Source organism: Dactylosporangium sp. NPDC000244 (genome assembly GCF_040300725.1).
Classification (GTDB): domain Bacteria; phylum Actinomycetota; class Actinomycetes; order Mycobacteriales; family Micromonosporaceae; genus Dactylosporangium.
This window is the reverse complement of record NZ_JBEPEH010000031.1, coordinates 1-57,671: the sequence shown is the minus strand read 5'-3', so window position 1 is coordinate 57,671 and position 57,671 is coordinate 1. Positions and strand designations below refer to the sequence as shown.

Below are 57,671 nucleotides of genomic sequence, written 5' to 3'. Positions count from 1 at the left end.
CGATGACGCGCAGCAGGATGCCGGTTGCGACCGGGCCCGCGTCGGCCACGATGACCTCGCCGAAGCGCAGGTCGAAGTTGCGCAGCTGGGCCACGAGGTTGTCGTACGCGTCCCGCCAGGCGTTGATGTCGATCGGCAGCCCGGCGCCGGCCCGGGCGTCAGACATGATCTTGTTCTCGAGGTCCTGGACGCGCTTGTAGGAGTCGCTGGTGACGATCGGGTTCCAGATCGTCTGGCCGCCCTTGGGCAGGTCGTAGGTCGCGTCGGCGTAGACGTTGCGCTTGGCCCCGATGGTCGCGATCAGGTCGGAGCTCTCGGTCTTCTGGAACTTCCCGGCCGTGGCCACCCCGTTGATCATCGCGTCCTCGCGGGCGAACTGCTCGCGGCCGCGGCTGGTGGCGATGACGATCAGGGCGTTACGGGTGAGCTGGGCGTTGCTGATGCCGGGCAGGGAGTCGTACCAGTGGTAGATCGCGTCGATCGGCCAGTTGTAGACGTTCATCGCCTCGGCCCGGTCGATCTGGCCGAGGGTGATGCGGGTCCGGTCGGCCGCGATCTGGTCGAACTGGTTGATGACCTCACGCAGCCGGCCGCGGGAGACCTCGGGGATCGCGTCCTGCAGGTCGTTGTCGGCGGCCCGGCGGCGGAAGTCGGTGAGCACCTCGTCGACCTTGCGCCGCTGCTCGTTGAGCGCCGTGGTCTCGGGCCGGCCCTCCTGGCGGCCGGAGGCCAGGTAGACCTGGGTGAGCATGCGCTCCCGCTGCAGCGCGACGATCACGTTCTCGGACGGCTTGCCCGACAGCGCGTAGTACGTCTGGCTGTTGAGCAGCTCGGCCGTGTCCCCCGCGGTCAGGGTCGTCGCGAACACCCACATCACCACGAGCGAGGCCAGCGGCGGCAGCAGCAGCGTGATGATCTTCGCGCGGATCGACCAGGTGCGGATTCTCCACGAAGGGCTTCTCATGCGGTCGGTTCCTCGCTGGGGTCGCGGGGCAGAGGGGTGGCGCCTCGGGCATGATACGGACAGGTGGGGCCGGAAGTCACCAGCAAGGTCGTCAGGGGCATGAAGCACCCTCGCCCCTTTTCTCGCTCTTCGCCCGGAGTACCCGGGACGTCCCGGGTACTCCGGGCGCCATGCGACGTGGACGGTGGGTGGTGGCCGCTCTGGCCTGGACGCTGTGCGCGGGCGGGCTGACGGCCCTGGCCCTCAACGCGAGCGCGGCGGGGCGGGATGCCCTGCTCAAGGCGGCTCGACCGGCCCCCGGATTCCCCGTGACCGCGTCGCCCTCACCCTCGCCGGACGCGCCGCGAATCCTGCGCTCGCCGGGCGGGAACGTGGTCGCGAGTTGCGACGGGAGCAAGGTGCTGGTGCGGTACCTCAGCCCCGCCGCCGGATTCCACATCGTGAGCGCGGATCGGGCCCCGGGGCCGCAGTCCCGGGTCACCTTCAAGTCCGACGCTCACGAGGTCCGCGTGCTCGTGCACTGCGCCGGCGACGGTCCGCACGCGGACATCGAGACCGGCTAGGTCACACATCGATCACAATTTATATCACCCGCTCCGGCAGGCCGAGGCCCTCCGGAACCACGGCCGTCCCGACACCACGGATCGCCATCGAAGCGCAACGCTGCGCGACGTCCGCGGCCTCGGCCAGCCCGGCGCCGGCCAGCCGCGCGAGCACGAACCCGGCCAGGTACGCCCCGCCCGCCCCGGCCGCGTGCGCGACGGGCGCCGGCGGCGCGGCGGTGCCGACCGTCTCCCCGTCGAGGCTGAGCACCGCCGAGCCCTCGGCGTCGAGCGTCACCGCGACCACGGCCGCTCCCGTGCGCCGCAGCAGCTGCCCGCGGTCGCGCTCCCGGTCGAACTCGGGCGCCTCCCGGTCCGACACGCGGCCCAGCACCCGCGCGGCCTCGGCCCGGTTCGGGGTGACCAGGTCCGGCCCGGTCGACGCCCACGGGGCCAGGTCGTGCGCGTCCACGGCGAAGAGCGGCAGGTCGAGGCGGCGGGCCGCGAGCAGCTCCCGCACCCGCGGCCCGAGCGTGCCGGCGCCGTGGTCGCAGACGACGACCGCGTCCGGGCGCGGCTCGGTGCTCAGCGTCTCCTCGAGCCGGCGCACCAGCGTCTCGGCCGCGACCGGGCTCAGCGGGCCGGTGTCGCCGTCGTCGAAGCGGACCAGGACGTATCCGTCCGCGACCACCCGCCGCTTGGTGACCGTCCGGCGGCCGACCGCGGTCACGAGCCGGTCGGCCACGCCGGCGTCCCAGACGCAGGTGCGCAGCCGGGCACCGGCGTCGTCGTCGCCGACGGCCCCGACCAGCGTGGTCCGGCCGCCGAGGGCGGCGAAGTTGGCCGCGGTGTTGGCCGCGCCGCCGCACACCTCGCGGGTGGTGTCCAGGGCGATCACGGGCACCGGCGCCTCCCGGCTCAGCCGGACCGGGGCGCCGCACAGCCAGCCGTCGAGCAACGCGTCCCCGACGACGAGGATCGCGGCGTCGCGCCAGCCCTCGGCCAGCGCGGCGAACTTGCCAGAGATCTGCACCGGCCGCCGCTACCCGGCCCGGCGCGCTTCATTCCCTGCGACAATCGGACCATCGAACACGCAGACGTGGCGATCATCGGCGGGGGCATCGCCGGCCTGTCCCTCGCCGCGGAGCTCGCCGAGCTGGACGGCCGGATGGTGGAGCGCTCGGGCGGAACCCGCCCGGAGCTGCGTATCGTGCTGCTCGAACGTGAGAACCAGTTCGCGTACCACGCGACCGGACGCTCGATCGCCGCGCTGTCGGAGAGCCTGGGCTCGCCCGAGCAACGCGCCCTCGCCCGCGCCTCCCGCACCATCCTCGACGCGCTCGGCGCCGAGTCCGGCACGCCCCTGCTGCGGGCCCGCCCGGCGATCTGGGTGGCCGACGAGGACCACCTCGGCGCCGTTAACGCCCTGCTGACCGCGAACCCGTCCCTGCGCGCCGTCGACCCCGCGGCCGCCCGGACCCTCTGCCCCGCGCTGCGCCCCGAGGCCGCGGCCCGGGCCGCGGTGGAGCGCACCGCCCAGGACGTGGACGTGGACGCGTTGCAGCAGCAGTACCGCGACCGCGCCAACGCCGCCGGCGCCGTCCTGCGCACCGCGATCGGCCTCGAGTCCGGCGCCTGGAACGCGGCCCGCGCCCGGTGGACGGTCACGACCGACCGCGGCGAGCTGACCGCGACCCGGATCGTCAATGCCGCCGGCGCCTGGGCGGACGCGGTCGCGGCCCGGCTGGAGGTCCAGGGCGCCGGCCTGACCAGCTACCGCCGCACCGTCGCGATCGCCTCCGCGGACGGCGTCGGCCCGGCCTGGCCCCTGGTCCTGGACGTGGCGAACCGCTTCTACTTCCGCCCGGAGCGCGGCGGCCTGCTGATCTCCGCCGCCGACGAGACCCCGAGCCCGCCCACGGACGCGGAGGCCGCCCCCCAGGACGTGACCGTGGCCGTGGAGCGCGTGACGGCCGCGACGACCCTGCACCTCGCCCGCGTCCGCACCAGCTGGGCGGGTCTGCGCACCTTCGCCCCCGACCGCAACCCGATCGTCGGCCCCGACCCGAAGCAGGACGGCTTCTTCTGGTTCGCGGGCCTCGGCGGCACCGGCATCCAGACCGCGCCGGCCCTGGCCCGGCTGGCCGCGGCCCAGTTGCTGGGCGAGCCGTTCGAGATCCCCGACCTGCGCCCCGAGTCGCTGCTACCCCGCTGACCTACCCCGCTGAACGCAGCCCCTCGACCGCCGGGGCCTTCGGGACGGCGACCGGCAGGCCGCCGGGGGTGCGCAGCAGGGCGCGGTCGGCGTCCTCGACGAAGGCCAGGTCGGCCTCCACGTGCCGGGTCGCGGCCGAGAGCAGCAGGGCCACCACCGGGTCCTCCGCCTTGCGCCGCAGGCCGTCGAGGTTGCGAAGCTCGCGCATGAGATACGTCCGCTGCTGCGACAGCACCGTCTTGACCGTGTCCGCGTCGCCGGAGCGGGCCGCGGCCGTCACCTTCAGAAAGAAGTCGTCGCGGAACCCGCCGCTGCGCGGGGACGCCTCGCCGAGCCAGCGCCGCAGCTCCTCGTGGCCGGCGTCGGTGATCTCGTAGACCACCCGGTCCGGCTTGACCGCCTGGGCGTGACGCTGCGAGACCACCATCCCGTCGCGGGAGAGCCGATCCAGGATCTGGTACAGGTGGCCGATGTTCAGCGGTCCCCATTGCGGGCCGACCGCCGTCTCGAACGCGCCCTTGAGCTCGTAGCCGTAGCTCGGCCCGTGCGACAGCAGCGACAGCACCGCGTGATGGATCGGCATGACCCGAGATGGTACCCCTTGCATTGTCACAATGCATTGCGACAGAGTAGGCGCGTGATCCCATTCATCTGGGCGCATCTACGGGGGCGCACGGCGAGGTCGGTGGCGCTGCTGCTCGGCGTCCTGGTGGCGACCACCGGCTTCACCGTGCTCACCGGGGCGACCGACACCGCCCGGCTGGAGGTCACCGGCGAGGTGAACCGGTCGGCCGCCGCCGCCTACCAGGTGCTGGTGCGGCCCCGGGGCGCCCGCACGCCGCTGGAGGACGACCGGCAGAAGGTCCGCCCGAACTCGCTCAGCGGCATCTACGGCGGGATCACCCGCGACCAGGTGGCCCGGATCGCCGCCCTCGACGGCGTGGACGTCGCCGCCCCGATCGCGATGGCCGGCTACGCCAACCAGAGCCGCCTCGCCTTCGCGGACATCACCGGCCTGGTCGACCGCTCGCTCGACCGGCAGCTGATCCGCGTCGACCGGACGTTCCTCGCCGACCGCGAGCTGAGCACCGCCAAGGGCCGGGCCCAGTTCGTCTACATCACCAAGCACGCCCTCGCCTGGCCGAAGATGAACGGGGCCAGCTCGTCCCGGGTGGAGTACAGCGACGGCTCCGTGCGCAACGGCCGCGACCTTTGCGCCGACACGGTGCCCGTCCTCGAGGACGGCCGGCCGGTCTGCGACTGGATCGACCAGGGCGAGATGTCGAACCTGATGAACGACCTGCAGGGCACCCGCCTCGACATCTACCAGCTCCTGCCGGACGGCCGGTTCCAGCGCGGCTCGGCCGGCGAGAACGGCGACGCGCTCGTCACCGCCGACACCGCCGAGGCCTTCCTGTACTGGAAGACCCCGCTGCTGCTCGCCGCCGTCGACCCGCAGGCCGAGGCGCGGCTGGTCGGGCTGGACCGGGCGGTCACCGCCGGGCACTGGTTCGGCCCCGACGACCGGGTGGAGCCCAAGAAGCCGCCGATGAACCTGGCCACGCTGCCGGTGTTGTCCGTCGAGCGGCCGTACCCGGACAACGGCATCCGCATCGGCCTGAGCCGGGTGCCGCTGAGCGAGCCGCCGCCGGGCGACACCCCCGCGCACGCGCTGGCCACGCTCGACGCGATCACCGGCCCGCTGCTGGAGACGCGGACGGTGCAGGCCGACCCGCAGGAGCTCGACTCGCAGCACTACCTGGCCCCGTTCATGCTCACGGGCGGCGTCGATTACACCGAGAACCCGGACGGCTCGCTCACCGCCGTCTCAGTCGCGAGCAACCCGGAGGCCTGGCGGCTGCGGGACGAGTCCGGCGTCCACGTGCCGTGGCAGATCTACGACACCTCGTACCGCACCATCAGCCAGTCGACCAACCTCGGCCTCGCCCGGACCGTCGGGCTCTACGACCCGGCCAAGGTGCAGGCGTTCGACCCGCTGAGCAAGGTCCCGATGGAGACCTACCAGGCCCCCGTGGCCACCGGCGGCGACCAGCGCAGCCGCGACCTGCTCGGCGGCGGCGCGCTGCTGCCCGACGGCAACCCCGCCGCCTACCTGGCCACCCCGCCGACGCTGCTGACCAGCCTCGACCTGCTCGACCAGGTCTACGCCGAGGCCGGGCTGAGCACCGCGGCCAAGGCGCCCGTCTCGGCCGTGCGGGTGCGCGTGGCCGGCGTGCACGGCTTCGACGCGGCCGCGCGGGAGCGGGTGCGGGTCGTGGCCGAGCGCATCGCGGCCGCGACCGGCCTCGACGTCGACATCACCTACGGCTCCTCGCCGCAGCCCCAGCTCGTGGACGTCTCGGCGGGGCAGTTCGGCCGGCCGGCGCTGCGGCTGTCGGAGCTGTGGACCCGCAAGGGGGTCGCCGCGGCGATCGTGAGCGCCGTGGACCGCAAGAGCGTCGTGCTGTTCGTCCTGGTACTCGTGGTCTGCGCGCTGTTCCTGGCCAACGCGGTCACGGCCGGGGTACGCGACCGGCGCACCGAGCTCGCGACGCTGACCGCCCTCGGCTGGCCGGCCCGGCGCGTGTTCGGCGTCGTGCTCGGCGAGGTCGCCGCGATCGGGCTGGTCGCGGGCGCCGGGACGATGCTGCTCGCCGGTCCGCTCGGCTACCTGCTCGACGTGCGGGTTCCTTGGGGGCGGGGGCTGCTGGCGGTACCGATCGCGCTGCTCCTGGCTCTTCTGGCCGGGCTGCTCCCGGCGCTGTCCGCGGCTCGCGCACGGCCGGCGAAGGGGCTGCGACCCGTGGTGCTGCGCCCCCGCCGGGCCGGCCGCCCGCGCGGGCCGATCGGGCTGGGCCTGCGCAACCTGCTGCGCGTGCCCGGGCGGACCCTGCTCGGCGCGGGCGCGCTGGCGATCGGGATCACCGCGGCGACCGTCCTCGGCGCGATCACCTTCGCCTTCCACGGCGCGATCGTCGGCACGCTGCTCGGCGACGCCGTGTCGCTGCAGGTGCGATCGGTCGACACGATCGCGGTGGCCGCCACGGTACTGCTGGGCGCCCTCGCCGTCGCCGACGTGCTGTACCTCAACATCCGCGACCGCTCGGCCGAGCTCGCTACGCTGCGCGCCACCGGCTGGACGGCCGGCGCGCTGACCCGCCTGGTCGCCGCCGAGGGCTTCGGCATCGGCGTGCTCGGCGGCCTGCTCGGCGCCGGCCTCGGCCTCGGCGGCGCGGCCTGGCTGGTCGGCGCCGTGACCGTCGGCCTGCTCTGGACCGCGGCCGCCGCGCTCGCCGGCGGCGCCCTGGTCGCGACCGCGGCCGCGATCGTCCCCGCGCTGCTGCTGCAACGCCTGCCCATCGCCCGCCTGCTCGCCGAGGAGTAACGCCATGTCAGGTGCCGCGCTGTCGGTCAACGGGCTCACCAAGCGCTTCCAGGACATCGTCGCCGCGGACGAGCTCTCGCTGGAGGTCGCCGCGGGCAGCTTCACCGCCGTCACCGGGCCGAGCGGCTCGGGCAAGTCCACGCTGCTGCACCTGGTCGGCGCGATCGAGTCCGCCGACGCCGGCTCGATCGTGGTCGACGGGGTGGAGGTGACGGGGCTGCGGCGGCGGAGGCTGTCGGAGTACCGGCGCACCGTCGGGTTCGTCTTCCAGCGGTACCACCTGCTGCCCGCCCTCACCGCGCTGGACAACGTGATCGCCCCGGTGCTGCCGTTCAAGGTCGGGTTCGACAAGCGTGCCCGCGCCCGGGAGCTGCTCGACGCGGTCGGGCTCGCCGGGCGGGAGCGGTCGCTGCCGGCCCAGCTCTCCGGCGGCCAGCAGCAGCGGGTCGCGATCGCCCGGGCGCTCATCGGCTCGCCGCGGCTCCTGCTGGCCGACGAGCCGACCGGCAACCTCGACTCGGCCCATGGCGCGCAGATCCTCGACCTGCTGCTGGAGCTGCGCGAGCAGCACGGCATGACGGTGCTGCTGGCCACGCACGAGCAGGCCGTCGCGGCCCGTTGCGACCGGCTGATCCGCCTCGGCGACGGCCGGATCGACGAGGACATCGACCTGACGACCGGCGAGCCCCCCGAGTCCACTCTGGCGCGCGCCACCCAGCTGCGGCTTTAGCCGGGAAATGCACCATTTCGCGGGTACGATCGCTTTTACGTGCTTGCGGGTTGGGGGTGGTATGCCGCAACTCGATACCGGCGTGCTCGCGCAGCCCGAACGACTTCGCGCCCTGCGCCGCGCGCACATGCTCCTGAGCTCCTCGTCGGCCCCGGTCGACGGCCTCGTCCGGCTGGCCGCCCGCTCGGTGGTGGCCCCGATCGGCCTGCTCACGCTCGTCGACGACGAGCGCATGCACGTGGTCGGCCGGCACGGCCTGCCGCCGGACCTCGACCGCGTGCACTCCGAGCCGGCCACGAGCTCCTTCTGCCAGTTCGTGGTCAGTGAGGACGCCGCGCTGGTGGTCCGCGACGCGCGCGAGGACCCCGTGCTGCGCGACCTGGGCGTGGTGCACAGCCGGCACATCACGGCGTACCTCGGCCAGCCCATCCACGACGCCGCCGGGAACACGCTCGGCGCGGTGTGCGTGACCGACTCGGTGCCGCGGCACTGGACCGACGAGGACATCGCCGCGATCGCCGAGTGCGCCGGGCTCATCGAGGTCATGCTGGCCGCGGAGACCTCGCGCGAGGACATCGCGCTCGCCGCCGCGGAGACCGACGCCGTGCTGGAGACGGCCCTGGAGGCCTTCGTCGCCATCGAGCTGTCCGGCGAGATCACGCGCTGGAACCGCGCGGCCGAACGCGCCTTCGGCTGGACCGCCGAGGAGGCGATCGGCCAGCACGTGCACGAGCTGATCATCCCCGAGCGCTTCCGGGCCGCCCATCGCGCCGGGCTCATGCGCCTGGCCCGCGCCGGGGTGCCCCGGCTCATCGGCCAGCGTCTGCAGCTGTACGCCGTGAATCGCGCCGGCGACGAGTTCCCCGTCGAGATCACGCTCAACGTCGTCGAGGGCGCGCTCGGGCGCCACGCGCACGCGTTCATCTACGACATCAGCGAGCGCGTCACCGCCGAACGGCAACTCGCCCGCGAACGGCACTTCCTCTCCGCCCTGCTGGACAACCTCGACGCCGGCGTGGTCGCCAGCGACGAGCGGGGCAAGCTGATCCTGTTCAACCGGGCGATGCGGGAGATCACCGGCCACGACGCCGACGGCTCCACCCAGAACGCCTGGACCACGCTGCGCAGCGCCCCGGGCGGCGAGACGATCACCGGCGACGACATGCCGCTCACCCGCGCCTTCCGCGGCGAGCACATCCGCGACGCCGAGTTCGTCATCCACCTGCCGGACCGGCCGCGCCGCTCGTTCACCGTGAACGCCCAGCCGATCCGCGACTCCGACGGCACCCGCCTCGGCGCGGTCGCGGCCCTGCACGAGGTCACCGAGCGCCGCCGGGCCCAGCGGCTCATCGAGTGCGAGCTGGCCGTGTCGCGCATCCTCGAGCAGGCCCCCACCATTCAGGAGGCCGGCCCCGAGCTGCTGGAGACCGTCGCGCGCACGCTGCGATGGCCGCACGCGGAGATGTGGCTCGTGGACAAGGTCGGCAACGTGCTGCGCAACGCGGCGATGTGGACGGAGCCGGGGTACGAGATCCCCTACCCGGACCCGCTCGCCCCCGGCAAGGGCGTCTCGGGCGTGGCGTGGGAGACCGGCCAGCCGACCTGGATCCCCGACATCTCCGCGGTCGACAGCCGCCTCAACGTGCCCTCGCTGGCCAAGCACGGGCTGCGCGTGGGCCTGGCGATCCCGATCCGCGACGGCCTCGGGGTCACCGGCACGCTGAGCTTCTTCGGCGACGCCGCCGAGCAGCCCGAGCAGTCCCTGATCGCGCTGCTGTCGGGCATCGCGGCGCACGTGGGACAGTTCCTGGAGCGGCGCCGGGCCGAGGACCTCGCCAAGCAGCTGGCCCGCACCAAGGACGAGTTCATCGCGCTGGTCGGCCACGAGCTGCGCACGCCGCTGACGTCGATCTCGTCGTACACCGAGCTGCTCCTGCACGACGACCACGACGACGAGGCCACGCGCGAGCAGTTCCTGGCCGTGATCGCGCGCAACGCGGAGAACCTGCGCGCCATCATCGACGACCTGCTCGACCTCGCCGGCCTGGAGAGCGGCTACGTCACCATGGTCGAGCGCCCGCTGGACTTCGCCGCCGTGGTGCGCGAGGTCGCCGGCGCCAACGCCCAGGCCGCGCGCGAGAAGGACCTCGACGTCGCGGTCGTCCTGCCCGACGGCCCGGCCCCCGTCGCCGGCGACCTCCCGCGCCTGCGCAAGGTCGTCGACCACCTCGTGACCAATGCGGTGAAGTTCACGCCCGCGGGCGGCCGCGTCGAGATCCGCCTGGACAGCGACGTGGCCGGCGTCACCCTGCACGTGGTCGACACCGGGGTCGGGATTCCGGAGGAGGAGCGGTCGCGGCTCTTCGAGCGCTTCTTCCGCGGCTCGAACATCCGCAACCAGGGCGTCCCCGGCACCGGCCTGGGCCTGGCGATCAGCCGCACGGTGGTCGAGCGCCACGGCGGCACCATCACGGTGACCGACCACGGCGACAAGCCGGGCACCACCTTCGTCGTGCGCCTGCCCGCCTACTGCCCCTGAGGAGCCGTCCTCCGCGCGGGTCCGCTCGGCGCGTTTGCGGCTTCGCGACCATCGGGGTTGGTGCGCCTGCCCGCCTGCTGCCCCCGAGGGGGCCGTCCTCCCCGCGGGTCCGCTCGGCGCGTTTGCGGCTTTGCGGCCATCAGGCAAGCTGGGTGCATGCGGTCTCGATGGTTGTCGTTGCTGGTGGTGAGCGCGCTGGCACTCAGTGCGTGTTCGGACTCGGATACCTCGTGGAAGAGCCCCGGCAGCGGTACCTCCGGAGGCCCCGCCGAAAGCAAGAAGATCCCGATCAGCTCCCCGGCCGACGGCGCGAAGGACGTCTCCACCGCCCTCGACCTCGTCTTCAACGCCCCCGAGTCGGCCGAGGTGACCCTGAAGGACGCCTCCGGCGCGACCATCACGGGCAACGCGGTCGACCAGCAGCCGTCGAAGTCCGCTTCGTCCGCCTCACCGGCCGGCCCATCGGCGGAGGCGTCGGCCCCCGCGGCCGACGGCGTGCACTGGGTTCCGGACAAACAGCTCAAATGGGCCACCGAGTACACCGCGACCGTGAAGGCCGACGGCGCCACCGGCGAGGTGAAGTTCACCACGATGGCCAAGCCGTCGAACCTGGTCCGGGTCACCAGCCAGGTCGGCGACAACCAGGTCGTCGGCGTCGGCATGCCGATGATCCTGAACTTCGCCAACGACGTGCCCAAGGACGCCCGGGCCGCGGTCCAGCGCCGGCTGTTCATGTCCTCCGACCCGCCGCAGGAGGGCAGCTGGAACTGGTTCAGCGCCAAGGAGGTGCACTACCGCCCGAGGGAGTACTGGCAGGCCGGCACCAAGCTGAAGCTGCGCGCCGCGCTGGGCGGGGTGTCGCTGGGCAACAAGTCGTACGCGCAGCAGGACCTCACCGTCGACGCCACCGTCGGCAAGAGGCTCATCATGGAAGCCGACAACGCGACGAAGAAGATGACCGTGACCGAGGACGGCGTGGTCCTCAAGACGATGCCGATCAGCCTCGGCAAGCCGAGCAACCCCTCGGACAGCGGCAACTTCATCGTGATGGTGAAGAACGAGTGGGAGTGGTTCGACTCCTCCACCTACGGCGTGCCCGTCGACTCCCCGGACGGCTACCGCACCAAGGTCCAGTTCCCGCAGCGCATCACGTGGAGCGGCCAGTACATCCACGCCGCCCCCTGGTCCGTCTCCGACCAGGGCAAGCGCAACGTCTCCCACGGCTGCGTGAACATCAGCCTGGAGCTGGGCCAGTGGCTCTACGGCGTGACCCACATCGGCGACCCGGTGATCGTGAAGGGCACCGAGGAACGCGTGAAGTACGGCGACGGCTGGACGGACTGGGAGCTCTCCTGGGACCAGTACGTCAAGGGCAGCGCCCTCTGACCAAAGCCCCCTCGGACACCGGCGCCACCTCCCCTCGGAGGCGGCGCCGGTTCCTTTTCCCGGCTTCCCGCCCGCCCCTCCCGACCTCCCCACTTCCTCCGGCCCCAGCTCTCCCGCGGCCCCTCCCGACCTCCCCGCTCCCCCGCCCCCGACTCTCCCGCCGCCCCTTCTCGACCTCCCGCTTCGGCCGCCCCGGCACCTCCGCGTCCCTCTCTCGGACGCGGCCCGTTTTGGCTGGCTGCGGGGTGACCTGGTAGCCTGATTCATCGCGCTAGGTGACGCGCCGTCGTGCCGTGCGCTCTAGGAATCCAACCCGAGCTATCAAGACGAGGCTGTCGCGTGGCGAACATCAAGTCCCAGATCAAGCGCAACCGGCAGAACGAGAAGCGCCGCCTGCGCAACAAGTCGGTGAAGTCGTCGCTGAAGACGGCCATCCGCAAGTTCCACGAGGCGACCGCCGCCGGCGACAACGACACCGCCGCCGCGCTGCTCCGTGACGCTTCCCGCAAGCTGGACAAGGCCGCCAGCAAGGGCGTGATCCACAAGAACCAGGCCGCCAACCGCAAGTCGGCCATCACCAAGAAGCTGCAAGGCCTGACCTCCGCCTGACCGGAGCAGCAGCAGCTCACGAGCCCTGCGAAAAGCGCCGCCCACATAGGTGGAGCGGCGCTTTCGCCGTGCCCAGCTCCAGAACAACGCGGCCGCACCAGCTCGGCAACAACCGAACGCCCGCACCGCCGCGCGCACCCGGCCGCATCCAGCGGACCACCGGCTCCCACTCAAGGCGCCCCACCCCGCCGCACCAAACCACCACCCGGCAAGGCCCCACGTCCCATCGCACGGCGCTACCGGACACGCACCACCCATCCCCGCGGCGGCACTCGATCGCCGACTCGCATCCGGCCGCACCTCAACACCCGGCCCGTCCCAGCCCGTGCCCCCGCCGGCAACGCGCCGAAGCCCGGAAGCCCCACGGCCCCAAGAAGTCCGAGCGACCACAAAAGAGTGGCCCTGGAACACCGGAGAGCCGAAGCCCGCCGATCCTCCAAGGCCACACCACCGACACTCACATGCCGGATAAATCGGATTTACCGGTTACCTGCCGACCCTCAAGGCGAGCCGGCGACCAAAAGCCTCAGGCGAACCGCCCCTGGTTGACCCCACCCGTACGCTGCCGAGCCATCTCGTCCTCCGACCGCCAGCCCCGATCCGCGTGCCGGCCGGAGCCGAAGTGCCCCGACGTCACGTTGTCGGTCTCGTCCGACCGCCGCCGCCCGGGCGGAGGCGTCTGCTGCCGAGCGTGCCGCCCGGGCGTCTCCCGGTGCAGCGGCCGGGTGTCGTGCCCGTGGTTCTGCTCTTCGTCATAGCGCCGGTGCCCGCCGGTGGTCTCCCCGGACCGGTAGGCCTCCCCACGCGCCGCCAGATCGCGAGCCGCCTGCTGCGGCCCCGTGGTCTCCCCGGTGTAGTCCGACACGTAGTCGGGCGCCCCCGGCTCCCACTGGCCCCACGTCGAGCCGGACCCGTACGGCGACCGCGCCGGAGTGCCCCAGGCCGCCTGGTCGGCGAATCCGGTCTCGTCGTCCCACTCGCCGGTGTCGGCCGCGGACGAGTACTGCGTCCCGCGCCTGTAATCCCCCGCCGCCCAGGCTGCCCGGTCGCCCCACGCCGTCTCGTCGCCCCAGTTGGCCTGGGCCTGCGCGCCCGAGCCGACCGGGGTGTTCCACGCCGCCCGGTCGCCCCACGCGTTGGTCTCGGTCGGCCAGTCCATCGGCGCCGCCTCGCGCACCGGCTCGGCGTAGGTTGCGGCCGGCTGCTCCGCCCAAGGGTCCTGGGCCGGCTGGTCGCGCCAGCGGTCCTGCACCGGCTGTTCGGCGCGGCGATCCTGCGCCGGCCGGTCGCTCCACTCCGACGGGTGCAGCGGCCGCGACCGCTGGAACCCGTGCGAGTCGGTGTCGGTCCACTCCTCGCCGGCCGTCTCCAGGGCGGCGTGCGACACCGGGGCCTCCACCACGGGAACCGGAGCGTCGTCCGAGGCGGGCGAGATCCCGTACCCGGCGTCGACCACCTCCCGGTTGCCGTCGTCGTCGGCCGCGTGCCGGGATCCCGCGTCCTTCGCCGGCACAGAGATCTTGATGACCCCCACCTTCTTGCGCTGCGCCGGCGGCTCGACGGTCCGGGTCCGGACGGCCGGCGCCTGCGCGGGAGCGGCTGGCGCCTCGGAGCCGGCGCGAGCCGCCGCGTCGGAGCCGGCCCGAGCCGCGGGCGCCTCGGCGCCGGCCCGTGCCGCGGGCGCCTCGGCGCCGGCCCGTGCCGCCGCCGCGCGCCCGGCCCGGGCGATCTCGGCGCGATCGAGCGCGGTCGCGGTCCGCCGGGGAACCGATGCCGGCTCGCCGATGCGGTCATCCGGATCCACCCGAGTGGATGACGCTCGATCGGGTGAACCCCGCTCCGCTCCGCGCGCCAATGCACGGGCGCGACGGGACCCACCGATGACCATGTCGTTGACCTTGACCATGATCGCCACCACGGCCGGCAGGACCGGGACCGCCCACCAGCTGACCAGCTCGGCCAGCGCCAGCAGCACCCCGGCGGCGATCATGCACTCGAACAGCAGGAAACTCACGAACCCGCCCACGTGCAGGTGCCGAAGCCGCAGCGCACGGACGTAGAGCGGAGCCTGTTGCGCGAACCCGTTGCTCGTCGTCATCGTCCTATTCCTCCACCGCGCGCAGCGACCACTGCGAACACGGCCCGCTCGAGGGCATAGCCGCGGTCATCCGATCCACCCTTCACGGCGGCGTTGCACTCTGCAGCCGCTCGCATGGCATCAACGAGCGCCTCGGCCGTCCAGCCACGGGCTTGGCGCTGCGCGCGTTCGACCTTCCACGGAGGCATTCCCAAACTCCCGGCGAGTTGGTATGCGCTGCCCTTGCCGGCGGAGGCCACCCGGGCGACGGTCCGGACCCCGTCGGCGATGGCGTCGGCGATCGGCACGGGGTCGACGCCGACGTGCAGCGCCCACCGCAGCGCCTCCAGCGCGCCGGCCGTGTCGCCGACCATGACGGCGTCGGCGACGCTGAAGCCGGACACCTCGGCGCGGCCCTTGTAGTACTGCGCGACGATCTTGGCGTCGATCCGCCCGCCGGTGTCGGCGACGAGCTGCGAGCAGGCCGCGACGATCTCCCGCAGGTCGTTGCCGACCGCCGCGAGCAGCGCCTCGGCCGCGTCGTCGCCGATCTTGCCGCCCTGCCGCCGGATCTCGTTCTTCACGAAGTCGACCCGCTCGCGGTGCTTGCCGATCTTCACGGCGGGCACGACGTCGGCGCCGGCCGCCTTCATGCCGTCGGCGAGCGCCTTGCCCTTGGCCCCGCCGGCGTGCGTGACCACGAGCACGACGTCGTCCTCGGGCGCCTTCGCGTAGGCCAGGAGCGCCGCCGAGACGTCCTTCTTCGCGTCCTGCCCGTCGAGCACGACGATGACCCGCCGCCCGCCGAACAGCGACGGGCTCAGCATCTCGGCCAGCTCCCCGGCGACCAGCTCCCCACCGGCCCGCTGCCGCACCTCCGTGTCGGGCTCCTCGGCACGGGCGGCGGCGATGGTCTCGGCGACGGCGCGGGAGACGAGCAGCTCCTCGTCGCCGATCACCAGGCGAAGGTGCGGAAGGTTCGACACGCGGCCCATCGTGTCACGCATCCCGGGCCGCGACCGCGAGGTGCCCGGAGCCGTCGCGCACGACGGCCACGTCCCCCAGCTGATCGGTCCGCATGACCCGAATCCCGTCCCGGGCCAGCATCGCCATCAACGAGGGGTTCGGATGCCCGTAGTCGTTGCCCACCCCCACGCTGACCAGCGCCACCCGGGGCCGCACCGCCGCGAGGAACTCCGGAGCCTGATACGCGGAGCCGTGGTGCGCGACCTTCAGCACGTCGGCGTGCAGGTCCAGCCCGAGCAGGCTGAGCTGCTCCTCGGTCTCCGCGTCGCCGGTCAGCAGGATCCGGAACCCGCCCGCCGAGACGGCCAGCACGAGCGAGTTGTTGTTCGGATCCGAACGGGTCCCGGTCACCGGACGCACCGGCCCGAGCACGTCGATGCGCACCGCACCCACCGTCATCGCGGAGCCCGCCGGCGCCGCGACGGCGGCCACCCCGCGGGCGAGCACGGCCGAGCGGGCCCCGGCCGGTTCCGCGAACGCGGGCGCGAGCAGCCCGTCGACCCGCCGCCCGCGCAGCACCCCGTCGAGCCCGCCGACGTGGTCGACGTGGAAGTGGCTGATGACCAGCAGGGGCACCCGCCGCACGCCGAGCCGCCGCAGGCAGGCGTCCACCGGGTCCGGGGCCGGCCCGGTGTCGACGACCACGGCCGCGCCCGGGCCGGCGGCGACGGCGAGCGCGTCGCCCTGCCCGACGTCGCAGGCCACGACGAGCCACCCGCGCGGCGGCCACGCGGCGGCGAGGAAGCGCACGGGCACGGCCCCGAGCACGACCGCCACGGCGGTGACGAGCACCCAGCGCCGCACGACGGGCCACCGGAACCCGGCCAGCAGCGCCGCGATGAGCGCCCCGAGCAGCAGCCCGCCGCCCGTCCCGCCGGGCCACGGCAGCAGCCCGGCCGGCACGTCGGCCCCGCGATGGGCGACGAACACGAGCCAGCGGGCCGGCCAGGAGGCGACCCAGGCCGCGAAGGCGGCGACGGACGGCAGAACCGGCGACAGTACCGCCGCCAGAAGCCCGGCGACCGTGGCCGGCGCGACCGCGGGCGCCGCGAGGAGGTTGGCCGGAATCGTGGTCAGGCTGACGCCGGCCGAGATCGCCGCGATCACGGGCGCGCACGCCGCCTGCGCCGCGGCCGGCACCGCGAGCGCCTCGGCCGCCACCCGCGGCCAGCCCCGCGCCCGCAGCGCCTCGGTCCAGCCCGGCGCGATGAGCACCAGCCCGCCGGTGGCCAGCACCGACAGCGCGAACCCGGCGTCCACGGCGAGCTCCGGGTCGACGACGACCAGCCCGAGCACCCCGGCGGCGAGCGCCGGCACCGCCGCCCGGGGCCGCCCGAGCGCGAGCGCGACGAGCGCCAGCCCGCCCATGGCCGCGGCCCGCAGCACGCTCGGCGAGGGCCGCACGAGCACCACGAACCCGGCCAGCGCGACCACGCACACGAGCGCGGCGACCCGCGGCCCGGCCCGGCACCACCGCACCAGGACGAGCACCAGCCCGACCACGATCGCCAGGTTGGCCCCGCTCACGGCCGTCAGGTGCGTGAGCCCGGTCGTCTTGAAGTCGTCGGCGAGCGCGGGATCGAGCCGGCTGGTGTCCCCGACCACGAGCCCCGGCAGCAACCCGCCCGGCTCGGCCGGCAGCCCCCGGCAGGCCCGCTGCAGCCCGGCGCGCAGCGACCCGGCCGCCCGCTGCACCCACGGCGCCCGGCCGACCAGCTGCGGCGCCCCGTCGGCCGACAGCAGCGCGGCCCGCAGATCCCCGCCGTCCGGCGACGAGAGCCGGCCGGTGATCCGGACGTGCTGCCCGGGCAGCAGCCCGAGCCACCCGTGGTCGCTCGCGAGCACGAGCACGCGCGACGACAGCTCGACCCGTCCGCGTTCGAGCCCGATCCAGTCGAGCCGCGCCGGCACGACCACCGTCGCGTTCCGGCCGACGTGCGCCCGCCCGAGCCGCGGGTCATCGGTGATCTCCAGCCCGGCGAGCACGGTCGCGTGCCGGGCGGCCAGCCCCCGCAGCGGCTCGGCATCCCGCTCCCCCACCCGCGCCGCCGTGGCCGCCGCGCCGCACGCCACCCCGGCCGCGACGGCGGCGACAATCCAGCGCGAGCCCCGGAACATCGCGAACACCACCAGGAGCGCGGCCCCGGCGAGCCCCCAGCCCCACAGCGCGGGCAGGAACAGCGAGCCGATCGCCGCGAACCAGCACCCCAGCGCCGCCCCCACCAGCCGCAGGTCGGCGCTCATACCGTGACCTTGTCCTTGAGCTGCGCGAACTTCGCGTCGCCGATGCCCTCGACGTGCCGCAGATCGGTGACCGCGCGAAACCCGCCGTGGGCCTCCCGGTATTCGACGATCCGCTGCGCCAGCACCTCCCCGATGCCGGGCAGCTTCTGCAGCTCGGCCGGGGAGGCGGTGTTCAGGTCCACCAGCCCGGAGCCCGGCCCGGCGACCGGCGCGGCCGGGACCCCGACCGCGATCATCTCCCCGTCGACGACCTTGCGGGCCAGGTTGAGCCCGGTGACGTCGGTCCCGGCCACGATCCCGCCGGCCGCCTCGATCGCGTCGGCGACCCGCGCCCCGGCGGGCAGCCGCACCAGCCCGGGCCGCTGCACCTTGCCGGTCACGGAGACGATGAGCAGCGCCGGGGCCGACGACGGCCCGGCGACCGCCGACACGCCCACGGCGGGAGCCGCGCTCACGTGCGGCCGCGAGAACCACACCACCCCGGCCGAGACGCACACCACGATCCCGGCCACCGCCAGCAACACCCGAACCCCGCGCCGCCCCGGATCGAACGAGAAGGTACCCAACGAGGAGGTGCCGGACGAGGAGGTCAGGGGTCTTCGGCGCTCCCGGAAGGTCTCGTCCCAGGGATAGTCGTCGTCGGGCTCAAGCGGCGTCACACGATCCATGCGCAGGAGGCTAGGCGGAGCCAATCCGCCCCGCCGCCCGCCTGTGGATAACTCACGAAACCCTGTGGACAACCACCGCGACCATGCCCGGCCCGACGTGCGCCCCGACCACGGCGCCGACCTCGGTCAGGTACAGCTCCCGCAGCCGCTCCCCGATGCGCTCCTTCAGCGTCGTGAGCAGCGCATCCGCCCGATCCGGGGCGGCCAGATGATGCACCGCCACATCGACGTCGGAAGATCCCGCCGACTCCACCGCGATATCCACCAAACGCGCCAAAGCCCGGCTCGCCGTGCGCACCTTCTCCCGCACCACGACGCCCTCGGAGGTCGTGTGCAGGATCGGCTTCACCGACAGCGCGGTGCCGAGCAGCGCGGCCGCCGCGCCGATCCGCCCGCCGCGCCGGAGGAACTCGAGCGTGTCGACGTAGAACAGCGTGGTCGTACGCCCCGCCGCCGCCTCGGCCGCCGCGCGCACCTCGGCGAGCGTGCCCCCGCCCGCGGCCGCCTCGGCGGCGGCGAGCGCGGGGAAGCCGAGCCCCATCCCGGTCGACTCGGTGTCGATGACCTCGACCTTGCCGCCGAAGTCCGCGGCGGCCAGGGCCGCGGCGTCGTGCGTGCCGGACAGCCGCGCCGACAGGTGCACGGACAGCACGCCGTCCGCACCGTCGTCGAGCAGCTTGCGGTACACCTCCGCGAACGCCTCCGGCGACGGCCTCGACGTGGTGACGGCGACCCGGCGCGCGCCCAGCGCCTCGGCGACCGTGGCCGAGTCGATGTCGACGGTCTCCAGGCCCGGCACGCCGTTGACGACCACGGCGAGCGGCACGACGGTGAGCCGGCCACCGATGGCGGCGGGCAGCGGCGGCAGATACGCGGTCGAGTCGGTGACCACGGCGACGGCGGACTGCGGGCGGGTCATGACCGCACCGTAGCCGATCCCGGAAACGGCCAGAAGCCTAGTTCTCCACCCGGCTCACACGGAACGGCGTTCCCTGCTGGCAGGTGGTCATCATGCTGGGCTCGGGCGTGCCGTAGACGGTCAGCGTCTTGCCGCTCTTCATCGACTCCCGGTCGCCGCCGAGCAGGAGGTAGGTCTCCTTCTCGGTGGCCAGCAGCACGCAGCCGGGCTCGACGCCGTCCTTGACCGTGCCCCGCACCGAGACCAGCGGCTGGGCCGACCCGAGGGTCAGCGACGGCCGGGCGGACGGGAGGTCCGAGGACGGGGCGGGCGGCACGATGGACGGCGGCGGCGCCGTGACCGGCTCCGACGTCGACCCGCACCCGGCGAGCCCGGCCAACGCGAGCCCACCCGCGACGATCAGCGCTACAAACCTCATGACACCTTCGACGCTAGACCCGCCCGGGCGGTTCCGGGCGGGAACGATCAGGGCAGGTTGTGCGCGTCCAGCATCCACCCGCGCAACGGGTCGTGCCGCAGATGGGTGCGGTGGCAGTTGTGCAGCGGGCCGAGCAGCGGGGCGTATTCCAGCGGCCACCCCAGCAGCGCCACGGTGGCGAACCGGGCCGCCGCGCCGTGCGTGGCGGCCACGACCACGGCGTCGGGCCCGGCCGCGTCGACCGCGTCCTGCAGCGCCGCGACCATGCGCTTCGCCACGGCGCCGACCTCCTCGACGCCGGCGTCGTCGACCTCCTCGCCGCGCCGCCACCGGGCGAACGCCTCGGGCCAGCGCGCGGTCGCCTCGGGGTGCGTGAGCCCCTCCCACTCGCCGAACCCGCGCTCGCGCAGCCGCGGGTCGAGCGTGGGGGTCAACCCGGTGGCCGCGGCCAGCGCCCCCGCCGTGGTGGCGGCGCGCTGCAGGTCACTGGAGACGAGAACGGCCGGCCGCAGGGCGGCGAGCCGGGGCGCGCTCTCGGCGGCCTGCTCGATGCCGAGGGCGGACAGCGGCGTGTCGGTCTGCCCCTGAAGCCGCCGGACCGCGTTCCACTCCGTCTGACCGTGCCGCCACAGAATCAGCAGCGTCATGCGGTCGCGGGCAGGTCGCGGTCGGCGAACTCGATCTGCGGGCAGTCCTTCCACAGCCGGTCGAGCGCGTAGAACTCGCGCTCCTCGGTGTGCTGGACATGCACCACGATGTCGACGTAGTCCAGCAGCACCCACCGCCCGCCGCGCTCACCCTCGCGGCGCACCGGCTTCGCCTTCTCCGGCAGCTGCACCAGCCGCTCCTCGATCGCGTCGACGATCGACAGGACCTGCCGCTCGTTCGGCGCCGAGGCGAGCAGGAACGCGTCGGTGATGACAAGCTGGTCGGCCACGTCGAGGATCACGATGTCCTCGGCCTTCTTGTCGGCGGCCGCCTGCGCAGCGGTGAGCGCCAGCTCTCGGGCACGCTCAGTGGCGGGCACCGGACTCCCTTCGTCGGACTACCCCGGCCAAGGTACGCCGGGCTGGTTCCAGCCTCTCACGCGAGCACGACATTGTGCCCCTCAGATGTTTCCGACTTTTCGGTACAAACCCCGCTTTGCGATGTACTGCACCACCCCGTCGGGCACCAGATACCAGACCGGCTTGCCCTCGGCGACCCGCCGGCGGCACGCCGTGGAGGAGATCGCCATCGCCGGGACCTGCACCAGGCTCACCGTATCGGCCGGCAGGTGCGACGCGCTCAGCTCGAACCCGGGCCGGGTCACGCCCACGAAGTGCGCGAGCTCGAACAGGTCGGCGGCGTCCTTCCACGACAGGATCTTGCCGAGCGCGTCCGCGCCGGTGATGAAGAAAAGTTCGGCATCGGCACCGTACGAGTCGCGCAGGTCACGCAGCGTGTCCACGGTGTACGTGGGCCCGCCGCGGTCGATGTCGACGCGGCTGACCGTGAAGCGCGGGTTGGAGGCGGTGGCGATGACGGTCATGAGGTACCGGTCCTCGGCCGGACTGACCGTGAACTCGCTCTTCTGCCAGGGCTGCCCGGTCGGGACGAACACGACCTCGTCCAGCCCGAACCGGTCGGCCACCTCGCTCGCGGCCACGAGGTGCCCGTGGTGGATCGGGTCGAAGGTGCCGCCCATGATGCCAACACGCATCAGGGCATCGTAATGATCGAAACGCGGGGGCCGGGAGGTGTGCAGCATCACCCGAACGAGCGCGGCCGGTACGACGAACACGGTCGGTAAGCGGTACGGTGACGCGCATGACGATGTCCCACCCCAAGGGCGACTTCGACAGCTCCCGCGCCGTGTGGCGCTCGGCGCCCGGCGACAGCCACGGCAGCCGCGTCGAGGTGGCGTTCGTCGACGACCTCATCGGCCTGCGCAACGGCGCCGACCCGACCAGCCCCGTCCTGGTCTTCACCCAGGACGAGTGGGACGCCTTCGTGGCGGGCGCCAAGGACGGCGAGTTCGACGTCTGAGGCGCCCGCCGAGGGCGGCTAGAGCAGCAGCGACCGGATCGGGGCCATCCGCTCCAGCCGCGGCGCGAGCGCGCGCAGCCGCAGCGCGAGCGTGACCGCCTCGAACGCCGCCTCGTCCTCCCCGCCGAGGTCACCGCCGAGGCGCTCGAGCACCTCGCCCCAGTCGAAGACCCGGCCGGGCCCGACGGCCACCGGCCGCCCGACCCGCTCCGCGACCGTCGCCGCGGTGACCAGCGAGTCGTCCGCGATCGCCGCCGCGATCCCGAGCCCCGCCACGTCCAGGTCACGGACCCCGGACACGACGGCGTCAACCAGCGTCGGCGCCGGCCGGTCGAAGGCCACCCAGGCGACCCACCGCGCCCCGACCCCGGAGCCGGTGTCCAGGACCGGCACGACGGGCAGCGCCCCGCCGCCCGGCAGCGTCTCCACGCACAGGTCGTCCGCCCGCCCGAACAGCGCGTCCGCCGCCGTCTCGGGCACCTCCCCGGCCACCAGGAGCCGGAACTGCCGCAGGCGCATCACGGCCGCCGCCCGCACGCCCGGTGCCGATGGGTGAACGCGTCGATCCGCCGCGCCACCCGGTCCGCCGCCGGCCCCCGCGGCACCGCCGCCGGGATGCCGAGCCAGCCGCGACATCCCGGGCACTCCAGCCGCAGCCAGGCCCGTTCCTCAGAGTTCTCGAAGTTCCACACAGGTTCCTCCCCCGCCGATGCCTCCCCGCCCCACCCAGCGAACACCAAAATCCCCCGCCCGGGAGGGGCCAGCAACGCCCCCTTGACATCTCCCGGCCGCTGCTACTATGGGTCCCATGTCGTCGCGAACCGTCCGACAGAACAGCTGGCGCGCCCGCTAGGGGCGGCCAGACTTCGCGCATCGCGACAACCCCACAGACCACCAGGGCCGCCCGGAATCCGGGCGGCTTTCGGTGTATGCGGACACCGCCCGGGACCGGCGGCTCCCCGGCCCAGGAGGAACGAGTCCCATGTCCGACCGCCGCATCTCCGGCTTCAAGCCCACCGGCCCGCTCCAGCTCGGCAACTACGTCGGGGCGATCCGCCCGGTGGTTGAGGGCCAGGACCGGCCCACGATCGTGTTCGTCGCCGACCTGCACGCCCTGACCGTCCCGCACGATCCGCAGCGCCTGCGCGAGCTGTCGCTGCAGGTGGCCGGCCTCCTGCTGGCCTCCGGCGTGGACCCGCGGCGCACGGTCCTCTACCGCCAGTCGGACCTGCCCGCCCACGCCGAGCTGCACTACCTGCTCGAGTGCGTCGCGAGCTACGGCGAGGCGCACCGGATGATCCAGTTCAAGGAGAAGGGCGGCGGCAGCGGTACCCGCCTGTCGCTGCTGACCTACCCGGTGCTCATGGCCGCGGACATCCTGCTGCACGACATCGCCGAGGTGCCCGTCGGCCGCGACCAGCGCCAGCACGTCGAGCTCACGCGCGACCTCGCGCTGCGCTTCAACGAGCGCCACGGCCCCGTCTTCACCGTCCCGCGGGCCACGCACCCGCAGGTCGCCGCGCGCCTGGCCGACCTCGCCGACCCGGCGACGAAGATGGGCAAGACGAACACGTCCAGCAACGGCGTGCTGTTCCTGCTCGACCCGCCGGACGTGCTGCGGCGCAAGATCATGCGGGCGGTCACCGACACGGCCGACGAGATCGTCTACGACCCCGCGGCCCGGCCGGGCGTGTCGAACCTGCTGGAGCTGCTCGCGGTGGCCACAGGGGAAGAACCGGGGCGGATCGCCTCCGGCTACACCGGCTACGGCGCGCTCAAGACGGCCGTCGCCGATGCGGTGATCGCCCTGCTGGAGCCGATCCAGCGCCGCTACCGCGCCCTCACCGAGGACGACATCGAGCAGGTCCTGGCCGCCGGGGCCGAGCGCGCCGCCGAACGCGCCGACGCGACCGTGGCCCGCGTGAAGGCGGCCATGGGCCTCAGAAGCGCACGGCCCGCTCGCGCAGGTAGCCCAGCGACGCCGGAGACGGTGCCGGCGTCACGCTGAAGCGCGGGGGCCGGTACTCGATCTCCTCGAGCACGAGATCGGCCTCGACGAGCAGCGCCCACGGCACGTGGAACACCTTCTCGCCCGGCACGGACACGCCCACCAGATCCACGGCGGGCAGCAGCGCCGGCGTCCCGACCGCCCACTGGGCCGAGGTGAACGCCGAGCCATCCGGCCGGGCGGTGAGGGTGGCCTCGGCCAGCCGCCGATCGCCCAGGGTGCGCCGCTGGTGCTCGGCGACGTCGACGGCGAGCCGCCGACCGGCCCGCGCCGCGGCCGGGTAGGCCGGATGCCCGCGTTCGGGCAGGAAGGGCACCACGTGGCCGTCGTCGTCGGTCGTGTACGCCATCGGCGAGAGCGGCCGCGGCGTGCGCGCGTACTCGTCCGCCGCGAGCTCGTACAACTGCTCGACCAGGCGCGGCTCGTCGGCGCACACGAGCAGCATCAGCGTGCTGGGCAGGAACGCGACCGCCCGGCCCCCGACCTGCTCGTCGAGCTCGGCCAGCCAGCCCTCCAGCAGCACCCACGAGACCAGCTGCTCGCCGTCGTAGTCGGGCACGTGCAGGACCGACGGCCCGAAGAACCCGGCCGCCGCGGGCAGCTCCGCGCGGGCGAGCGTGCGGGTATGGGCCGCGGCGAAGATCACCTCCGCGCTCACCCCCCAGCGACCCGGGCTGTCGATGTCCAGCGGCACGTCCCCGGCGAGCACGACCTCGTCGAGGTGCGGCAGGGCGGGCCGGCGCAGCGTGCGGGTCCCGCGGGCGGCGTGGCGCAACGCGAGGCGCAGCTCCGGCAGCGCCTCGGCGAAGGTGGCCGGCTGCGCGGGCGGGGTGAGGCTGTGCGCCACGAACTCCCGCACGAACTGTTTGCGGTCGCCGGGTTTGCGCTGGTACTGCGAAAACGCCTTCGACAGAAAGAGGGTGCTGTACGCGTCCTGGCCACATTCGCAGACGATGGCGAACTGGGTCGGGCGGAATTCGGCGTCGGTGAACCCGAGTCTGCGCAGCTCGGCCAGGACCTGGTCGGCGAAGCGCTCCCGTGGTGAACGGGCCGGTCGGGTCAGCCGCTCGAGGATGCCCACCGAAGCGACACTAGCCTCAGCCGAGCTCCGACGCGATGGGCTCGGGGGCAATCACGAGTTTTTCGTAACAGAGGCTGAGCGGGCTGTGTACGTACGGCCCATACGGTGGAATCGGTCGGTAACCGGCTGATTCGTACAATCGGATCGACTCCGGCTGCCGCGCGCCGGTCTCGAGTCGGATGAACAGGTAGTGCGAGCCCGCGGCCAGGTCCTCCAGCAGGGCGAGCAGCCGCCGGGCGATCCCGTTGCCGCGGTAGGCCGGCCGCACGTACATCCGCTTGACCTCGACCGTCTGGTCGTCCAGCGGCTGGATGGCCCCGCACCCGGCGGCGACCCCGTCGACCGTGGCGACCACGAACTTCGCGCGCGGGTCGAGCGGGAACCGGCGGGCCTGCGGATCGCCGTAGCGGTGCGCGGCCTCGTCCGCCGCCAGCGTCACGAGCTCGGCGACGCCCGGATCGGTCACCGCCCGGCGCATCACCGACAGGTCCCGCCCGGACTCGTCGAAGCGCTTCTCGAAGCACCGGCTGGCCTCGTACTTCACGTACCGCCCGAACCGCGGGATCGGCCGGTAGCCGGCCCCCAGGAACAGCGCGATGGCCTCGGGCGCGGTGACCCCCGCCTCCAGCCGCAGCACCCGGTGGCCGCGGGAGGCGGCGAGGTCCTCGAGCGCGGCGAGCATCCGGCGGCCGAGGCCGCGGCCCCGATACCCCGGGCGGACGTAGAGCCGGGTCACCTCGGCCGCGTCCAGGTCGATGGCGAGCAGCGCGCCGCAGGCCACGGCCTCGCCGCCGACGACCGCGACCAGATAGCGGGCGGCCGGGTCGACCGCGTACACGTGGCCCTCCCGGCCACCGTCGCGCGCCCGCAGTTCGACCTGCTGGTCGACTACGAGCGCGATCACCTCCGAGTCGCCCGATGGACGTTGCTCGATCAACATGGAACGACGGTACGCACCCTCGATTTCCCCGATGTTTCACTCACCGGGCAATTCGCGTTGCGGAGCGGGTCAGAAGTCGTCGTCGTCCCCCGAAGGGGGGGAACCTTCCAGCTCCTCGAAGCGGCGGCGGCGCTCGGCCCGCATGGCCTTGCGCTGAGCAGCCCCGACCCGCTGGTTGGGCTCCTCGAGGCGGTAGTCGGTGCCCCGGTTGCCGGGCATGAACTCCTCCTCGGTGAAAAGATTCGGCTGCCAATCGAATTCACGGGCGCCAATTCGGATCGGAGCGCCGGGCTCGGCGCCGGCCTTCTTGAGCGCGACCTCGACCCCGAGCCGGGCGAGCCGGTCGGCGAGGTAGCCGACGGCCTCGTCGTTGTCGAAGTTGGTCTGGCGCACCCACCGCTCGGGCGCGCCGCCCCTGACCACGAACACGCCCTCGGCGTCGCGCTCGATGGTGAACCCGCTGTCGTCGACGGCCACGGGCCGCAGCACGATCCGGGTCCGCTCCTGCGCCGGTGCGGCCAGCCGGTGCTGCTTGACCAGCTCGGACACGGCGAACGTGAGCTCCCGCAGCCCCTCGTGGGTCACGGCGCTGACCTGGTGCACGTCGAACCCGCGCCCCTCGAGCTCGGGCCGCACGATGTCGGCGAGGTCCCGCCCGTCCGGAACGTCGATCTTGTTGAGCACGACGAGCCGCGGCCGGTCCTCGAGCCCCCCGTACGCCGCGAGCTCGGCCTCGATCGCGTCGATGTCCGACAGCGGGTCGCGCTCGGTCTCCAGCGCCGCGGTGTCCACGACGTGCACGAGCACGGCGGTGCGCTCGATGTGCCGCAGGAACTCGAGCCCGAGCCCCTTGCCGGTGGCCGCGCCCGGGATGAGCCCCGGCACGTCGGCCACGGTGTAGGTCTCGTCGCCGGCCTGCACGACCCCGAGGTTCGGCACCAGCGTGGTGAACGGGTAGTCGGCGATCTTCGGCCGCGCCGCGGAGATGGCCGCGATCAGCGACGACTTGCCGGCCGAGGGGAACCCGACGAGCCCGACGTCGGCGACGCTCTTGAGCTCGAGCACGACGTCGAGCTGCTCGCCCGGCTCGCCGAGCTCGGCGAAGCCCGGGGCCTTGCGCCGCGTGCTGGCCAGCGAGGCGTTGCCGCGCCCGCCGCGCCCGCCGCGGGCCAGCTCGAACTTGGTCCCGACCCCGACGAGATCGGCGATGACGTCGCCGTCGATCGTCTGCACGACGGTGCCGTCGGGCACCCGCAGCTCGAGCGTCTCGCCGTTGGCCCCGTCACGGTCGTTGCCGGCCCCGCCGTTGCCGTTGCGGGCCTTCTGGTGCGGGTGGAAGTGGAAGTCGAGCAGCGTGTGCACGCCCGGGTCGACGATGAGCGTGACGCTGCCGCCGTGCCCCCCGTCGCCGCCGTCGGGGCCGCCGAACGGCTTGAACTTCTCCCGGTGGATGGACACGCAGCCGTGACCGCCGTCGCCGGCCTTCACGTGCAGCACGGCCCGGTCAACGAACGAGGTCACTGCAGCTCACCTTTTCAACCAAAGATCCAACAAAAGATCATGACTCGGGCCCGCGGTGGTGCGGACCGTTCCTCCCGCGAGACACCGCTCGGCGCTGCGCGCCGACGCTGCCAGGTCCGCGTGTGGTCACGCCGCCCAAGCAAAAGCCCGACGGGTGCTAAAACTCCTGAAGCGCAGACTCCTGAAACGCAGCAACGGCGGGCGAGGAGCGTTTATGCCCCTGCCCGCCGTCGGAAACCTGCGAGATCAGCCCTCGGCCGGAGTGATGCTGACCGTCTTGCGACCACGCTTGGTGCCGAAGGTCACGTGACCCGGGGCGAGCGCGAACAGCGTGTCGTCCCCGCCACGGCCGACGAGGTCGCCCGGGTGGAACTTGGTGCCGCGCTGGCGGAGGATGATCTCACCCGCGTTGACCAGCTGGCCGCCGAACCGCTTCACGCCGAGCCGCTGGGCGGCGGAATCGCGCCCGTTCCGCGAGCTGGACGCACCCTTTTTGTGTGCCATCGCGCTTGCCCTACTTCCCGGTGGAGATGCCGGTGACCTTCACCTGGGTCAGCGGCTGACGGTGACCCTGGCGCTTGTGGTAGCCGGTCTTGTTCTTGAACTTGTGGATCCGGATCTTCGGACCCTTGGTGTGCGCGACGACCTCAGCGGTCACCGCGGCGCTGGCAAGCTTGGCCGCGTCGGTGATGAGATCTTCGCCGTCGACAAGCAGGACAGCGGAGAGCGTCAGCGCATCGCCCGGCTCGCCCGCGAGCTTCTCGACCTCGATCACATCGCCCTCGGCGACCTTGTACTGCTTGCCGCCGGTCTTGACGATCGCGTACATGAGACGCGGACTCCTGTCGTAGAGCTCTGGCGGGCTGGTCCGGGATGCGTGCCGCAACAGGCACGCAAAAGACCTCGCGCACGAAAGTGCGCTTTAGAGAGAGTACGCCACGGGTGGCGTACTCCCCAAATCAGGGGCGGGTCCGGCGACGGACGCCACCCCGGCGAGTGCGGCGACGGGCCCCGTTGCCCGACCCCTCTTCCTCGTCCTCGTCGATGTTGTCGGGGTCGTCCTCCGAGGCGATCGGCGTGAAGTCCGCCTCCTCGGGCGCGTCCGCCGCGGCCTGGGCGGTCTCCTCCTCCGCCGGCGCCTCCTCGGCGACGGCGGTGGCCCCGCGGCGACCCCGGCGACGGCTGCGCGGCGCGGGCGCGTCGGCCTCCTCGACCCCGCTGGTCACGCCGGGCGAGCTCGCGGCCGAGGCGACCTTGGCCACCGCGTGGCCGTGGCCGTTGCCGCCCCCACCGCCGCCGCCACGCTTCTCCGGGATCGGCTCGGTGTGGATGATCAGGCCGCGGCCCTTGCAGACCTCACAGGTCTCGCTGAAGGCCTCCAGCAGGCCCTGGCCGACCCGCTTGCGGGTCATCTGCACCAGGCCGAGCGAGGTGATCTCGGTGACCTGGTGCTTGGTCCGGTCCCGGCCCAGGCACTCGGTCAGCCGGCGCAGCACCAGCTCGCGGTTGGACTCCAGCACCATGTCGATGAAGTCGATGACGATGATGCCGCCGAGGTCGCGCAGCCGGAGCTGGTGCACGATCTCCTCGGCCGCCTCCAGGTTGTTGCGGGTGACCGTCTCCTCGAGGTTGCCCCCGGCGCCGGTGTACTTGCCGGTGTTGACGTCGATGACGGTCATCGCCTCGGTGCGGTCGATGACCAGGCTGCCGCCGGAGGGCAGGAACACCCGCCGGTCCAGCGCCTTGATCAGCTGCTCGTCGATGCGCAGGTCGGCGAAGACGTCGGTGGCACCGGCGTAGCGGTGCACCCGGTCGACGAGGTCGGGCGAGACGTGCGACAGGTAGGGCTCGACCGACTCGAAGGCCTCGTTGCCCTGGATGACCAGCTCGCGGAAGTCTTCGTTGAACAGGTCGCGCACGACCCGCACGACGAGCTCGGGCTCCTCGTAGAGCAGCGCCGGCGCACTGCTGCCGCCGGACTTCTCCTGGATGGCCTCCCACTGCGCCTGGAGCCGCTTGACGTCGCGGGCCAGGTCGTCCTCGGAGGCGCCCTCGGCCGCGGTGCGCACGATCACGCCGGCGCCGTCGGGCACGAGGTTCTTGAGCACGTCACGCAGCCGCTTGCGCTCCACGTCGGAGAGCTTGCGGCTGATGCCGGAGGCGTTGCCGTGCGGCACGTAGACCAGGTGCCGCCCGGACAGCGCGATGTGGCTGGTGAGGCGGGCGCCCTTGGTGCCGATGGGGTCCTTGGTGACCTGCACGAGCACCGAGTCGCCGGACTTGAGCGCCTGCTCGATGGTGCGGGTGCGGCCCTCGAGCCCGGTGGCGTCCCAGTTGACCTCGCCGGCGTAGAGCACCGCGTTGCGGCCCCGGCCGATGTCGACGAACGCCGCCTCCATGCTGGGCAGCACGTTCTGGACCCGGCCGAGGTAGACGTTGCCGACCATCGAGCTCGACGACGCCCGGGTCACGTAGTGCTCGACGAGCACCTTGTCCTCGAGCACCGCGATCTGGGTGCGGTCGTTCTTCTGCCGGATGACCATCGTGCGGTCGACGGCCTCGCGGCGGGCCAGGAACTCCGACTCGCTGAGGATCGGCGGGCGGGTGCGGCGCTGCTCGCGGCCGTCCCGGCGGCGCTGGCGCTTGGCCTCGAGCCGGGTCGAGCCGGAGACGCCCTGCACCTCGTCGCGCGCGGCGGAGCGCGGCTCGCGGATCTTGACGACCACGTGCGGGTCGTCGGCGGCCTCGGTGTCGCCCGAGCCCTTGCGCCGGCGGCGGCGCCGGCGGCGGGTCAGGCCCTCGCCGTCCTCGTCGCCCTCCTCGTCGGCGGATGCCTCCGCCTCCTCGTCGGCGGCGCCTTCCTCGCCCTCGCCCTCGGCCTCGGCGCCCTCTTCGCCTTCCTCGAGGTCGTCGATGCCGTTGCCGCGACCCCGGCCGCGACCACGCCGGCCCCGCCGACGCCGGCGGCGCCCGGTGCCCTCGAAGGCCTCTTCGTCCTCGTCCTCTTCGTCCTCGTCGGTCTCGGCCTCGTCGGTCTCGACGAGCGCCTCGACGGCCTCGACCGGCGCCTCGGCCACGGCCTCCTCGGCGGCGGCCCGGCCCCGGCGGCGCCGGCGACCGCGGCCGACCGGCTCCTCCTCGGCGAGTTCCTCGTCCTCGGCGGCCGGCGCGGGCGCGGGCCGCTCGGCCCGAACCGGCGCGACCTGCTCGCTGGGCGGCATGAACAGCAGCTGCACGGGCGCGGCGCGGCGGCCCCGGCGCGCCGGCGGCTCCTCCACGACCAGGGGCTCGAGCTCCTCGGGCGTGTCGGCGTCCTGCTCGGCGTCCTCGGACGCGAGCTCCTCGCCCAGCGGCTCCTCAGCCTCGGCGACCGGCAGCGGCTCGGCCTCAACAGAGGCGAGAGGCTCGGCCGGAAGCTCGGCTGCGGGCTCCGGTTGAGGCTCGGGCTCGACGACCTTGGTGCGGGTCCGCCGGGCCCGGGTGGCCTTGACGGGCACGGGCGGTTCGTCCAGCGGCAGCGCCTGCTGCCCGGACTCGCCGGACTCGCCGGTTTCGGCGGCCTCCGCGGCCGGCGTCACCTTCCGCCGTCGGCGGGCGGGCGCGGGGGCCGGCTCCTCGGCCGAAGCCGCAGCCGCCGGGGTCTCGGGGGAATCCGCCGCGGGCGCCTCGGCGGAGGCGGCCGCGGTGGCCTTGGTGGTCCGGCGCCGTGTGCGCCGGACGGGGGCGGTGGTCTCGTCTTCGCTGGCTGCGGCAGCAGCCACCGGCTCGTCGCCGGTGGTCTCGCCGCTCGCCGACTCGTTGTCGAACATGCGGACGTTCTCCAGTTCTGGTGCTCCCGGGCGCGTAGCAACGCAGCCACACGGGGGCACCGCATATATGTTGTGCCGGCGGAGGTATCCGCTCACGCGGACGATCCGCCGAAAGTCTGCCAACCTCGTGCCTGGCGACCGGCGGCCCGCCACCTGGCGGATCACCCGTCGTCTACTGCGACGAAGTTCCTACGACGGCCGCCGGCCGATCCCCGTCGCCGGACTGGGCGAGCGGATCGACGAGTTCACCCTGCTCGGTCAGCACTCCCTGAGCCAGTCGGGTCGCACGAGGCGGAACCGGCGGCTCCAGGTCGGCCACAACGCGCAGACCGGACAGCACATCGTCGGGTCGCACGGTCGGGGTCACCTGCCGCACGACAAGGTCGAGTATCGCACACGGTATGTCGGTGACCTCGGAAGGTAGGTCACCGTTGGTGGAATCTGACAGAATTTCAAGATCAGAGGCGTCGAGACGGACCACCGCGGCCCGCGTGTCGAAGGTCCGCCGGCCCTGCTTCGTGAGCCGGTCGACGAGCACCTCGGGCGCGTCGAGGAAGGCGCGGACGGCGACGGCGGCGTCCGCCCCGGAGATCCCGGGCAGCTCGATGCGCCAGGTCGACGCGTCGATGCGGTCGGCGAGGCTGCCCCCGCCGGTGAGCGGCGACTCGACCGCCTCCAGCACGTCGAGGCCGGGCGAGAGGGCCGCGTCGAGGGCCCGGCGCAGCTCGTCCGGCTCGACGACGGCCCGCAGGCCGATCTCCAAATACTCCGCCTCGCTGGCCACCCCGGTCGGCGCGGCGGACGCGTAGGAGACCTTCGGGTGCGGGGTGAAGCCCTGCGAGTAGGCGATGGGCACGTTGGCCCGCAACAGCGCCCGCTCGAACGCGCGCGCGAAGTCCCGGTGGGAGGTGAACCGCAGCGGGCCCCGCTTGGCGTACCGCAGCCGAATCCGCTGCACCACCGGGTCCTGGTTGCCCTCCGGCTGCCGCTTAGCCATGCGTGTGCCCGATCCCAGCTCCGGCCCCGGGCACGCGCAGCCCGCCGACCGGCGTGAGCGGGAGCAGCTTGCGCCCGGTCGGGCCGACCTGGATCTCGGTGTCCTGGCTGGGGCACACGCCGCAGTCGAAGCACGGGGTCCAGCGGCAGTCGTCCTGCTCGTAGCCGGTCAGGGCGTCCTGCCAGTCCTGCCAGAGCCAGTCCTTGTCGAGGCCGGAGTCGAGGTGGTCCCAGGGCAGGACCTCGTGCTGCTCGCGCTCGCGGGTGGTGTACCAGGCCAGGTCGACGCCGTAGGCCGGCAGCACCTCCGCCGCCGCGTCGACCCAGCGCCGGAAGGAGAAGTGCTCCGACCAGCCGTCGAAGCGCCCGCCGTTCTCCCAGACCCGCCGGATGACCGCCCCGACGCGCCGGTCGCCCCGGCTGAGCAGGCCCTCGACCTGGGAGGGCTCGCCGTCGTGGTACCGGTAGCCGATCGCCTTGCCCAGCGAGCGGTCCGAGTTGATGGCCTCCTTGAGCGCCTTGAGCCGCCGGTCGATGACCTCCGGCTCCTCCATCGGCGCCCACTGGAACGGGGTGTGCGGCTTGGGCACGAACCCGCCGATGGACACCGTGCAGCGGATGTCCCGCGAGCCGGTGGCCGAGCGCCCGGAGCGGATGACCTCGTGCGCGAGCTTGGCGATCTGCAGCACGTCGTCGTCGGTCTCGGTGGGCAGACCGCACATGAAGTACAACTTCACCTGCCGCCACCCGTTGGTGTAGGCGGTGACGACGGTCCGGATCAGGTCCTCCTCGGTGACCATCTTGTTGATCACCTGGCGGATCCGCTCCGAGCCGCCCTCGGGCGCGAAGGTGAGGCCGGTGCGCCGCCCGTTGCGGGACAGCTCCTGGGCGAGCGTCACGTTGAACGCGTCCACCCGGGTGGAGGGCAGCGACAGCGAGACGTTCGTGCCCTCGTACTGCTGGGCCAGCCCCGAGCACATGTCGCCGATCTCGGAGTGGTCGGCCGAGGACAGCGAGAGCAGCCCGACCTCGTGGAAGCCGGAGAACTCCAGCCCCTCCTTGACCATCTGCCCCACCGTCGTGATGCTGCGCTCGCGCACCGGCCGCGTGATCATGCCGGCCTGGCAGAAGCGGCACCCGCGCGTGCAGCCGCGGAAGATCTCCACCGCGTAGCGCTCGTGCACCGTCTCGGCCAAAGGCACCAGAGGCTTCTTCGGATACGGCCAGGCGTCGAGGTCCATCGTGGTGCGCTTGTGCACCCGGAAGGGCACGTCGGCGCGGTTGGGCACGACACGCTGGATGCGCCCGTCGGCCAGGTAGTCCACGTCGTAGAAGCGCGGCACGTAGACCGACTCGGTGCGGGCCAGCCGCAGCAGCAGCTCGTCGCGGCCGCCGGGCTCCCCCTCCGCCTTCCACTCGCGGACGATGCCGGTGATCTCGAGCACCGCCTCCTCGCCGTCGCCGAGCACGGCGGCGTCGATGAAGTCGGCGATCGGCTCCGGGTTGAACGCCGCGTGGCCGCCGGCGACCACGATCGGGTGCCGGGCGTCCCGCTCGCGCGCGTCGAGCGGGATGCCGGCCAGGTCGAGCATGGTGAGCAGGTTGGTGTAGCCGAGCTCGGTGGAGAACGAGACGCCGAAGAGGTCGAACGCGGTGACCGGCCGGTGCGCGTCCACGGTGAACTGCGGCACACCCTCGGAGCGCATGAGCTGCTCGAGGTCGGGCCAGACCGCATAGGTGCGCTCGGCGAGCACGTCGGGCTGCTCGTTGAGCACCTCGTAGAGGATCTGCACGCCCTGGTTGGGCAGACCGACCTCGTAGGCGTCCGGGTAGGACAGCGCCCAGCGGACGGTGACCGAGTCCCAGTCCTTCACGACCGCGCCGAGCTCACCGCCGACGTACTGGATCGGCTTGCTGATCCGCGGCAGCAGTCGCTCGAGTTGGGGGAAGACGCTCGTCACACTCACGGAATACCAGAGTACCTACCCGGGAACCTGTTCCTCTCGCTGCCGCCGGTGGGGTGCCCGCCCGCGGGGCTGTTTCGGGGCCGGCGTGCCGGGGTGCGGGTCGGGAATGGGCAGCGTGATGGGCTCGCCCGCCTTCACCGACACCTCCTTGCCGTGGTGGCGCAGTGCGACCTCGCCCTCGTCCACCGAGTACGTCGCCCGCCCGTGCTCGACCTCCACCCGCAGCACGTCGCCGTGGACGGTGAGCGCGAACTTGAGCCGCTCGATCCGCGCGGGCAGCCGGGGCACGAACGACAGCTCCCCGCCGTAGTCGCGCATGCCGCCGAAGCCGGCCACGATCGCCAGCCAGGTGCCGGCCAGCGAGGCCATGTGCAGGCCGTCGCCCGCGTTGTGCTGCAGGTCGTAGAGGTCGACGAAGGCCGCCTCGCCCAGGTAGTCGTAGGCGAGCTCGGTGTGCCCGACCTCGGCCGCCATGACCGCCTGGGTGCACGCCGACAGCGAGGAGTCACGGACCGTGCGCTCGTCGTAGTAGTAGAAGTTGCGGGCCTTCTCCTCCCGCGTGAACGCGTCGCCGCGCCAGTGCATCGCCAGCACGAGGTCGGCCTGCTTGACCACCTGGCGGCGGTACAGGTCGAAGTACGGGTAGTGCAGCAGCAGCGGGTAGTGCTCGGCCGGCGTGCTCGCGAAGTCCCACTCCTGGTGCAGGGTGAAGTTCACCGACTGCTGGTGCACGCCGAGGTCGTGGTCGTAGGGCAGGTGCACCTTCTCCGCCGCGTCGCGCCACGAGGAGATCTCCTCGTCGTCGACCCCGAACTCGCGGGCCTTCTCCGGGTGCCGCTCCGCCGCGTCGGCCGCCGAGCGCAGGTTCTGCTGCGCCATGAGGTTCGTGTAGATGTTGTCGTCGGCGATGGCCGAATACTCGTCCGGCCCGGTCACCCCGTCGATGTGGAACACGCCGTGGCGGTCGTGGTGGCCGAGCGAGCGCCACAGCCGGGCGGTCTCGACCAGCAGTTCCAGCCCCAGGTCGGCCTCGAAGCGGGTGTCGCCGGTCGCCTGCACGTAGCGCACCACGGCCGCGGCGATGTCGGCGTTGACGTGGAACCCGGCGGTCCCGGCCGGCCAGTAGGCCGAGCACTCCTGGCCGCGGATGGTCCGCCACGGGAAGGTGGCGCCCTTGAGCCCCAGCTGCCGGGCCCGGTCGCGGGCCAGGTCGAGCGTGTCGTGGCGCCATCGCAGCCCGTCGCGGGCCACCTGAGGGTGGGTGTACGTCAGCACCGGCAGCACGAAGCACTCGGTGTCCCAGAAGACGTGCCCGTCGTAGCCGCGCCCGGTGAGCCCCTTCGCCGCGATCGGGCGGGCCTCGGCGCGCGCCCCGGCCTGCATGAGGTGGAACAGCGCGAAGCGGACCGCCTGCTGGATCTCCGCGTCGCCGTCGACCTCCACGTCGGCCTGGGTCCAGAACTGGTCCAGGTAGGTCCGCTGGGCCTTGACCAGCCCGTCCCAGCCGCCGAGCATGGCCCCGGCCACGGCGCCGTGCACCTGGTCGCGGATCGCCTGCTGGGAGCGCTGGCTGGACCAGCCGTAGGCGAGGTACTTCACGATCCGCAGCCGCTGGCCGGGCTTCAGCTCGCAGGCGAACGTGGTGCGGGCCCAGTCCTCGGTGGTCTCGGTCTGCGTGCGCACCGGGACGGGTGCGGTGACCTCGTGGTCCATCTCGGCGCCGAGGCGCAGGCGGCTGGCGTTGGTGCGGTGCAACAGCTGGGCGTTGAGGTCGCGGGCGTACTGCCCCTCCGCGACCAGCGCGTGCCCGAGCACGGCGGAGACCCGCGGGTCCTTGCTCGGCGTCGGCACCTCCTCGTTGGCCACCAGCTCGGACTGCACGATGACCCGGGCCGGCTGGTCGACCGGCTCGACCTCGTAGAGGAACGCGGCGACCGAGCGCTGCTCCAGCGAGACCAGCCGGACCGTGCGCACCTTGATCCGCTGGCCGGCGGGCGAGGACCAGTCGACGTCGCGCAGCAGGGTGCCGGCGCGCAGGTCGAGCACCCGCTCGTGGCCGTGCAGCCGCCCGTACCGCACGTCGAACGGCTCGTCGTCGACCAGCAGCCGGAAGACCTTGCCGTTGGTGACGTTGAGGATCGTCTGCCCCTCCTCCGGGAAGCCGTACCCGGCCTCGGCGTAGGGCAGCGGGCGCTCCTCGTAGAAGGAGTTCAGGTAGGTGCCGGGCAGGCCGTAGGGCTCGCCCTCGTCCAGGTTGCCGCGCAGCCCCACGTGGCCGTTGGCCAGGGAGAACAGCGACTCGGTCTGGCCCAGCGCGTTGATGTCGAGGCTGGTCTCACGCACGGCCCACGGCTCGACGGGAAAGGCGCTCATGACTGCTCCCCCAGCAGCTCGCCCAGGTCTCGTACGACCACGTCGGCACCGCTTCGGCGCAGGTCCTCGCCGTGCTCGCCGCCGATCCGGTCGATGCCCACCACGAAGAACCCGCCGGCCCGGCCGGCCGCGACTCCCGCGAGGGCGTCCTCGAACACGGCGGCCCGGACGGGCTCGACGCCCAGCTCGCGCGCCGCCTCCAGGAACGTGTCCGGGGCCGGCTTGCCCCTGAGCCCGCGCTCGCGGATCGTCACCCCGTCGACCCGGGCCTCCAGCATCGGCGCCAGCCCCGTCGACGTGATGACCTGCAGCGTGTTGGCGCTGGAGCTCACGACCGCCCGGCGCAGTCCGGCCGCCTGTGCGCGCTCCAGGTAGGTCACCGAGGACGGATACGGTTGGAGCCCGCCCTGCTCGAGCAGCTTCAGCAGCAGCTCGTTCTTGCGGTTGCCCAGCCCGTTCACGGTCTGTTCATCCGGCGAGTCGTCGGGGGTGCCCTCGGGCAGCGAGATGCCCCGGGACGTCAGGAAGTCCCGCACGCCGGCCTCGCGGGGCTTGCCGTCCACATAGTCGTTGTAGTCGTGGACCGGGTCGAACTCCCGCAGGCCCCTGGTCTTGAGGAACTCGTTGAAGGTCGCGGTCCAGGCCTTGTTGTGCACCACCGCCGTCGGGGTCAGCACACCGTCGAGATCGAACAGGCACGCGGTCACATGATCCGGTAGACCCAGCACGATCCCGACGTTAGCCGCGAACAGCGAACTCTGCGCGGCGTGCGCGGGGTCGTTAGCCTTCGAGTTGTGACACAACCGCCGGACGAGTCGCCGAGCCAGCGGCAGCCGGCCTCCCCCACGTGGGTCGGCTCCGCCTCCGTGCCGTCGGACGGGTCCCGCCGGCGCCGCCAGTGGGAGGACACGCTCGACCTCCCGGCCCAGCCGGAGACCCGCCAGATGCCGCCGGTGCCGCGCACCCTGGATCTCCCGGCCGCGCCCGCCCGGCAACAGCCCCCCGAGATCCGCTATGTCCCCGTGGTCCCGCCCGGTTACGGTCCGCTGCCGCCCGGCTACCGCCCCGGCCCGTTCCCGCCCCCGCCGCAGTGGCGCCGCCGGCGTCGCAAGTGGCCGTGGGTGATGCTGTTCCTGCTCGTGCTGTGCGCGGGCTGCTGCGGCGGCTCCTACGCGTGGGCGCGGCCGTGGTGGGTGCAGTATCCGGCCTCGGTGAACGTCGACGCGGGCGTGGCCGGGCTGAACCGGCTCAACGACGCCGGCACGAAGAAGACGGCCGAGCAGCTGCAGACCGCGCTGACCTCCGATCACCTGGACGAGTCCGGGTTCACGGTGGCGTACCAGGACACGACCGACGGCAAGGCGAAGATCATCGTGTTCGGGGCCACCCGGTTCATCACGAACCCGTCGCGCGACCTCGAGGCCAGCCTGCGCAAGCTGGGCACGAAGATCCAGGTGCAGAACGTGCGCGAGGTCGACCCGGGGATGCTCGGCGGCGAGCAGCGCTGCGCCGCGTCCCGCCTCGACGGGCGCTCGGCCACCGTGTGCGGCTGGGCCGATCACGGGGTGATCGCGATCGCGGTCTTCGCCGGCAAGACCGTCGACGAGGCCTCCCGCTCGATGCAGAGCATCCGCGCGGCGATCGTCACCCGCGACAACTAGAACAGCCCCGGGGGACGGGCGCTGGGAACACCCGATCCCCCCGGGGCTGCCTGTTGGTGGAGGAAAGTCCTTACGGCAGTGTCGCCAGGTGCGGCTTCACCGTCTTCGCGAAGCCGTTGCCGTTCTTCACGTCCCAGTTGATCGACCAGGTCATCGCGCCGCGGATGCCCGGGTAGGTGTGCGGCGGCTTGAAAGTTCCGCAGTTCGTGCCGACCGCGAGGCAGTCGAGGGCCTGGTTGACCACGGACGGGGAGACCACGCCGCCGCCGGCCGCGCCCGTGCCCGCCGGCAGGCCCAGGGCCACCTGGTCGGGGCGCAGGCCGTTCTCCAGCTGGATGCACGCGAGGGCGGTGATGAAGTTGACCGTGCCCTGCGAGTACGCCTGCATCTGGTCGCAGCCGAGCATGCTGCCGGAGTTGTAGTACTGCGTGTAAACGACGGTCAGGATGTCCTTGATCGACAGGGCGAGGGCGAAGTAGCTGCTGCCCGTGGACTGCATGTCGATCGTCTGCGGCGCCATCGTGATGATGAGGTTCGCGCCGGCCTTGGCCCGCAGGGCGCGCAGGGCCTGCGCCATGTAGGTCGGGTTCAGCCCGTTCTCGAGGTCGATGTCGATGCCGTCGAAGCCGTACTGCTGCATCAGCGCGTAGGCGGTGTTGGCGAAGTTCGTGGCCGACGCCGAGTCCCCGACGCTGACCCGGCCGGTCTCGCCGCCAACGGAGAGGATGACCTTCTTGCCCCGCGAGTGCAGGGTCGCGATGTCCGCCTTCTGGTCCGCGTCGGAGTAGCCGCCGAGCGCGCTGGACAGGCCGGAGTCGGCCGCGTACGTGAGCGAGCCGGGCTGCGAGCCGGCCTCCGCGAACGCCACGTCGATGAGGTCGTACTCGCTGGGCACGTCCCGCAGCCGCAGCGGCGTCGCCGGGTTGACGAAGTTCTGCCAGTACCCGGTCAGGAAGTGCTTGGGCAGCGACCCGGTCGGGGTGCTCGGCGACGTCGACGGCGAGCTGCTCGGCGACTTCGAGGCCGACGGCGAGCTCGAGGGCGACTTCGACGGCGAGGCCGAGGCCGAGGGCGACTTGGACGGGGACGGCGTCGTCGGGCCGACCGTGGTCGGGTTGCCGCCGGGGCCGTTCACCGAGAAGTCGTCGGCGGTGTAGGCGGGCTGGCCGTACCAGCCGTGCACGTAGACGCTCGCCGTGGTCTGGCTCGCGCCCGTGGTGAAGGCGACCGACAGCTGCTGGTAGCCGCTGGTGCCCGGGGTCCAGGTGCTGGCGTCGACCCCGCCGGTCACGCCGATGAAGACGTAGGAGCCGTTGACCCAGCCCGACAGGGTGTACTTCGTGTTCGGCTGGACCGAGATCGTCTGCGAGCACTGGGCGGTCGTGCCGCCGGGCGTGCCGGCGAGCTTGTAGGAGCCCGAGTGCGCGGCCCCGGACGTGACCGACGCGGACTCGCAGGTCCAGCCGGAGGCGGAACCGGACTCGAAGCCGGGGTTGGTGAGCAGCTCGGCGGCGGAGGCGGGCAACGCGATCAGGACCCCGGCGAGGGTCAGGACCGCCGCGCCGGCCCCTGCGAGCAGGGTGACATGGCGTGGACGCATGGGCACTCCAGATGGGGGTGACGTCGATGGGCGTCGACGTGTTCCTCCACGTTCCACGCACCGGAATTTAATGTCAAGGTTTCTTTACTATTTGCTAAGGCTCCCTCGAATACCCGATTCCGTGTCGCGCTATCCTCGGTGTACAGGCTTTGACCCGGCCATCACCGGCGAGCCTCCGGAAGAACGGCCGCCCCGGCAGCCCAGTAGAACCGGACGGACACCGGCCCGTCACAGCCGGCCAACGAGCGGCCGCCGAACGCACGACCCCGGCGGCAAGCGGGGTGGTACCGCGGACCCGAGGGTTCGTCCCCGCGTGGATGCGACACCGACCACGCGAGGAGAGCGACCACCGATGGCCTACCCGATGCACCGCACGGGCACCGGCGTCCCCGCGAGCCCGAACCTCCCCGAAGTCGAGCGCGAGGTCCTGGACTACTGGTCCGGGGACGAGACGTTCCAGGCCTCGGTGGACCAGCGCTCCGCGGGCGACAACGGCTCGAACGAGTTCGTGTTCTACGACGGGCCCCCGTTCGCCAACGGCCTGCCCCACTACGGGCACCTGCTGACCGGCTACGCGAAGGACGTCGTCCCGCGGTACAAGTCCATGAAGGGCTTCCGCGTCGAGCGCCGCTTCGGCTGGGACTGCCACGGCATGCCGGCCGAGGTCGAGGCCGAGAAGCAGCTCGGGATCACCACGAAGGCCGAGATCCTCCAGCTCGGCGTGGACAAGTTCAACGCGGCCACCAAGGAGTCCGTGCTGCGCTACACCAGCGAGTGGGAGCGGTACGTCACCCGCCAGGCCCGCTGGGTCGACTTCGCCAACGACTACAAGACGCTCGACCTGCCCTACATGGAGAGCGTCATGTGGGCCTTCAAGACCCTGCACGACAAGGGCCTGGTCTACGAGGGCTTCCGGGTGCTGGCCTACTGCTGGCGCTGCGAGACGCCGCTGTCCAACACCGAGCTGCGCATGGACGAGGACGTCTACCGCGACCGGCAGGACCCCGCGCTGACCGTGGCCTTCACGCTGGAGACCGGCGAGAAGATCCTGGTCTGGACGACGACCCCGTGGACGCTGCCCTCCAATCTGGCCATCGCGGTCGGGCCCGAGATCGAGTACGCCCTCTTCGAGGAGGACGGGCAGCGGTACATCCTGGCCGAGTCCCGCCTCGGCGCCTACGAGAAGGAGCTGGCAGGCGCCACCCGGGTCGGGTCGGTCTCCGGGGCCGAGCTCGTCGGCCGGCGGTACACCCCCCTCTTCGGCTTCCTCGCGGACACCCCGAACGCGTTCCAGGTGATCGGGGCCGACTTCGTCACCACCGAGGACGGCACCGGCGTCGTGCACATGGCGCCGGCCTTCGGCGAGGACGACCAGAACGCGTGCGCCACGGTGGGCATCCCGACCGTCGTCACCGTCGACGAGCACACCCGGTTCACCTCGCTGGTCCCGGACTACCAGGGCCTGCAGGTCTTCGAGGCCAACAAGCCGGTGATCCGCGACCTCAAGGCGGCCGGCGTCGTCGTGCGCCACGACAGCTACACGCACTCCTACCCGCACTGCTGGCGCTGCGACACGCCGCTGGTCTACAAGGCCGTCTCGTCCTGGTTCGTGCAGGTCACCGCGTTCCGCGACCGGATGGTGGAGCTCAACCAGCAGATCACCTGGACACCCGAGCACATCAAGGAGGGCTCGTTCGGCAAGTGGCTGGCCAACGCCCGCGACTGGTCGATCAGCCGCAACCGGTTCTGGGGCTCGCCGATCCCGGTGTGGAAGTCCGACGACCCGCAGTACCCGCGCGTGGACGTGTACGGCTCGCTGGACGAGCTCGAGCGCGACTTCGGCGTGCGCCCGGGCGACCTGCACCGGCCCGAGATCGACAACCTGACCCGGCCCAACCCGGACGACCCGACCGGGCAGTCCGTCATGCGCCGCGTGCCCGAGGTGCTGGACTGCTGGTTCGAGTCCGGCTCGATGCCGTTCGCCCAGGTGCACTACCCGTTCGAGAACGCCGACTGGTTCGAGCACCACTACCCGGGCGACTTCATCGTGGAGTACATCGGCCAGACCCGCGGCTGGTTCTACACCATGCACGTGCTGGCCACGGCGCTGTTCGACCGGCCCGCGTTCAACAACTGCGTGTCCCACGGCATCCTGCTCGGCGAGGACGGGCGCAAGATGTCCAAGAGCCTGCGCAACTACCCGGACGTGTACCGGGTGTTCGACGAGTACGGCTCCGACGCCATGCGCTGGTTCCTGGTCTCCTCGCCGGTGCTGCGCGGCGGGGACATGCCGGTGACGGAGCCGGGCATCCGCGACTCGGTCCGCCACGTGCTGCTGCCGCTGTGGAACGTGTACTACTTCTTCTCCCTCTACGCCAACGCGGACGGGTACACCGCTCGGCGCCGGACCGACAGCGCCGACCTGCTCGACCGGTACGTGCTGGCCAAGACCGGCGAGCTGGTGGCCACGGTCGGGCGGCAGCTGGACGCGTACGACATCTCCGGCGCCTGCGGCACGGTGCGGGCCTACCTCGACGCGCTCACCAACTGGTACGTCCGCCGGTCCCGGGACCGCTTCTGGTCCGGCGACCACGACGCGTTCGACACGCTGTTCACCGTGCTCACCACGCTGGCCCAGGTCGTCGCGCCGCTCGCCCCGCTGACCGCGGAGGAGATCTTCCGCGGGCTGACGGGCGAGCGGTCGGTACACCTGACGGACTGGCCGGCCGCGGAGGACTTCCCGGCCGACCACAGGCTCGTGGCCGACATGGACGCGGTGCGCGAGGTGTGCTCGGCCGCGCTGTCGCTGCGCAAGGCCCGCGGGCTGCGGGTGCGGCTGCCGCTGTCGACGCTGACCGTGGCCACGCCGGACGCCGAGGCGCTGCGCCCGTTCGCCGCGCTCGTCGCCGACGAGGTCAACGTGAAGACGGTCGAGTTCACCGCGGACGTGGCCGCGCACTGCACGCCGGTGCTGACGCTGGTGCCGCGGGTGCTCGGCCCGCGCCTCGGCGGCCAGGTCCAGCAGGTGATCAAGGCGGTCAAGGCCGGCGACTGGAGCCAGGCCGGCGGGGTCGTGACGGCGGGCGGGGTGGAGCTGAGCGAGGGCGAGTACGACCTCAAGCTCGTCGCCGCCGACCCGACCCAGTCCGCGCCGCTGCCCGGCGGCGAGGGCGTGGTCGTGCTCGACAGCACCGTCACGCCGGAACTGTCGGCCGAGGGCGTGGCCCGCGACCTGGTCCGGGTCATCCAGCAGGCCCGCCGCGACGCCGACCTCAACGTGTCGGACCGGATCGTGGTCGTGGTCGACGGCCCCGAGTCGGTGGCGTCCGCCCTGGCCGTGCACGACTCGTTCGTGGCCGGTGAGACGCTGGCCAACTCGGTCTCGCTGGGCACGCTCATCGACGGCTTCGCGGGCGAGGTCGGCGAGGGCGAGGCCGTCAAGGTGACCGTCACGCCCGTCGGTCGTGCTCTCCCTGGGGCATGACGACGACCATCGTGAGGACCGCCTCCACCGGGCCGCTGTTGCGGTACCGGTGGGGGCGGTCGGCCTGGAAGTCGATGGTCTCCCCCACCGTCACCCGGTAGGCCGTCCCGTCGATCTCCGTTTCGAGCTCGCCGGCGTGGACGTGGATGATCTCCCGCGTGCGCGGCGTGTGGTCGCCGGAGTCGTGCTCCTCCCCCGGCGCCATCCGCCAGTCCCAGACCTCGACGAACGCGGGATCGTTGACGCCCCGCAGCAGCCGCCCGGTGCCGCCGTCCGGGCCGCGCCACAGCACCGCGGGCTCCTCGGCCCCGACGATCTTCACGACGGGCTCGGGCTCGGCCTCCAGCAGCCGCCCGATGCTCACCCCGAACGACTCCGCGACCCGGCACAAGGTGCCGATGCTCGGGTTCGTGCGGGCGCCCTCGATCTGCACGAGCATGCCCTTGCTCACACCTGAGCGGCTGGCGAGCTCGTCCAGCGACCAGCGTCTGCCCTGGCGAAGGCCCTTCACCTGACGCGCGATCGCCAGCTGGGCGTCCCGCTCGCGGTCGGTCAACATATTTTCCTTCACGGTCATTATTGTGGTACGACTAGCGGCATGTTCGCCGTTGCCGATGACGTTCTCGACCTGTGCCGTTCCGTGGGGCACGAGGCTACCGTGCTCGCGGTCCTCGCCGACGGGCTGCGCAACGGACCCGGCGATCCCGCACTGCTGCACGACGCCGTCGCGGCCGCGGGCGACCTGAGCGCGCCGCACCCCCACCTGGAGGCGTGGCGGGACGTGTACCGCGCATTCGGCGCCAAGCCCCAGCGCACCCCGTGCTCCGCGGAGGCGTTGCGCAAGCGGGCGGCCAAGGGCGATGTGCCCTCGGTGAACCGGATCGTCGACGCGTACAACGCCGTCAGCATCCGCTTCGCCGTGCCCATCGGCGGCGAGGACCGCGCGGCCCTCGTGGGCACCGAGCGCCTGGTCCGTGCGGCCGGCGACGAGCCCTTCGACGGAGCTCCGGCCGACGAGCCCCCGAAACCCGGTGAGGTCATCTGGCGCGACGACATCGGCGTGACCTGCCGCCGCTGGAACTGGCGCCAGGGCCGCCGCACCGCCCTGACCGAGGCGACGACCTCGGCCGTGTTCCTCCTCGAAGGCCTCGACATCGACCTGCGACCGGCGGCCGAGCGCCTGATCTCCCTGCTGGACGCGGAGTCGGCGACCATCGAGCAACTCGCATGATCGGCATCGCGCTCGCCGTCCTGTCCGGGCTGATCTGGGGCGTCGGCGACTTCTCCGGCGGCAAGGCCAGCCAGCGCGCCGACTCCCTGCTGGTCGTGGTGATCTCGAAGGCCGTCAGCCTGCCCGCGGTCGCCCTCTATCTCCTCCTCGTTCCCGGCGTCCTGCACGCCCGGGCCATCGGCTGGGGCGCGGCCGCGGGCGTCCTAGGCGTCCTGGGCATGTTCGTCTTCTACCGCGCGCTGGCCGGCGGCGCGATGGCGATCGTCGCCCCCATCAGCGCCGTGACCACCGCCCTCATCCCCGTCGCGTTCGGGCTGGCCGCGGGCGAGCGCCCCGGCACCCTGGCCCTGGCCGGCGCCGCCTGCGCGATCGCCGCGATCGGCCTGGTGAGCGCCGCGGGCGGCACCGGCGGCCCGGTCACCGGCAGGCTCGTCGCCCTGGCCCTGCTCTCCGGCGCCGCGTTCGGCCTGTTCTTCACGTGCCTGTCGAGGGCCGGCGACGACGCGGGCCTGTGGCCGATCGCGGGCGCCCAGGTCGCCGCGATCGCGCTCGGCGCCCCGTTCGCCCTGCTCCGCCTGCGCCGCAACGGCCTGCGGCTGGACCCTTCGTCGCGGCGCTGGCTGGTGTCCGCCGGGCTGCTCGACATGAGCGCCAACGCGCTGTACGTCCTCGCCGTGACCCGCGGCGACCTGAGCATCATCGCGCCGATCGCCGCCCTGTACCCGGTCTCGACCGTCCTGCTGGCCATGCTCGTCGACCGCGAGCGCCTGCGCCCGATCCAGCTCGCGGGCCTCGGCCTGGCCGCGACCGCCCTGGTCCTCGTCGCCTCCTAACCCCCGGTCCGCCCGGGCTGCGCCGGCGCCGGATTCCTCGCCCGGATCGCCCTCGACGGCCCGGGGCGCGGGGCCGGGCCGAAGCGTCGCGAAATCCGAACCTCGTCGCGGCTCACATCATCGACCGGACGGCTCACCCTTCGCCGGGTGGTGTTGCCCACCATGTGACCCGCCCGGCTGCCATTGCCGCGACCGGCCGTTAGAGTGTGCGGCAGCGTCGAGTTGAGCCTGGTGGAGGGCATTTGTCCGCGCTTTATGCGGTCGGCAAGATGACCGTGGCACCGACGGTCCGGATTCTCTGGCACCCCAAAATCATCGGCCTCGACAACGTGCCGAAGACCGGCCCAGCGATCCTCGCCAGCAACCACCAGTCGGTGCTCGACTCGGTGATGATGGGCGCCATCGCCCCGCGCAATGTGTACTTCCTGGCCAAGGACCAGTACTTCCGCGGCCCCGGCCTCAAGGGCGCGGCCCTGCGCAACATCATGTACGGCCTGAACCAGATCCCGGTCGACCGCTCCGGCGGCCGAGCCAGCCTCCTGGCCCTGGACGCCGCCCTGCCCGTCCTGCGCGCCGGCCACGTGCTCGGCATCTTCCCGGAGGGGACACGCTCGACCGACGGCCGCCTGTACCGCGGCCGCCCCGGCGTGGCCAAGCTGGCCCTGGACGCGCCGGCCCCGATCATCCCGGTCGGCCTGATGGGATTCGACCAGGTCATGCCTGTGGGCGCCAGGCTGCCGAAGCTCGGCCCCAAGGTCGAGGTGCGCATCGGCGAGCCGCTCGACCTGAGCCAGTGGCAGGGCGGCGGCGAGGTGGACAGCCGCGCGCTGCGGGAGGTCACGTTGAAGCTCATGAACGCGATTCAGCAGCTGACCGGGCAGGAGTATGTCGGGCGGTACGCGCCGAAGCGGCCCGACCAGATCGCGGCCGCGGAGCCGGACGCCTGAGCTGGGGCCGGAGCCGGAGTCAGGGCGGCGCTCGCGGCAAATCGGTGCGGCCATCGTCGGCAGATCGGTGCGGCCATCGTCGGCAGATCGAAACCCAACCCTTCGGCAGATCTAAAGCCACCCCATCGGCAGATCGAAAGCGCCCGCGTCGGCAGATCGAAGGCCGACCGGTAGTCTGAACCCGTGCGCCGAGCCGCCGAATACCTGCCCCGCCACGCCGCCGACCTGGTCCTCGAGGCCCTCGAAGACACCCGCGTGGTCGTCCTCAACGGCGCCCGCCAGGTCGGCAAGAGCACCCTCGCCGAGCTCGTCCTGCGCCAGCACCCCGGCGGCGTCGCGCGCTTCCTGGACAATCCCGGCACGCGTACGGCCGCCCAGGCCGACCCGATCCGCTTCGTCCAGCACGAGGGGCTCATGCTCATCGACGAGGTCCAGCGCGTGCCCGACCTCTGGCTGGCCATCAAGCACGTCGTGGACCGCGACCCCCGCCCCGGGCGGCTGCTGCTCACCGGCTCCGCCCGCCTCCTCGCCCTGCAGAGCGTGCCCGACGCCCTGCCCGGCCGCTCCGAGACGATCGAGCTCTGGCCGCTCTCCCAGGGCGAGATCGACGGTGCCCCCGACGGGTTCGTCGACGCCGCGTTCCGGCTCGGCCCCGAGCTCACCGCGGCGGCCTCCGAGGCCCCGGGCTTCTCCCGCCGCGACGGCCTGGCCCGGGCCCTGCGCGGCGGATACCCCGAGGCCGTGCGCCGCGAGACTCCCCGCCGGCGCGAGCGCTTCTTCGAGGGCTACCTCGACGACGTCATCACCCGCGACGTGAAACAGGTCGCCGACATCGAGAAGGCCGGCGACATGCGGCGGCTCGTGTCGCTGCTGGCCGCCCAGACCGCGGGCCTGCTCAACGTGAACCGGCTCGCCGGCGAGCTGAGCCTGTCCGCGCCGACGGTCCGGCGATACGTCGAGATCCTCGAGACCATCTACCTGGTCCGCCTGATCCCGGCCTGGTCCGCGAACGCCACGACCCGGACGGTGGCCACCCCGAAGGTCGTCTTCGTCGACCCCGGCCTCGCCGGGTTCCTGTCCACCGGCGCGACCGGCGGCATGCCCGAGGGCGGCCTGATCGAGAACTTCGTGGTGAGCGAACTGGCCCGCCAGCTGACCTGGGCGCGCAGCTCGATCCGCCTGTTCCACTACCGCGACCGCGACCAGTACGAGGTCGACGCCGTCCTCGAGGACAACGCCGGCAACGTGGTCGCGATCGAGGTGAAGGCGGCCGAGACCGTCCGGGCCGAGGACTTCCGCGGGCTGCGGCTGCTCCAGCGCCGGCTGGGCGAGCGCTACCGTGCGGGCTTCGTCCTGTACTGCGGCACCGAGCCCCTCAGCTTCGGCGACGGCCTCGGCGCCCTGCCGATCTCGGCCCTGTGGACGACGCCGCCCGACTGAACCGCCGGGTTACCGGAAATCGCTCCGGGCCGATTTCATACGATCGACCTCGGCGAATGTCGTTGGCATCCGATCAACGACGGCGCAGAAATACCCGGATTGTGCCCGGCCCCGCCAGCGTGCCGGAGACTTCCGTTTCGGTAATGATCAGGCATAGCCTGGTGTCAGTCGTCTGGGGAGGTCGACTTGCCGTCCAGCAACCGTGCGTCATCGAGCGACAGCCGGAACCTGGTCATCCTGTTGATGGTGGTGATCGGCGGGTTCCTGGCTTTCTGCGGCCTGGGCATGTCGAGCCCGCTCGTCATCGCGCTCGGCGTGATCGTGGCCCTGGCCGGCCCGGTGATGATCGCTGTCGTCAACAATCGCAACAAGGTCCGGCTGTACGTCCAAGGCACCGCCGTCGTCGAAGAGATCACGGCCCGCCCGACCCAGGAGGGGCGCTCGGCCCGCGGCCGGCTGAAGCTCACCATCACCGCGACCGGCATCCGGGGCGTGACCGTCAGCGGCACCGACCCCGCCATCCCGATCGAGAAGTGGCCGGAGCGCGGCGCGACCCTGCCCGTGCAGGTGCTCAAGGGCGCCCCGCGCAAGTTCACGGTGCTGTGGGAACGCGTCCAGACGCACCAGGAGGTCGTCCTCGCCGAGCAGCGCCGCCCGGCCGACGACCTCGAAGACGACTACAGCGCCCTGAACGCCCAGCTGGACAAGGCCCGCCAGGACATCTACGACCCCGACGAGCCCTACCGCCGCCCGGGCACCTACCTGCCGCCCGACAACTCGACCACGCTGACCGACCTCCCCCCGGTCAAGGCCGAGACCGCGGACGCGCGGGTGGCGACGGTCGCCCCGCCCGCTCCCGCCGAAGCCGAGCAGATCCCGGACGCGGCGGCCGGCCGCCCGTCGCTGCGCGGCTACTTCGGCTTCCCGACCCGCCAGAGCAAGCCCCGCCACGCCGCGGGCGGCGGCGGTCCGGCCCACCGCACCGATCAGCCGATGGGCGCGGCCACGACCTTCCCCCAGCCGGCCACCGCCGAACCCGAGACCGGCACCGCGGAGCCGAAGACCGAACCGAAGACCGAACCGAAGATCGGGCCGGGAGCCAAGCCAGGGGCCGAGCCGAAGATAGGGCCCGGGGCCGAGCCCGGAGCCGAGGCGAAGGCCGGGCCTGGGGCCGAGCCGGAGGCCGAGGCGAAGGCCGGGCCTGGGGCCGAGCCGGAGGCCGAGGCGAAGACTGAGGCGAAGACCGGGCCGGAGGCCGAGTCGGAGACGATCGAGGAGGCCGCCGCGGCGGAGTCCTGGCCGGAGCCGACCGAGACCCGCCCGACGGTCATCGGCGAGGAGGACGAGCCGATCATCATGCGGCTCCGCTCCACCCCGCGCCCCGGCGGCAGCCAGCACCGCCGCCCCAGCCCGCACCCGCGCTCCGGCGCGCACGACCGGGTCCGCCGCAGCCGCCCGGGACGCACCCGCCCGGTCACGCCGGAGCCACCGGCGCTCCCCGAGGCCCTCGCGGCGACACAGGCCGAGCCGATCCCCGCGATCCCGGACGAGCAGGCCGAGCCCCAGGCGGTCCTGGACACCACGCAGGCCGAGCCGATCCCCGCGACCTCGGACGAGCCGGCCGAGCCCGCAGCGGCCCTGGACACCACGCAGGCCGAGCCCGAAGCAGCCCCGGACACGCGGACCGGGCCGCTCTGGGCCGAGACCGTCGACGCCGAGGCGGAGGGGACGACCGAGGACCCGCAGGGAAAGCCGGGGGCGTACACCATTCCGGAGTCCGGCTCGATGGTCCCCGCCCCGCAGGCTAACCCCGAGGTCGAGTGGTGGACGAGCGCGGACGAACCGCGCCCCGCCGCCGCGTACTACCCCGACCGCGAGTCCGAACTCCCCCCGACCCGCGGCACGCACGCCGATCCGCCCGTCATCGAAGGCGAGCTGGCAGACCCCCAACCCGAAGCAGACACCCGACCCGAAGCAGGTACCCGACCCGAAGCAGGCACCCAGCCAGAAGCGGAAGCCGAGACCCAAGAGGAGCGCACCGGCTCCGCGTGGTCGGTCAACGGCAAGGGCCTCTACAGCGCCCCGCCCGTCCTGCGCGCCCCCGCCGACGAGGACGACGACGAGGAGCCGGTGTCCCCCGACCCGTACGCGTCGGAGCACTACCTCCCGCCGGACGACGAAAGCAACGGAAGCAACGGAAGCAACGGAAGCAACCACAACAACGGAAGCGGCCGCGGCGACGAGGAGGACGCCGACGCGCTCGAGGAGCAGCCGCTCAGCGAGGGCGCCGTGGCCGAGTTCCTGGCCGCCGGCCCGCGCCGACAGCAGACCACGCCCCTCGACGGCGTCAACGGCGTCAGCATCACGCTCATCGTGTCCGACCTGCAGCGCTCCCGCCGCTTCTACCGCGACACCCTCGGCCTGACCGAGCTCGACAGCGGCGAGACCAGCGCCGTGCTCGAGACCGGCACCGCGCGGGTCGTGCTGCGCCGCGTCGCCGACATGCCGCCCGTCGACCGCCGCGTGGTGCACCTGAACCTCGACGTGCCGGACGTGTACGACGCCTACGAACGCCTCCGCGAGCAGGGCGTCGACTTCGTCCACCGGCCCCGCACGGTGCCGCAGGGCGAGCAGCTGGAGCTGTGCTCGGCGACCTTCCGCGACCCGGACGGCCACGCGATCGCCCTGACACGCTGGGAGCTACGCCGCTGAGCAGCACACGCTGGCAGCTACGACGCTGAACAGCACGCCGGAAACAGAGCGCGAGAGAGAGCTAAGACGCTGAGTAGAGCCGGCCCAGCGCGGCCGCGTCGGCGATCATGAGCGAGCGCAGTTCGGGCGGCGCGACCACCTCGAGGTCCGGCCCGAACCGCGCGAAGGCGACCCGCGCGTGCTCCAGCGACTCGATCGGCACGTCCACCCGCACCCAGCCGTCGCCCGAGTCCACGGCCGACTCGCGCAGCGCCCGTTCCGCGACCGGCCCGAGCAGGAACCACAGCGAGACCGCCCGAGGCGACAGCCGCACCGTGGCCGAACCCCCGGCATAGAGCGTCGACTGCAGCCGGTCGGAGAACTCCAGCCAGTACCGGCGAAGATCGAAGTCGGCCGGGCGCGTGAAGTGCTCGTCGGTCAGGGCGAGCGACGAGATCCGCGAGACCCGATAGGCGTTCGTCCGCGAGCGGCCGACCGCGACCACGTACCACGCGGTGCCCTTGAGCACGAGCCCCAGCGGCGAGACCAGGCGCGACACGGAAACGCCGTCCCACTTCTGGTACGACATCTGGATCCGGCGCTGCTCCCAGACAGCCGTCGCGACCGTGTCGAGGTGCGGCGGCGCCTCCGGATCGCGGAACCAGCCCGGGGCGTCGACGTGGACGCGCTGCTGCACGCGCCCGGCCATCGTGCGCTGCTCGGCCGGCAGGGCCGCCAGCAGCTTGAGCCGCGCTGCGTCGAGCATCGGCCCGAGCCCGAGATCCCCGGCCGTCGCCCCGCTGCCGGCGAGGAAGAGCGCGGCCGCCTCATCGCTGGTCAGCCCCGTGAGACTGGTTCGGTACCCGTCCAGCAGCGCGAACCCGCCCGCCGGACCACGATCTGCGTACACGGGCACGCCCGAGGCGGACAGGGCCTCGATATCGCGGTACACCGTGCGCACCGACACCTCGAGCTCGTCCGCGATCTGCTGCGCGGTCAGCCGGCCCCGGGTCTGCAACAGCAGCAGCGTCGACAGGAGCCGGCTGGCGCGCATCAGTCGGGCTTGTTCGCGTAGACGGATCGGCGCACGTAGAGCGCGTACAGCCAGGCCGGCCCGAACACGAGCCCGAGCGCGAGCAGCGACCAGTGCAGGAACCCGCCCGCGAGCAGCACGACCTGCACGACCAGCCCGGCGATCCACGCCCACGTGCGCTTCATGAACCCGCACAGCAGGAAGCACACGACCGCGAGCACCGCGCACACCCAGATCGCCCCGGTGGTGTTCCCGTGGCCGAGCTTCGCGAGCGGGAGGAGCGCCAGCAGCAGTACGACACCCTCGACGGCGAGGCCCGCGGCCCCGACGCCCCGCACGGCCGCGCCCGGGTTCTTCAGTCCGGCGGGCGAGCTCATCGCTTCAGCAGCCCGCGCGCGTCGGCCACGGTCACGACCGAGCCGGTGACGAGAATCCCGACGGTGCCGGGCACGGCGTTGTCGCTCTCGGCGAGCGTGACGGCCGCGTCGATCGCGTCCGGCAGGTCCGGCACGACCCGCACCCGATCCCCGCCCCAGAGCTCCTCGGCGATCTGCGCCAGCTGCGCGAGCGGCATCGCGCGGGTCGAGCTGTTGCGGGTCACCACGATGCTCTCCGTGATCGGCTCCAGCAGCTCCAGCATGCCCTCGACGTCCTTGTCGGCGAGGGCCGCGACGACCGCGACGAGCCCGCTGAACGCGAACTCCTCAGTCAGCGCCCGGACCGTGGCCTGCATGCCGTGCGCGTTGTGGGCCGCGTCGAGCAGGATCGGCGGCGAGTTGCGCACCCGCTCCAGCCGACCGGGCGAGGTGGCCCCGGCGAACCCGTCGCGCACCGACTCGGCGTTGAGCGCCCGCTCGGCGCCCGCGCCCAGGAACGCCTCGACCGCCGCCAGCGCGATGGCCGCGTTCTGCGCCTGGTGCTCACCGTGCAAGGGCAGGAAGATTCCCTCGTACACCCCGGAGAGCCCCTGCAGCGTGAGCGCCTGCCCGCCGACGGCGAGATCACGGTTGACCACCCCGAACTCGCGCCCCTCCCGGGCCACGGTCGCCCCGACCTCGGCGCAGCGCTCCAGAATCGGCCGCATCGCCTCCTCGGGCTGCAGCGCGCAGATGAGCGTCGAGCCCTTGTGCACGATCCCGGCCTTGGCCCAGGCGATCTCCTCGATCGTGTCCCCGAGCCACTCGGTGTGGTCGAGGCCGATCGGCGTGATCACCGTGGTCTGGGCCTGCAGCACGTTCGTCGAGTCGTCCGCGCCGCCGAGGCCGACCTCGACCACGGCCACGTCGACGGGCGCGTCGGCGAACGCCGCGAACGCCATCGCCGTGGTCATGTCGAAGTACGTCAGCGGGGCGTCGGCGGTGGCGTCGAGGTACTCGGCCAGCGGCGCCACCTCCTCGTACACCTCGACGAACTTCTCCTCGCTGATCGGCTCGCCCTCGATGCTGATCCGCTCGGTGATGCTCTGCAGGTGCGGGCTCGTGTACCGCCCCGTCCGCAGCCCGTGCGCCCGCAGCAGCGAGTCGATCATCCGGGCCGTCGACGTCTTGCCGTTCGTGCCGGTCAGGTGGATCGCCGGGAACGCCCGCTGGGGGCTGCCGAGCGAGTCGAGCAGCCCCTCGATGCGCGACAGGTCGAACACCATGCGGGTGAACCCGCGGGCGTTCAGCTCCTGGTCGACCTCGGTGAAACGCGTCATGCCGGCCCTCCGCTTCGCTCCGGACCGGTCACTGCAACGCTTCCAGCTGGGCCGCGACCCGGGCCAGATCCGCCTCGGCGGTCTCGAGCCGCTCCCGGATCTTGGCCACCACCGCCTCCGGTGCCTTGCCGGTGAAGGCCGGGTTGCCGAGCTTGGCCCGGCACTGCGCCGCCTCCTTCTCCGCCGCCGCCTGGTCCTTCGTGAGCCGGGCCCGCTCGGCCGCGACGTCGATCGCGCCCCGGGTGTCGAGCTCCACGGTGACCCCCACGCCGACGGCCAGCTTCGCCGTCGCCGCGAAGTCCCCGCCGGCCGCGTCAAGCCGCGCCAGGGACCGCATCAGCCCCTCGTGCGCGGCCAGCCCGGCCGCGGCCAGCCCCTCGAGCCGGGCCACCACCCGCTGCGCCGGCTTCACACCCTGGTCGGCGCGGAACCGGCGCACCTCGGTGACGACGCGCTGCAGGTTCTCGACCTCGCGCTCGGCCGAGTCGTCGGCGAGCTCCTTGTCCGGCGTCGGCCACTCGGCGCGGACCACGGTCGGCCGGCCGGTGAGCGTCGTCCACAGCTCCTCGGTCACGAACGGCATGATCGGGTGCAGGAGCCGCTGCAGGCTCTCCAGCACGTGCCCCAGCACCCGGCGAGTGCGCGCCTTGGCCGCCTCGTCGTCGCCGGTCAGCACCGGCTTGGTCAGCTCCAGATACCAGTCGCAGACGTCGTCCCAGGCGAAGTGGTACAGCGTGTCACACACCTTCGCCAGCTCGAACGCCTCGAACTGCTGGTCGACCTCGCCGATCACGTGCTGCAGCCGGGACAGGATCCAGCGGTCGACGGTGCTCAGGTCCTCCGTGGGCAGTTCGCCCTCGACGGTGGCGCCGTTGGCCAGCCCGTAGCGCGTCGCGTTCCACAGCTTGTTGGCGAAGTTGCGGGCGCCCTGCACCCACTCCTCGCTCACCGGCACATCCGCGCCCGGGTTCGCCCCGCGCAGCAGCGTGAACCGGGTCGCGTCGGCGCCGAACCGCTCGATCCAGTCCAGCGGGTCGACGACGTTGCCGAAGGACTTCGACATCTTCTTGCCGTACTGGTCGCGGACCATGCCGTGCAGCATCACGACGTCGAACGGCTGCCGCCCGTCCATCGCGTACAGACCGAACATCATCATCCGGGCGACCCAGAAGAACAGGATGTCGTACCCCGTGACGAGCACGCTGGTCGGATAGAACTTCGCGAGGTCCGGGGTCTCGTCGGGCCAGCCGAGCGTCGAGAACGGCCACAGCGCCGAGCTGAACCAAGTGTCGAGCACGTCGGCGTCCTGGGTCCAGCCGTCGCCGGCCGGCACCTCGTCGTCCGGGCCCACGCACACGACCTCGCCGTTCGGGCCGTACCACACCGGAATCCGGTGCCCCCACCACAGCTGTCGCGAGATGCACCAGTCGTGCATGTTGTCGACCCAGCCGAAGTACCGCTTCGTGAGCTCCGGCGGCTCGACCCGCACCCGCCCGTCGCGCACCGCGTCGCCCGCGGCCCGGGCCAGCGGCTCGGTGCGCACGAACCACTGCAGCGACAGCCGCGGCTCGACCGTCGTGTTGCAGCGCGAGCAGTGCCCGACCGCGTGCATGTACGGCCGCTTCTCCGCGACGATCCGGCCCTCCGCGCGCAGCGCCGCGACGACCGCCGGCCGCGCCTCGAACCGGTCCAGGCCCAGGAACGGCCCGTGCACCGTGATCACGCCGTGGTCGTCCATGATCGTGAGGCTCGGCAGGTCGTGGCGCTGGCCGATCTCGAAGTCGTTCGGGTCGTGCGCCGGGGTCACCTTGACCGCGCCGGTGCCGAACGCCGGGTCGACGTGCGCGTCCGCGACGATCGGAATCCGCCGCCCGGTCAGCGGCAGCTCGACCTCGGTGCCGATCAGGTGCTGGTACCGCTCGTCGTCCGGGTGCACCGCGACCGCCGTGTCGCCGAGCATCGTCTCGGCGCGCGTGGTCGCCACGACGATCGCGTTCTCGCCGTCGCCGTAGCGGATCGACACGAGCTCGCCGTCGTCGTCGGAGTGCTCGACCTCGATGTCACTCAGCGCGGTCAGGCACCGCGGGCACCAGTTGATGATGCGCTCGGCCCGGTAGATGAGCCCGTCGTCGAAGAGCCGCTTGAAGATCGTCAGCACGGCCCGCGACAGGCCCGCGTCCATGGTGAACCGCTCGCGGCTCCAGTCCACGGAGTCCCCGAGCCGCGTCATCTGCCCCAGGATCTTGCCGCCGGACTCCTGCTTCCACTGCCACACGCGCTCGACGAACGCCTCGCGGCCCAGGTCGTGCCGGGACAGCCCGTCGGCGGCCAGCTGCCGCTCCACCACGTTCTGGGTGGCGATGCCGGCGTGGTCCATGCCGGGCAGCCAGAGCGTTTCGTACCCCTGCATCCGTTTGCGCCGCGTCAGCGCGTCCTGGACCGAGTGGTCGAGCGCGTGGCCGATGTGCAGGGAGCCGGTGACGTTCGGCGGCGGGAGCACGATCGAGAACGGCGGCTTGTCGCTTCCCGCGTCCGCCTTGAACAGACCGTCGGCTACCCATTGCTCATACCGCCGCTGCTCGACCTCGCCAGGGGCATACTGAGCCGAGAGCTCCGGGGTTGCTTGCCCCGGGCGTGGAGTATCCGTCACACGCAAAGTCTAGAACTGTCGCGCAGGGGGTCTACGCTCGCCATTGCCCCTACACTCAGGAGACTGATCGACGGTGACCTACCCGCCGCAGAACCCGGACGACGAGCCGCGCTCCGAGCCCTTCCGGCCCATCTCGTATGACCTCGCTCCGGAGTACGGCACAACCCCGCCGGTGAACAACCCGGGCCCCTATCCGCCGCAGCAGCCGCCACCACAGCCGCAGCAGCCGCAGTATCCGGTGTCGGGCCCCGGCTATCCGGTCTCGGCCCAGCCGTATGGTCAGCCGCCGCCTTACCAGCAGCCGCCCGCGCCGGCCTACCCGCCGGCGTACCAGCAGCCCGGCCCCGGTTTCGCGCCCCCGCCGCCGCCCCGCAAGGGCAAGGGGCTGAAGATCACCCTCAGCGTCGTCGGCGGCGTCTTCCTGGTCTGCGGGCTGATCGCGTGCATCGCCCTGTACCCGATCTACCGCGACTCCGGCGCGCATGTGACCGCCCCGCCGACGCTCCCGGGCGGCCTCACCAAGCAGGAGACCCAGCAGTCGGAGGCGCTCAAGTCGAGCATGGAGTCCGACCTGCGCGGCAGCATCGACAACATCGACGAGATCGAGACCGGGGTGTACTCCGCGGCCAAGGACGACGACCCGACGAACGTGGTCATCCTCGTCGCCGCGACGGGCACGTTCTTCTCCCCCGGCTCGGAGGTCGACTCCGCGTTCAAGGGCTTCGGCACCAGCAGCGGCTTCACGACGGTGACCCCGCCGACCGACTACCCCGCGGGCAAGCTGGGCGGCACGGTGAAGTGCGGGAGCAGCAAGTACAACGTCGGCTCGGGCTCGGACAGCCTGAAGATGAGCATGTGCGTGTGGGCCGACCACGGCAGCGTGGGCCTGGTCGTCTTCATGGGCCAGGACATCAGCGGCGCGTCGACCCGCTTCGTCGACATCCGCGAGGCGGTCCAGACCCGCAGCTGATCACCGCTGGCACTTCGACGACAGGGGCGCTCGACGCGCCCCTGTCGCGTTTCCGCCCTCTTCCGCCGCTCGACGCCCGGCCGCGCTACTAGGCCCCGCCCGTTGAGCCTGAGTTGCTACAGTGCGCCGATGGTCGACCCCGACGGCGGTCCCGCCGGTCTGTACTACGAAGACGACGACGATGACGCCTCCGAGGCCCCGGCGAGCCGCGTCCCCCTGAAGCGCATCGCGATCATCACCGGCTCGGTCGCGGCCGCGGCCGTGCTGGTCTCAGGGATCTTCTACGGCCCCACCTTCTTCCGCGTGCTGGGCCAGAGCGACACCGAGATCAAGTCCCCGGAGAAGGTCGGCGCCTTCACCCTCGACAAGAGCGACGGCGCCCAGCAGACCAGCGAGTACATCCGCGACGCCATCGCCTCCAAGGTGAGCCTCGACAACAGCGTCGGCCTCATCTACCGCGACGGCAAGACGGACGCGATCCTCGTGGCCGGCACCGCGCGCATCTGGAAGCCCGAGGACACCCTGAAGACCGCCTTCGACATGCTGACCGACGACAAGGGCGGCGTGCGCGACACCAAGGACGTCGACGCCGGCGCCCTGGGCGGCACCATGCGCTGCGGCACGACCAAGGTGGACGACGCGGACCTGACGGTGTGCGGCTGGGCGGACAACGGCTCCCTGGGCGTGGCCCTGTTCTCCAACAGCCCGGTGTCCGACTCCGCCAAGTCCCTGCTCGAGCTCCGGACCGCGGTGGAGCACCGCGGCTGACCGGTCTCAACGGATCGCGCACAAACAAAAAAAGCCGGCCCCGCAGCAAGCGGGGCCGGCTCAAAAAGGCAACGTGCCCAGGAAACGCTTCAGGGGCTCACAGAATTCGGTGAGCCCCTGAAGGAAGGTTTGTCCGGCGGCGTCCTACTCTCCCACACTCTCTCGGGTGCAGTACCATCGGCGCTGGAGGGCTTAGCTTCCGGGTTCGGAATGGGACCGGGC

The 57,671-nt window shown here is 72.5% G+C and carries 48 protein-coding genes and 1 rRNA gene (1 of these 49 running past the window's edge); 18 read left to right on the top strand and 31 right to left on the bottom strand.

What is annotated here, in order from left to right; all coding sequences use genetic code 11:
- Positions 1-964 carry the 5' portion of a sensor histidine kinase gene (locus tag ABT369_RS37415; RefSeq protein ID WP_350619476.1) on the bottom strand. It extends 1,436 nt beyond the left edge of the window, so the window shows 964 of its 2,400 coding nt (coding positions 1-964); it begins with the start codon at positions 962-964; the stop codon falls past the left edge of the window.
- Positions 965-1,134: 170 nt separating this feature from the next.
- On the opposite strand from ABT369_RS37415, the gene ABT369_RS37410 reads away from it, so the two are divergent.
- Positions 1,135-1,527, top strand: a complete 393-nt coding sequence (locus ABT369_RS37410; RefSeq protein WP_350619474.1) for a hypothetical protein — start codon at positions 1,135-1,137, stop codon at positions 1,525-1,527.
- A gap of 19 nt (positions 1,528-1,546) precedes the next feature.
- Here ABT369_RS37410 and ABT369_RS37405 read toward each other — a convergent pair whose 3' ends face one another.
- Complete coding sequence (locus ABT369_RS37405) at positions 1,547-2,539, bottom strand: bifunctional heptose 7-phosphate kinase/heptose 1-phosphate adenyltransferase (RefSeq protein ID WP_350619472.1); 993 nt, start codon at positions 2,537-2,539, stop codon at positions 1,547-1,549.
- A gap of 66 nt (positions 2,540-2,605) precedes the next feature.
- Between ABT369_RS37405 and ABT369_RS37400 the strand changes: the two genes are divergently transcribed.
- On the top strand, positions 2,606-3,721 hold the full coding sequence (locus tag ABT369_RS37400) for an NAD(P)/FAD-dependent oxidoreductase (RefSeq protein ID WP_350619470.1): 1,116 nt from the start codon (positions 2,606-2,608) through the stop codon (positions 3,719-3,721).
- 1 nt (position 3,722) lies between these two features.
- Here ABT369_RS37400 and ABT369_RS37395 read toward each other — a convergent pair whose 3' ends face one another.
- Complete coding sequence (locus ABT369_RS37395; protein WP_350619468.1) at positions 3,723-4,304, bottom strand: PadR family transcriptional regulator; 582 nt, start codon at positions 4,302-4,304, stop codon at positions 3,723-3,725.
- Between the two features lie 54 nt (positions 4,305-4,358).
- On the opposite strand from ABT369_RS37395, the gene ABT369_RS37390 reads away from it, so the two are divergent.
- The 5 genes from ABT369_RS37390 (at position 4,359) to rpsT (ending at position 12,370) form a co-directional block, all read left to right on the top strand.
- Complete coding sequence (locus ABT369_RS37390; protein ID WP_350619466.1) at positions 4,359-7,106, top strand: FtsX-like permease family protein; 2,748 nt, start codon at positions 4,359-4,361, stop codon at positions 7,104-7,106.
- A gap of 4 nt (positions 7,107-7,110) precedes the next feature.
- Complete coding sequence (locus ABT369_RS37385) at positions 7,111-7,836, top strand: ABC transporter ATP-binding protein (RefSeq protein ID WP_350619464.1); 726 nt, start codon at positions 7,111-7,113, stop codon at positions 7,834-7,836.
- Positions 7,837-7,897: 61 nt separating this feature from the next.
- Positions 7,898-10,375, top strand: coding sequence for a sensor histidine kinase (locus tag ABT369_RS37380; RefSeq protein ID WP_350619462.1), 2,478 nt, complete (start codon positions 7,898-7,900; stop codon positions 10,373-10,375).
- Positions 10,376-10,531: 156 nt separating this feature from the next.
- Complete coding sequence (locus ABT369_RS37375) at positions 10,532-11,761, top strand: L,D-transpeptidase (RefSeq protein ID WP_350619460.1); 1,230 nt, start codon at positions 10,532-10,534, stop codon at positions 11,759-11,761.
- A 339-nt stretch (positions 11,762-12,100) separates the two neighbouring features.
- The gene (gene rpsT, locus ABT369_RS37370) at positions 12,101-12,370 is read left to right on the top strand and encodes a 30S ribosomal protein S20 (protein ID WP_350619458.1); all 270 of its coding nucleotides are present in this window, start codon (positions 12,101-12,103) and stop codon (positions 12,368-12,370) included.
- 526 nt (positions 12,371-12,896) lie between these two features.
- Here the strand turns inward: rpsT and ABT369_RS58045 are convergent.
- The 9 genes from ABT369_RS58045 to nadD all read right to left on the bottom strand — a co-directional run bounded on the left by ABT369_RS58045 (position 12,897) and on the right by nadD (position 21,424).
- Positions 12,897-14,468, bottom strand: coding sequence for a hypothetical protein (locus ABT369_RS58045; RefSeq protein ID WP_502891867.1), 1,572 nt, complete (start codon positions 14,466-14,468; stop codon positions 12,897-12,899).
- Positions 14,465-15,442: a DNA polymerase III subunit delta gene (gene holA, locus ABT369_RS37360; RefSeq protein WP_350619639.1), complete on the bottom strand. Its 978-nt coding sequence runs from the start codon at positions 15,440-15,442 to the stop codon at positions 14,465-14,467. Before holA ends, ABT369_RS58045 begins: the two co-directional genes overlap by 4 nt.
- 4 nt (positions 15,443-15,446) lie before the next feature.
- On the bottom strand, positions 15,447-17,717 hold the full coding sequence (locus ABT369_RS37355) for a ComEC/Rec2 family competence protein (protein WP_350619456.1): 2,271 nt from the start codon (positions 17,715-17,717) through the stop codon (positions 15,447-15,449).
- The gene (locus ABT369_RS37350) at positions 17,714-18,385 is read right to left on the bottom strand and encodes a ComEA family DNA-binding protein (RefSeq protein ID WP_350619454.1); all 672 of its coding nucleotides are present in this window, start codon (positions 18,383-18,385) and stop codon (positions 17,714-17,716) included. The genes ABT369_RS37355 and ABT369_RS37350 overlap by 4 nt, the downstream gene beginning before the upstream one ends.
- Positions 18,386-18,437: 52 nt before the next feature.
- Positions 18,438-19,304 carry a DegV family protein gene (locus tag ABT369_RS37345; protein ID WP_350619452.1) on the bottom strand — a complete coding sequence of 289 codons (867 nt, stop codon included), beginning with the start codon at positions 19,302-19,304 and terminating at the stop codon, positions 18,438-18,440.
- Positions 19,305-19,341: 37 nt separating this feature from the next.
- The gene (locus ABT369_RS37340; RefSeq protein WP_350619450.1) at positions 19,342-19,722 is read right to left on the bottom strand and encodes a hypothetical protein; all 381 of its coding nucleotides are present in this window, start codon (positions 19,720-19,722) and stop codon (positions 19,342-19,344) included.
- A gap of 47 nt (positions 19,723-19,769) precedes the next feature.
- Positions 19,770-20,369 (bottom strand): histidine phosphatase family protein, encoded by a 600-nt coding sequence (locus ABT369_RS37335; protein WP_350619449.1) that lies wholly within the window; start codon positions 20,367-20,369, stop codon positions 19,770-19,772.
- Positions 20,366-20,749 (bottom strand): ribosome silencing factor, encoded by a 384-nt coding sequence (gene rsfS, locus ABT369_RS37330; RefSeq protein ID WP_350619447.1) that lies wholly within the window; start codon positions 20,747-20,749, stop codon positions 20,366-20,368. The genes ABT369_RS37335 and rsfS overlap by 4 nt, the downstream gene beginning before the upstream one ends.
- Before the next feature lie 81 nt (positions 20,750-20,830).
- Positions 20,831-21,424 carry a nicotinate-nucleotide adenylyltransferase gene (gene nadD / locus ABT369_RS37325; RefSeq protein WP_350619445.1) on the bottom strand — a complete coding sequence of 198 codons (594 nt, stop codon included), beginning with the start codon at positions 21,422-21,424 and terminating at the stop codon, positions 20,831-20,833.
- A gap of 113 nt (positions 21,425-21,537) precedes the next feature.
- Here nadD and ABT369_RS37320 point away from each other — a divergent pair, with 113 nt between their 5' ends.
- Entirely contained in the window at positions 21,538-21,750 is a 213-nt protein-coding gene (locus ABT369_RS37320; RefSeq protein ID WP_502891872.1) for a DUF397 domain-containing protein, read from the top strand.
- Between the two features lie 18 nt (positions 21,751-21,768).
- On the opposite strand, the gene ABT369_RS37315 is transcribed toward ABT369_RS37320, so the two are convergent.
- Both ABT369_RS37315 and ABT369_RS37310 read right to left on the bottom strand, forming a co-directional pair.
- Positions 21,769-22,272 (bottom strand): hypothetical protein, encoded by a 504-nt coding sequence (locus ABT369_RS37315; RefSeq protein WP_350619441.1) that lies wholly within the window; start codon positions 22,270-22,272, stop codon positions 21,769-21,771.
- Complete coding sequence (locus ABT369_RS37310; protein ID WP_350619439.1) at positions 22,269-22,442, bottom strand: hypothetical protein; 174 nt, start codon at positions 22,440-22,442, stop codon at positions 22,269-22,271. The genes ABT369_RS37315 and ABT369_RS37310 overlap by 4 nt, the downstream gene beginning before the upstream one ends.
- Positions 22,443-22,732: 290 nt before the next feature.
- Here ABT369_RS37310 and trpS point away from each other — a divergent pair, with 290 nt between their 5' ends.
- Positions 22,733-23,758, top strand: a complete 1,026-nt coding sequence (gene trpS / locus ABT369_RS37305) for a tryptophan--tRNA ligase (protein WP_350619438.1) — start codon at positions 22,733-22,735, stop codon at positions 23,756-23,758.
- Here trpS and ABT369_RS37300 read toward each other — a convergent pair.
- From ABT369_RS37300 to ABT369_RS37255, 10 genes are all read right to left on the bottom strand, one after another.
- Positions 23,691-24,839, bottom strand: a complete 1,149-nt coding sequence (locus ABT369_RS37300; RefSeq protein ID WP_350619436.1) for a hypothetical protein — start codon at positions 24,837-24,839, stop codon at positions 23,691-23,693. The genes trpS and ABT369_RS37300 overlap by 68 nt on opposite strands.
- Before the next feature lie 16 nt (positions 24,840-24,855).
- Positions 24,856-25,779 carry a GNAT family N-acetyltransferase gene (locus tag ABT369_RS37295; RefSeq protein WP_350619434.1) on the bottom strand — a complete coding sequence of 308 codons (924 nt, stop codon included), beginning with the start codon at positions 25,777-25,779 and terminating at the stop codon, positions 24,856-24,858.
- Between the two features lie 69 nt (positions 25,780-25,848).
- Complete coding sequence (gene obgE, locus ABT369_RS37290; protein WP_350619432.1) at positions 25,849-27,300, bottom strand: GTPase ObgE; 1,452 nt, start codon at positions 27,298-27,300, stop codon at positions 25,849-25,851.
- Between the two features lie 246 nt (positions 27,301-27,546).
- The gene (gene rpmA, locus ABT369_RS37285; protein WP_350619430.1) at positions 27,547-27,804 is read right to left on the bottom strand and encodes a 50S ribosomal protein L27; all 258 of its coding nucleotides are present in this window, start codon (positions 27,802-27,804) and stop codon (positions 27,547-27,549) included.
- 10 nt (positions 27,805-27,814) lie between these two features.
- The gene (rplU, locus tag ABT369_RS37280; protein ID WP_345136130.1) at positions 27,815-28,129 is read right to left on the bottom strand and encodes a 50S ribosomal protein L21; all 315 of its coding nucleotides are present in this window, start codon (positions 28,127-28,129) and stop codon (positions 27,815-27,817) included.
- Between the two features lie 130 nt (positions 28,130-28,259).
- Positions 28,260-31,109: an Rne/Rng family ribonuclease gene (locus ABT369_RS37275; RefSeq protein ID WP_350619428.1), complete on the bottom strand. Its 2,850-nt coding sequence runs from the start codon at positions 31,107-31,109 to the stop codon at positions 28,260-28,262.
- Between the two features lie 172 nt (positions 31,110-31,281).
- Positions 31,282-32,028: a TIGR03936 family radical SAM-associated protein gene (locus ABT369_RS37270; protein ID WP_502891871.1), complete on the bottom strand. Its 747-nt coding sequence runs from the start codon at positions 32,026-32,028 to the stop codon at positions 31,282-31,284.
- A 70-nt stretch (positions 32,029-32,098) separates the two neighbouring features.
- Positions 32,099-34,072: a TIGR03960 family B12-binding radical SAM protein gene (locus ABT369_RS37265; RefSeq protein ID WP_350619424.1), complete on the bottom strand. Its 1,974-nt coding sequence runs from the start codon at positions 34,070-34,072 to the stop codon at positions 32,099-32,101.
- Positions 34,073-34,087: 15 nt separating this feature from the next.
- Positions 34,088-36,445: a glycoside hydrolase family 65 protein gene (locus ABT369_RS37260; RefSeq protein ID WP_350619422.1), complete on the bottom strand. Its 2,358-nt coding sequence runs from the start codon at positions 36,443-36,445 to the stop codon at positions 34,088-34,090.
- A complete protein-coding gene (locus ABT369_RS37255; RefSeq protein WP_350619420.1) occupies positions 36,442-37,173 on the bottom strand; it encodes a beta-phosphoglucomutase family hydrolase in 732 nt (243 codons plus the stop codon). The genes ABT369_RS37260 and ABT369_RS37255 overlap by 4 nt, the downstream gene beginning before the upstream one ends.
- A gap of 66 nt (positions 37,174-37,239) precedes the next feature.
- Here ABT369_RS37255 and ABT369_RS37250 point away from each other — a divergent pair, with 66 nt between their 5' ends.
- Positions 37,240-38,106, top strand: a complete 867-nt coding sequence (locus ABT369_RS37250; protein ID WP_350619419.1) for a hypothetical protein — start codon at positions 37,240-37,242, stop codon at positions 38,104-38,106.
- A gap of 70 nt (positions 38,107-38,176) precedes the next feature.
- On the opposite strand, the gene ABT369_RS37245 is transcribed toward ABT369_RS37250, so the two are convergent.
- The gene (locus tag ABT369_RS37245; RefSeq protein WP_350619417.1) at positions 38,177-39,706 is read right to left on the bottom strand and encodes a chitinase; all 1,530 of its coding nucleotides are present in this window, start codon (positions 39,704-39,706) and stop codon (positions 38,177-38,179) included.
- A 352-nt stretch (positions 39,707-40,058) separates the two neighbouring features.
- Between ABT369_RS37245 and ileS the strand changes: the two genes are divergently transcribed.
- Positions 40,059-43,190, top strand: a complete 3,132-nt coding sequence (ileS, locus tag ABT369_RS37240) for an isoleucine--tRNA ligase (RefSeq protein WP_350619415.1) — start codon at positions 40,059-40,061, stop codon at positions 43,188-43,190.
- On the opposite strand, the gene ABT369_RS37235 is transcribed toward ileS, so the two are convergent.
- On the bottom strand, positions 43,156-43,761 hold the full coding sequence (locus tag ABT369_RS37235) for a helix-turn-helix domain-containing protein (protein WP_350619413.1): 606 nt from the start codon (positions 43,759-43,761) through the stop codon (positions 43,156-43,158). The two genes, ileS and ABT369_RS37235, sit on opposite strands and share 35 nt — an antisense overlap.
- A gap of 27 nt (positions 43,762-43,788) precedes the next feature.
- Between ABT369_RS37235 and ABT369_RS37230 the strand changes: the two genes are divergently transcribed.
- The 5 genes from ABT369_RS37230 to ABT369_RS37210 all read left to right on the top strand — a co-directional run bounded on the left by ABT369_RS37230 (position 43,789) and on the right by ABT369_RS37210 (position 50,353).
- Positions 43,789-44,421 carry a B3/B4 domain-containing protein gene (locus tag ABT369_RS37230; protein WP_350619411.1) on the top strand — a complete coding sequence of 211 codons (633 nt, stop codon included), beginning with the start codon at positions 43,789-43,791 and terminating at the stop codon, positions 44,419-44,421.
- The gene (locus ABT369_RS37225; protein ID WP_350619409.1) at positions 44,418-45,254 is read left to right on the top strand and encodes an EamA family transporter; all 837 of its coding nucleotides are present in this window, start codon (positions 44,418-44,420) and stop codon (positions 45,252-45,254) included. The genes ABT369_RS37230 and ABT369_RS37225 overlap by 4 nt, the downstream gene beginning before the upstream one ends.
- A 242-nt stretch (positions 45,255-45,496) precedes the next feature.
- Positions 45,497-46,201, top strand: coding sequence for a lysophospholipid acyltransferase family protein (locus ABT369_RS37220; protein WP_350619408.1), 705 nt, complete (start codon positions 45,497-45,499; stop codon positions 46,199-46,201).
- Between the two features lie 183 nt (positions 46,202-46,384).
- On the top strand, positions 46,385-47,641 hold the full coding sequence (locus tag ABT369_RS37215; protein ID WP_350619406.1) for an ATP-binding protein: 1,257 nt from the start codon (positions 46,385-46,387) through the stop codon (positions 47,639-47,641).
- 186 nt (positions 47,642-47,827) lie between these two features.
- Positions 47,828-50,353, top strand: coding sequence for a VOC family protein (locus tag ABT369_RS37210; protein ID WP_350619404.1), 2,526 nt, complete (start codon positions 47,828-47,830; stop codon positions 50,351-50,353).
- 61 nt (positions 50,354-50,414) lie between these two features.
- On the opposite strand, the gene ABT369_RS37205 is transcribed toward ABT369_RS37210, so the two are convergent.
- Genes ABT369_RS37205 through ABT369_RS37190 form a run of 4 tightly spaced genes read right to left on the bottom strand, consistent with a single transcriptional unit; the run spans position 50,415 to position 55,711 of the window.
- Positions 50,415-51,386, bottom strand: coding sequence for a helix-turn-helix transcriptional regulator (locus ABT369_RS37205; protein WP_350619402.1), 972 nt, complete (start codon positions 51,384-51,386; stop codon positions 50,415-50,417).
- Positions 51,386-51,742: a DUF4233 domain-containing protein gene (locus ABT369_RS37200; RefSeq protein WP_350619400.1), complete on the bottom strand. Its 357-nt coding sequence runs from the start codon at positions 51,740-51,742 to the stop codon at positions 51,386-51,388. The genes ABT369_RS37205 and ABT369_RS37200 overlap by 1 nt, the downstream gene beginning before the upstream one ends.
- Positions 51,739-53,061, bottom strand: a complete 1,323-nt coding sequence (locus tag ABT369_RS37195; protein WP_350619398.1) for a bifunctional folylpolyglutamate synthase/dihydrofolate synthase — start codon at positions 53,059-53,061, stop codon at positions 51,739-51,741. Before ABT369_RS37195 ends, ABT369_RS37200 begins: the two co-directional genes overlap by 4 nt.
- 28 nt (positions 53,062-53,089) lie before the next feature.
- Positions 53,090-55,711 (bottom strand): valine--tRNA ligase, encoded by a 2,622-nt coding sequence (locus tag ABT369_RS37190; protein WP_350619396.1) that lies wholly within the window; start codon positions 55,709-55,711, stop codon positions 53,090-53,092.
- A gap of 73 nt (positions 55,712-55,784) precedes the next feature.
- Here ABT369_RS37190 and ABT369_RS37185 point away from each other — a divergent pair, with 73 nt between their 5' ends.
- Together ABT369_RS37185 and ABT369_RS37180 are read left to right on the top strand one after the other, a co-directional pair.
- Positions 55,785-56,681 carry a hypothetical protein gene (locus ABT369_RS37185; RefSeq protein WP_350619394.1) on the top strand — a complete coding sequence of 299 codons (897 nt, stop codon included), beginning with the start codon at positions 55,785-55,787 and terminating at the stop codon, positions 56,679-56,681.
- A 129-nt stretch (positions 56,682-56,810) separates the two neighbouring features.
- Entirely contained in the window at positions 56,811-57,449 is a 639-nt protein-coding gene (locus tag ABT369_RS37180) for a hypothetical protein (protein ID WP_350619392.1), read from the top strand.
- A gap of 131 nt (positions 57,450-57,580) precedes the next feature.
- Here ABT369_RS37180 and rrf read toward each other — a convergent pair.
- Positions 57,581-57,671: ribosomal RNA gene (rrf, locus tag ABT369_RS37175) — 5S ribosomal RNA — on the bottom strand; the annotation flags it as partial.

Bases quoted from the DNA above. Each gene is read 5' to 3' on its own strand.
- ABT369_RS37410 (WP_350619474.1), top strand. From the start codon at position 1,135: ATGCGACGTGGACGGTGGGTGGTGGCCGCTCTGGCCTGGACGCTGTGC.
- ABT369_RS37395 (WP_350619468.1), bottom strand. From the start codon at position 4,304: ATGCCGATCCATCACGCGGTGCTGTCGCTGCTGTCGCACGGGCCGAGC.
- ABT369_RS37385 (WP_350619464.1), top strand. From the start codon at position 7,111: ATGTCAGGTGCCGCGCTGTCGGTCAACGGGCTCACCAAGCGCTTCCAG.
- ABT369_RS37380 (WP_350619462.1), top strand. From the start codon at position 7,898: ATGCCGCAACTCGATACCGGCGTGCTCGCGCAGCCCGAACGACTTCGC.
- ABT369_RS37375 (WP_350619460.1), top strand. From the start codon at position 10,532: ATGCGGTCTCGATGGTTGTCGTTGCTGGTGGTGAGCGCGCTGGCACTC.
- ABT369_RS58045 (WP_502891867.1), bottom strand. From the start codon at position 14,468: ATGACGACGAGCAACGGGTTCGCGCAACAGGCTCCGCTCTACGTCCGT.
- holA (WP_350619639.1), bottom strand. From the start codon at position 15,442: ATGGGCCGCGTGTCGAACCTTCCGCACCTTCGCCTGGTGATCGGCGAC.
- ABT369_RS37355 (WP_350619456.1), bottom strand. From the start codon at position 17,717: ATGAGCGCCGACCTGCGGCTGGTGGGGGCGGCGCTGGGGTGCTGGTTC.
- ABT369_RS37350 (WP_350619454.1), bottom strand. From the start codon at position 18,385: ATGGATCGTGTGACGCCGCTTGAGCCCGACGACGACTATCCCTGGGAC.
- ABT369_RS37345 (WP_350619452.1), bottom strand. From the start codon at position 19,304: ATGACCCGCCCGCAGTCCGCCGTCGCCGTGGTCACCGACTCGACCGCG.
- ABT369_RS37340 (WP_350619450.1), bottom strand. From the start codon at position 19,722: ATGAGGTTTGTAGCGCTGATCGTCGCGGGTGGGCTCGCGTTGGCCGGG.
- ABT369_RS37335 (WP_350619449.1), bottom strand. From the start codon at position 20,369: ATGACGCTGCTGATTCTGTGGCGGCACGGTCAGACGGAGTGGAACGCG.
- nadD (WP_350619445.1), bottom strand. From the start codon at position 21,424: ATGCGTGTTGGCATCATGGGCGGCACCTTCGACCCGATCCACCACGGG.
- ABT369_RS37320 (WP_502891872.1), top strand. From the start codon at position 21,538: ATGTCCCACCCCAAGGGCGACTTCGACAGCTCCCGCGCCGTGTGGCGC.
- trpS (WP_350619438.1), top strand. From the start codon at position 22,733: ATGTCCGACCGCCGCATCTCCGGCTTCAAGCCCACCGGCCCGCTCCAG.
- ABT369_RS37295 (WP_350619434.1), bottom strand. From the start codon at position 25,779: ATGTTGATCGAGCAACGTCCATCGGGCGACTCGGAGGTGATCGCGCTC.
- rpmA (WP_350619430.1), bottom strand. From the start codon at position 27,804: ATGGCACACAAAAAGGGTGCGTCCAGCTCGCGGAACGGGCGCGATTCC.
- rplU (WP_345136130.1), bottom strand. From the start codon at position 28,129: ATGTACGCGATCGTCAAGACCGGCGGCAAGCAGTACAAGGTCGCCGAG.
- ABT369_RS37275 (WP_350619428.1), bottom strand. From the start codon at position 31,109: ATGTTCGACAACGAGTCGGCGAGCGGCGAGACCACCGGCGACGAGCCG.
- ABT369_RS37260 (WP_350619422.1), bottom strand. From the start codon at position 36,445: ATGAGCGCCTTTCCCGTCGAGCCGTGGGCCGTGCGTGAGACCAGCCTC.
- ABT369_RS37245 (WP_350619417.1), bottom strand. From the start codon at position 39,706: ATGCGTCCACGCCATGTCACCCTGCTCGCAGGGGCCGGCGCGGCGGTC.
- ileS (WP_350619415.1), top strand. From the start codon at position 40,059: ATGGCCTACCCGATGCACCGCACGGGCACCGGCGTCCCCGCGAGCCCG.
- ABT369_RS37230 (WP_350619411.1), top strand. From the start codon at position 43,789: ATGTTCGCCGTTGCCGATGACGTTCTCGACCTGTGCCGTTCCGTGGGG.
- ABT369_RS37225 (WP_350619409.1), top strand. From the start codon at position 44,418: ATGATCGGCATCGCGCTCGCCGTCCTGTCCGGGCTGATCTGGGGCGTC.
- ABT369_RS37205 (WP_350619402.1), bottom strand. From the start codon at position 51,386: ATGCGCGCCAGCCGGCTCCTGTCGACGCTGCTGCTGTTGCAGACCCGG.
- ABT369_RS37200 (WP_350619400.1), bottom strand. From the start codon at position 51,742: ATGAGCTCGCCCGCCGGACTGAAGAACCCGGGCGCGGCCGTGCGGGGC.
- ABT369_RS37195 (WP_350619398.1), bottom strand. From the start codon at position 53,061: ATGACGCGTTTCACCGAGGTCGACCAGGAGCTGAACGCCCGCGGGTTC.
- ABT369_RS37180 (WP_350619392.1), top strand. From the start codon at position 56,811: ATGGTCGACCCCGACGGCGGTCCCGCCGGTCTGTACTACGAAGACGAC.